Source organism: Bacillus jepli (assembly GCF_047238305.1).
Taxonomy (GTDB): Bacteria; Bacillota; Bacilli; order Bacillales; family Bacillaceae_L; genus Ferdinandcohnia.
This window is the reverse complement of sequence record NZ_JBDFMO010000001.1, coordinates 230,687-288,357: the sequence shown is the minus strand read 5'-3', so window position 1 is coordinate 288,357 and position 57,671 is coordinate 230,687. Positions and strand designations below refer to the sequence as shown.

Annotated in this window: 57 protein-coding genes and 1 riboswitch (2 of these 58 running past the window's edge); of the genes, 42 read left to right on the top strand and 15 right to left on the bottom strand. The window is 37.3% G+C overall.

Annotated elements, in window-relative coordinates; translation table 11 throughout:
• Together ABC371_RS01425 and ABC371_RS01420 are read left to right on the top strand one after the other, a co-directional pair.
• Positions 1 to 649 carry the 3' portion of a response regulator transcription factor gene (locus ABC371_RS01425; protein WP_412895234.1) on the top strand. It extends 38 nt beyond the left edge of the window, so 649 of the gene's 687 nt are visible here — the last part of the coding sequence; its start codon lies beyond the left edge, outside the window; the stop codon is at positions 647 to 649.
• Complete coding sequence (locus tag ABC371_RS01420) at positions 646 to 1,725, top strand: sensor histidine kinase (protein ID WP_412895233.1); 1,080 nt, start codon at positions 646 to 648, stop codon at positions 1,723 to 1,725. Before ABC371_RS01425 ends, ABC371_RS01420 begins: the two co-directional genes overlap by 4 nt.
• Positions 1,726 to 1,825: 100 nt before the next feature.
• Here the strand turns inward: ABC371_RS01420 and ABC371_RS01415 are convergent, their stop codons facing one another.
• The 3 genes from ABC371_RS01415 to ABC371_RS01405 form a co-directional block, all read right to left on the bottom strand.
• Entirely contained in the window at positions 1,826 to 2,332 is a 507-nt protein-coding gene (locus ABC371_RS01415; protein WP_412899242.1) for a DUF421 domain-containing protein, read from the bottom strand.
• Positions 2,333 to 2,838: 506 nt separating this feature from the next.
• The gene (gene feoB / locus ABC371_RS01410) at positions 2,839 to 4,836 is read right to left on the bottom strand and encodes a ferrous iron transport protein B (protein ID WP_412895232.1); all 1,998 of its coding nucleotides are present in this window, start codon (positions 4,834 to 4,836) and stop codon (positions 2,839 to 2,841) included.
• The gene (locus ABC371_RS01405; RefSeq protein WP_412895231.1) at positions 4,827 to 5,063 is read right to left on the bottom strand and encodes a FeoA family protein; all 237 of its coding nucleotides are present in this window, start codon (positions 5,061 to 5,063) and stop codon (positions 4,827 to 4,829) included. The genes feoB and ABC371_RS01405 overlap by 10 nt, the downstream gene beginning before the upstream one ends.
• A 557-nt stretch (positions 5,064 to 5,620) precedes the next feature.
• Between ABC371_RS01405 and ABC371_RS01400 the strand changes: the two genes are divergently transcribed.
• Both ABC371_RS01400 and ABC371_RS01395 read left to right on the top strand, forming a co-directional pair.
• Positions 5,621 to 6,097, top strand: coding sequence for a hypothetical protein (locus ABC371_RS01400; RefSeq protein ID WP_412895230.1), 477 nt, complete (start codon positions 5,621 to 5,623; stop codon positions 6,095 to 6,097).
• On the top strand, positions 6,094 to 6,591 hold the full coding sequence (locus ABC371_RS01395; protein WP_412895229.1) for a hypothetical protein: 498 nt from the start codon (positions 6,094 to 6,096) through the stop codon (positions 6,589 to 6,591). The genes ABC371_RS01400 and ABC371_RS01395 overlap by 4 nt, the downstream gene beginning before the upstream one ends.
• A 63-nt stretch (positions 6,592 to 6,654) precedes the next feature.
• On the opposite strand, the gene yidC is transcribed toward ABC371_RS01395, so the two are convergent.
• Entirely contained in the window at positions 6,655 to 7,446 is a 792-nt protein-coding gene (gene yidC, locus ABC371_RS01390) for a membrane protein insertase YidC (protein WP_412895228.1), read from the bottom strand.
• Positions 7,447 to 7,468: 22 nt separating this feature from the next.
• A complete protein-coding gene (locus tag ABC371_RS01385) occupies positions 7,469 to 7,765 on the bottom strand; it encodes a hypothetical protein (RefSeq protein WP_412895227.1) in 297 nt (98 codons plus the stop codon).
• 370 nt (positions 7,766 to 8,135) lie between these two features.
• Here ABC371_RS01385 and ABC371_RS01380 point away from each other — a divergent pair, with 370 nt between their 5' ends.
• The 5 genes from ABC371_RS01380 (at position 8,136) to ABC371_RS01360 (ending at position 13,660) form a co-directional block, all read left to right on the top strand.
• Positions 8,136 to 9,335: an MFS transporter gene (locus tag ABC371_RS01380; protein ID WP_412895226.1), complete on the top strand. Its 1,200-nt coding sequence runs from the start codon at positions 8,136 to 8,138 to the stop codon at positions 9,333 to 9,335.
• A 121-nt stretch (positions 9,336 to 9,456) separates the two neighbouring features.
• Positions 9,457 to 9,637: riboswitch (Lysine riboswitch) on the top strand.
• Positions 9,638 to 9,740: 103 nt separating this feature from the next.
• On the top strand, positions 9,741 to 10,580 hold the full coding sequence (locus tag ABC371_RS01375) for a transporter substrate-binding domain-containing protein (RefSeq protein WP_412895225.1): 840 nt from the start codon (positions 9,741 to 9,743) through the stop codon (positions 10,578 to 10,580).
• A 65-nt stretch (positions 10,581 to 10,645) separates the two neighbouring features.
• On the top strand, positions 10,646 to 11,392 hold the full coding sequence (locus ABC371_RS01370) for an amino acid ABC transporter permease (protein ID WP_412895224.1): 747 nt from the start codon (positions 10,646 to 10,648) through the stop codon (positions 11,390 to 11,392).
• A gap of 18 nt (positions 11,393 to 11,410) precedes the next feature.
• The gene (locus ABC371_RS01365; protein ID WP_412895223.1) at positions 11,411 to 12,151 is read left to right on the top strand and encodes an amino acid ABC transporter ATP-binding protein; all 741 of its coding nucleotides are present in this window, start codon (positions 11,411 to 11,413) and stop codon (positions 12,149 to 12,151) included.
• Between the two features lie 246 nt (positions 12,152 to 12,397).
• Positions 12,398 to 13,660 carry a glycosyl hydrolase family 18 protein gene (locus ABC371_RS01360; RefSeq protein WP_412895222.1) on the top strand — a complete coding sequence of 421 codons (1,263 nt, stop codon included), beginning with the start codon at positions 12,398 to 12,400 and terminating at the stop codon, positions 13,658 to 13,660.
• 535 nt (positions 13,661 to 14,195) lie between these two features.
• Here ABC371_RS01360 and ABC371_RS01355 read toward each other — a convergent pair.
• Both ABC371_RS01355 and ABC371_RS01350 read right to left on the bottom strand, forming a co-directional pair.
• Complete coding sequence (locus ABC371_RS01355; protein WP_412895221.1) at positions 14,196 to 14,423, bottom strand: hypothetical protein; 228 nt, start codon at positions 14,421 to 14,423, stop codon at positions 14,196 to 14,198.
• Positions 14,424 to 14,516: 93 nt separating this feature from the next.
• Positions 14,517 to 15,461 (bottom strand): urea transporter, encoded by a 945-nt coding sequence (locus tag ABC371_RS01350; RefSeq protein ID WP_412895220.1) that lies wholly within the window; start codon positions 15,459 to 15,461, stop codon positions 14,517 to 14,519.
• Positions 15,462 to 15,766: 305 nt separating this feature from the next.
• Here ABC371_RS01350 and ABC371_RS01345 point away from each other — a divergent pair, with 305 nt between their 5' ends.
• The 12 genes from ABC371_RS01345 (at position 15,767) to ABC371_RS01290 (ending at position 24,104) form a co-directional block, all read left to right on the top strand.
• Entirely contained in the window at positions 15,767 to 16,069 is a 303-nt protein-coding gene (locus ABC371_RS01345) for an urease subunit gamma (RefSeq protein ID WP_010677712.1), read from the top strand.
• A 22-nt stretch (positions 16,070 to 16,091) separates the two neighbouring features.
• Positions 16,092 to 16,415 carry an urease subunit beta gene (gene ureB / locus ABC371_RS01340; protein WP_412895219.1) on the top strand — a complete coding sequence of 108 codons (324 nt, stop codon included), beginning with the start codon at positions 16,092 to 16,094 and terminating at the stop codon, positions 16,413 to 16,415.
• Positions 16,412 to 18,124, top strand: a complete 1,713-nt coding sequence (ureC, locus tag ABC371_RS01335; protein ID WP_412895218.1) for an urease subunit alpha — start codon at positions 16,412 to 16,414, stop codon at positions 18,122 to 18,124. The genes ureB and ureC overlap by 4 nt, the downstream gene beginning before the upstream one ends.
• 10 nt (positions 18,125 to 18,134) lie before the next feature.
• Positions 18,135 to 18,590, top strand: a complete 456-nt coding sequence (ureE, locus tag ABC371_RS01330; RefSeq protein ID WP_412895217.1) for an urease accessory protein UreE — start codon at positions 18,135 to 18,137, stop codon at positions 18,588 to 18,590.
• Complete coding sequence (locus ABC371_RS01325; RefSeq protein ID WP_412895216.1) at positions 18,583 to 19,269, top strand: urease accessory protein UreF; 687 nt, start codon at positions 18,583 to 18,585, stop codon at positions 19,267 to 19,269. Before ureE ends, ABC371_RS01325 begins: the two co-directional genes overlap by 8 nt.
• A 32-nt stretch (positions 19,270 to 19,301) precedes the next feature.
• Complete coding sequence (gene ureG / locus ABC371_RS01320) at positions 19,302 to 19,913, top strand: urease accessory protein UreG (RefSeq protein WP_412895215.1); 612 nt, start codon at positions 19,302 to 19,304, stop codon at positions 19,911 to 19,913.
• 2 nt (positions 19,914 to 19,915) lie between these two features.
• A complete protein-coding gene (locus tag ABC371_RS01315) occupies positions 19,916 to 20,740 on the top strand; it encodes an urease accessory protein UreD (protein ID WP_412895214.1) in 825 nt (274 codons plus the stop codon).
• Positions 20,741 to 20,810: 70 nt separating this feature from the next.
• Positions 20,811 to 21,485 carry an urease accessory protein UreH domain-containing protein gene (locus ABC371_RS01310; RefSeq protein WP_412895213.1) on the top strand — a complete coding sequence of 225 codons (675 nt, stop codon included), beginning with the start codon at positions 20,811 to 20,813 and terminating at the stop codon, positions 21,483 to 21,485.
• A 105-nt stretch (positions 21,486 to 21,590) separates the two neighbouring features.
• Positions 21,591 to 22,103: a DinB family protein gene (locus tag ABC371_RS01305; RefSeq protein ID WP_412895212.1), complete on the top strand. Its 513-nt coding sequence runs from the start codon at positions 21,591 to 21,593 to the stop codon at positions 22,101 to 22,103.
• A gap of 189 nt (positions 22,104 to 22,292) precedes the next feature.
• Positions 22,293 to 22,784 carry a sigma-70 family RNA polymerase sigma factor gene (locus ABC371_RS01300; RefSeq protein ID WP_412895211.1) on the top strand — a complete coding sequence of 164 codons (492 nt, stop codon included), beginning with the start codon at positions 22,293 to 22,295 and terminating at the stop codon, positions 22,782 to 22,784.
• On the top strand, positions 22,777 to 23,796 hold the full coding sequence (locus tag ABC371_RS01295; protein WP_412895210.1) for an anti-sigma factor: 1,020 nt from the start codon (positions 22,777 to 22,779) through the stop codon (positions 23,794 to 23,796). Before ABC371_RS01300 ends, ABC371_RS01295 begins: the two co-directional genes overlap by 8 nt.
• Positions 23,787 to 24,104 carry a hypothetical protein gene (locus tag ABC371_RS01290; protein WP_412895209.1) on the top strand — a complete coding sequence of 106 codons (318 nt, stop codon included), beginning with the start codon at positions 23,787 to 23,789 and terminating at the stop codon, positions 24,102 to 24,104. The genes ABC371_RS01295 and ABC371_RS01290 overlap by 10 nt, the downstream gene beginning before the upstream one ends.
• A 161-nt stretch (positions 24,105 to 24,265) precedes the next feature.
• Here the strand turns inward: ABC371_RS01290 and ABC371_RS01285 are convergent, their stop codons facing one another.
• Positions 24,266 to 25,138 carry a LysR family transcriptional regulator gene (locus tag ABC371_RS01285; protein ID WP_412895208.1) on the bottom strand — a complete coding sequence of 291 codons (873 nt, stop codon included), beginning with the start codon at positions 25,136 to 25,138 and terminating at the stop codon, positions 24,266 to 24,268.
• 154 nt (positions 25,139 to 25,292) lie between these two features.
• On the opposite strand from ABC371_RS01285, the gene ABC371_RS01280 reads away from it, so the two are divergent.
• The 9 genes from ABC371_RS01280 (at position 25,293) to ABC371_RS01240 (ending at position 38,030) form a co-directional block, all read left to right on the top strand.
• A complete protein-coding gene (locus ABC371_RS01280) occupies positions 25,293 to 26,504 on the top strand; it encodes an MFS transporter (RefSeq protein ID WP_412895207.1) in 1,212 nt (403 codons plus the stop codon).
• Positions 26,505 to 26,718: 214 nt separating this feature from the next.
• Positions 26,719 to 29,055: a helix-turn-helix domain-containing protein gene (locus ABC371_RS01275; RefSeq protein WP_412895206.1), complete on the top strand. Its 2,337-nt coding sequence runs from the start codon at positions 26,719 to 26,721 to the stop codon at positions 29,053 to 29,055.
• A gap of 239 nt (positions 29,056 to 29,294) precedes the next feature.
• Positions 29,295 to 30,698, top strand: a complete 1,404-nt coding sequence (locus ABC371_RS01270; protein ID WP_412895205.1) for an MFS transporter — start codon at positions 29,295 to 29,297, stop codon at positions 30,696 to 30,698.
• 86 nt (positions 30,699 to 30,784) lie between these two features.
• Entirely contained in the window at positions 30,785 to 31,972 is a 1,188-nt protein-coding gene (locus ABC371_RS01265; RefSeq protein ID WP_412899241.1) for an amidohydrolase, read from the top strand.
• Positions 31,973 to 32,199: 227 nt separating this feature from the next.
• On the top strand, positions 32,200 to 32,889 hold the full coding sequence (locus tag ABC371_RS01260) for a response regulator transcription factor (protein WP_412895204.1): 690 nt from the start codon (positions 32,200 to 32,202) through the stop codon (positions 32,887 to 32,889).
• The gene (locus ABC371_RS01255; protein WP_412895203.1) at positions 32,886 to 34,151 is read left to right on the top strand and encodes a HAMP domain-containing sensor histidine kinase; all 1,266 of its coding nucleotides are present in this window, start codon (positions 32,886 to 32,888) and stop codon (positions 34,149 to 34,151) included. The genes ABC371_RS01260 and ABC371_RS01255 overlap by 4 nt, the downstream gene beginning before the upstream one ends.
• A 134-nt stretch (positions 34,152 to 34,285) precedes the next feature.
• Complete coding sequence (locus tag ABC371_RS01250; protein WP_412895202.1) at positions 34,286 to 35,047, top strand: ABC transporter ATP-binding protein; 762 nt, start codon at positions 34,286 to 34,288, stop codon at positions 35,045 to 35,047.
• Positions 35,048 to 35,057: 10 nt separating this feature from the next.
• Entirely contained in the window at positions 35,058 to 37,394 is a 2,337-nt protein-coding gene (locus ABC371_RS01245; protein ID WP_412899240.1) for an ABC transporter permease, read from the top strand.
• Between the two features lie 174 nt (positions 37,395 to 37,568).
• Entirely contained in the window at positions 37,569 to 38,030 is a 462-nt protein-coding gene (locus ABC371_RS01240) for a DUF1259 domain-containing protein (protein ID WP_412895201.1), read from the top strand.
• Positions 38,031 to 38,091: 61 nt separating this feature from the next.
• Here the strand turns inward: ABC371_RS01240 and ABC371_RS01235 are convergent, their stop codons facing one another.
• A complete protein-coding gene (locus ABC371_RS01235; protein WP_412895200.1) occupies positions 38,092 to 39,285 on the bottom strand; it encodes a NupC/NupG family nucleoside CNT transporter in 1,194 nt (397 codons plus the stop codon).
• Between the two features lie 303 nt (positions 39,286 to 39,588).
• Between ABC371_RS01235 and ABC371_RS01230 the strand changes: the two genes are divergently transcribed.
• Both ABC371_RS01230 and ABC371_RS01225 read left to right on the top strand, forming a co-directional pair.
• Positions 39,589 to 41,283 carry an FAD-dependent oxidoreductase gene (locus ABC371_RS01230; protein ID WP_412895199.1) on the top strand — a complete coding sequence of 565 codons (1,695 nt, stop codon included), beginning with the start codon at positions 39,589 to 39,591 and terminating at the stop codon, positions 41,281 to 41,283.
• A 130-nt stretch (positions 41,284 to 41,413) separates the two neighbouring features.
• Positions 41,414 to 42,046: an FMN-dependent NADH-azoreductase gene (locus ABC371_RS01225; RefSeq protein WP_412895198.1), complete on the top strand. Its 633-nt coding sequence runs from the start codon at positions 41,414 to 41,416 to the stop codon at positions 42,044 to 42,046.
• Positions 42,047 to 42,155: 109 nt separating this feature from the next.
• Here the strand turns inward: ABC371_RS01225 and ABC371_RS01220 are convergent, their stop codons facing one another.
• The 4 genes from ABC371_RS01220 to ABC371_RS01205 are packed head-to-tail and all read right to left on the bottom strand — an operon-like array spanning position 42,156 to position 46,400.
• The gene (locus ABC371_RS01220) at positions 42,156 to 43,514 is read right to left on the bottom strand and encodes an ABC transporter substrate-binding protein (RefSeq protein ID WP_412895197.1); all 1,359 of its coding nucleotides are present in this window, start codon (positions 43,512 to 43,514) and stop codon (positions 42,156 to 42,158) included.
• Between the two features lie 17 nt (positions 43,515 to 43,531).
• Positions 43,532 to 44,344, bottom strand: coding sequence for a carbohydrate ABC transporter permease (locus ABC371_RS01215; protein ID WP_412895196.1), 813 nt, complete (start codon positions 44,342 to 44,344; stop codon positions 43,532 to 43,534).
• A complete protein-coding gene (locus tag ABC371_RS01210; RefSeq protein WP_412895195.1) occupies positions 44,341 to 45,267 on the bottom strand; it encodes a carbohydrate ABC transporter permease in 927 nt (308 codons plus the stop codon). Before ABC371_RS01210 ends, ABC371_RS01215 begins: the two co-directional genes overlap by 4 nt.
• Positions 45,264 to 46,400, bottom strand: a complete 1,137-nt coding sequence (locus ABC371_RS01205) for an ABC transporter ATP-binding protein (protein WP_412895194.1) — start codon at positions 46,398 to 46,400, stop codon at positions 45,264 to 45,266. Before ABC371_RS01205 ends, ABC371_RS01210 begins: the two co-directional genes overlap by 4 nt.
• Positions 46,401 to 46,567: 167 nt before the next feature.
• On the opposite strand from ABC371_RS01205, the gene ABC371_RS01200 reads away from it, so the two are divergent.
• From ABC371_RS01200 to ABC371_RS01190, 3 genes are all read left to right on the top strand, one after another.
• Entirely contained in the window at positions 46,568 to 47,206 is a 639-nt protein-coding gene (locus ABC371_RS01200) for a pyridoxamine 5'-phosphate oxidase family protein (RefSeq protein ID WP_412895193.1), read from the top strand.
• Positions 47,207 to 47,211: 5 nt separating this feature from the next.
• Positions 47,212 to 47,328 carry an SDR family NAD(P)-dependent oxidoreductase gene (locus ABC371_RS01195; RefSeq protein WP_412895192.1) on the top strand — a complete coding sequence of 39 codons (117 nt, stop codon included), beginning with the start codon at positions 47,212 to 47,214 and terminating at the stop codon, positions 47,326 to 47,328.
• Positions 47,329 to 47,425: 97 nt separating this feature from the next.
• Positions 47,426 to 48,550, top strand: coding sequence for a polysaccharide deacetylase family protein (locus ABC371_RS01190; RefSeq protein WP_412895191.1), 1,125 nt, complete (start codon positions 47,426 to 47,428; stop codon positions 48,548 to 48,550).
• 169 nt (positions 48,551 to 48,719) lie between these two features.
• Here the strand turns inward: ABC371_RS01190 and ABC371_RS01185 are convergent, their stop codons facing one another.
• Positions 48,720 to 49,082 (bottom strand): hypothetical protein, encoded by a 363-nt coding sequence (locus ABC371_RS01185; protein WP_412895190.1) that lies wholly within the window; start codon positions 49,080 to 49,082, stop codon positions 48,720 to 48,722.
• A 471-nt stretch (positions 49,083 to 49,553) separates the two neighbouring features.
• On the opposite strand from ABC371_RS01185, the gene ABC371_RS01180 reads away from it, so the two are divergent.
• From ABC371_RS01180 to ABC371_RS01160, 5 genes are all read left to right on the top strand, one after another.
• Positions 49,554 to 49,886 (top strand): metal-sensitive transcriptional regulator, encoded by a 333-nt coding sequence (locus tag ABC371_RS01180; RefSeq protein WP_412895189.1) that lies wholly within the window; start codon positions 49,554 to 49,556, stop codon positions 49,884 to 49,886.
• Between the two features lie 64 nt (positions 49,887 to 49,950).
• The gene (gene copZ / locus ABC371_RS01175) at positions 49,951 to 50,157 is read left to right on the top strand and encodes a copper chaperone CopZ (protein ID WP_412895188.1); all 207 of its coding nucleotides are present in this window, start codon (positions 49,951 to 49,953) and stop codon (positions 50,155 to 50,157) included.
• Positions 50,158 to 50,230: 73 nt separating this feature from the next.
• Positions 50,231 to 52,657, top strand: coding sequence for a heavy metal translocating P-type ATPase (locus ABC371_RS01170; RefSeq protein WP_412895187.1), 2,427 nt, complete (start codon positions 50,231 to 50,233; stop codon positions 52,655 to 52,657).
• Positions 52,658 to 52,901: 244 nt separating this feature from the next.
• On the top strand, positions 52,902 to 53,960 hold the full coding sequence (locus tag ABC371_RS01165; protein ID WP_412895186.1) for an LLM class flavin-dependent oxidoreductase: 1,059 nt from the start codon (positions 52,902 to 52,904) through the stop codon (positions 53,958 to 53,960).
• Between the two features lie 142 nt (positions 53,961 to 54,102).
• The gene (locus ABC371_RS01160) at positions 54,103 to 54,837 is read left to right on the top strand and encodes a type II toxin-antitoxin system prevent-host-death family antitoxin (protein WP_412895185.1); all 735 of its coding nucleotides are present in this window, start codon (positions 54,103 to 54,105) and stop codon (positions 54,835 to 54,837) included.
• Positions 54,838 to 54,877: 40 nt separating this feature from the next.
• Here the strand turns inward: ABC371_RS01160 and ABC371_RS01155 are convergent, their stop codons facing one another.
• The gene (locus ABC371_RS01155; RefSeq protein ID WP_412895184.1) at positions 54,878 to 55,237 is read right to left on the bottom strand and encodes a Lin0512 family protein; all 360 of its coding nucleotides are present in this window, start codon (positions 55,235 to 55,237) and stop codon (positions 54,878 to 54,880) included.
• 230 nt (positions 55,238 to 55,467) lie between these two features.
• Here ABC371_RS01155 and ABC371_RS01150 point away from each other — a divergent pair, with 230 nt between their 5' ends.
• Both ABC371_RS01150 and argH read left to right on the top strand, forming a co-directional pair.
• Positions 55,468 to 56,997 (top strand): Na+/H+ antiporter NhaC family protein, encoded by a 1,530-nt coding sequence (locus ABC371_RS01150; RefSeq protein ID WP_412895183.1) that lies wholly within the window; start codon positions 55,468 to 55,470, stop codon positions 56,995 to 56,997.
• A protein-coding gene (gene argH / locus ABC371_RS01145) for an argininosuccinate lyase (RefSeq protein ID WP_412895182.1) crosses the window boundary here: on the top strand, positions 56,998 to 57,671 show its 5' portion. It continues 655 nt past the right edge of the window; only the first 674 of its 1,329 coding nucleotides appear in the window; it begins with the start codon at positions 56,998 to 57,000; its stop codon lies beyond the right edge, outside the window.

The following is a 57,671-nucleotide window of genomic DNA, read 5'->3' as shown; positions in this document are numbered from 1 at the left end:
GATTAGGAATTTGATATCGATTTATTTAGAAAATATAGGTATGCAAGCACAAAAAGCTGAAGATGCCATTGAGGCTTTAAAACTGCTGGAAGACAATGACTTTGATCTCATTATTTTAGATATGATGATGCCGAAAATGGATGGAATTGAAGCATGCCTGAAAATTAGGGAAGAACGTAATATGCCAATTATTATGGTTTCAGCAAGGTCAGAAGATATGGATAAAATTCAAGGTCTGCTTGCTGGTGCTGATGATTATTTGTCTAAGCCATTCAATCCTATAGAATTGACAGCCCGGGTAAAGTCTCAATTAAGGAGATTTAAAAAATATAACAGCCATACGGACAACAATAAAAGCATCATCGAAATTGGCGATTTAATCATCAACACAGAGACACGCCAGGTATGGGTAGGGAAAAAGGAGGTAAGGCTAACTCCAAAAGAATTCGATATACTTGAAATTCTTTCCCGTAACAAAGGAATTGTCCTAAGTGTAGAAAAAATTTATGAGGCGGTTTGGAAAGAGAGTTTTTATAAGTCGGATAATACAGTTATGGTGCATATCACAAAAATTAGAGACAAAATCGAAGAGGATCCAAAACGACCTATTTACATAAAGACAGTATGGGGAGTAGGGTATAAAATATGAAAGGCATTGGGATAAGAAATAGACTTATTGTTAAGCTCCTTGTTGCAGTTGCCATTAGTTTATTTGTTTCGATTGCTTTGATTCTCCTCTCGATCCATTTTATCTTGAATCCTTACGTTACAACATACCCCACAGGATTCAGCACAATAAAATATAATGTAATGACTTTCTTAGTGTTTTCAATAGCAATCCTTACCTTTATTCTCGTTTTCTTAATAATGGTAAGGAAAAAAATAATCTATTTGAGGCTCATCTCAGAGAGCGTTAATCATATTGCTAGTGGAAAACTTGGTTTAACGATTGGGATTGAAGGTAATGATGAATTGACTCAACTTGCTAAGAATATTAATGAGATGTCTCGTGAATTAGAAAATAAATTTGACCATGAAAGACAGGTAGAAGCTGCAAAAAATGAACTGATTACCAATGTTTCTCATGATTTGCGAACACCTTTGACGTCTATATTGGGGTATATCGATTTGCTAAAAAGAGGTCAATATAAAAGCAATCAATTAGAAGAATACATTGAGACCATTCATTCAAAAACAAGAAGACTTAAATACCTGATTGATGAGTTGTTCGAATATACCCGTTTATCAAGCCCAGATGTTAGGTTGAATCTTACGGAGATTGATTTAGCTAGATTACTGGAGCAAGTAATAGGGGAATACATCCCAGTTTTTGAAAATGAACAAATGAAGGTTCGAATATCAATACCGGAAGCGGAGATCCAGATTTCGATGGATGTAGAAAAAATGGTTCGTGTTTATGAAAATCTATTTATGAATGCAATAAAATATAGTGAAAAGCCATCAGAATTAAAAATTAGTCTTGAAAAAAAGGATAGAATAGCAGTATTAAAGGTATCAAACAGAGTGGAAAAACCTCCCGTAAATGATATAAATAAATTATTTGAACGATTTTACAGAGGAGACAAATCAAGAAAAGATAATCAAGGAACAGGGCTTGGACTTGCTATCTCAAAAAGAACGGTTGAACTTCATAATGGGTCCATTTATGCAGAGTATAGGGATGGATGGATCACTTTTATTATTGAGCATTCCATACTTAGATAAAAAGAGGAGAGTGAAGAGGTTATTTGCCTCTTCGACGTGTAAGACATACAAAGGCGATACTTTAAACTTGTTGAGTATCGCCGCGCCGCTATTTATTTCATTACTGTAAATATTTTGGATGATCTTGAGGTTTATTACTACTAATTTCTTCAAAAATATTATCCTTTTGTGTTGATTGATTTTGTTCCTGTTTTTGAAGGGATGGAAAATACGAATCTAAAAGTTTTTTAAATTCGCCAACTGTTAATGGTTTAGCATCTTCCTTTAATTCATAACCAAGAAGTCCATTAGGTTCAATGGTTGCCGTTTTGATGTTGTTAAGAGTAGATATTCCCTGATTACGAAACCGCATTTCCAATTGGTCAACCGTGAGACGTAACTTTTTCAAATTCTTGATATTCAAAGAACCATTCTCAATCACGATTTTAGATTTACCCGTAATGAACTTTTCTACAATATTAAATTTCAATTCGAGATATTCAATAATGAGAATAGTTGCCACAAAGATGCCTGCGCCAGTAAGTGCCTTGGTTACACTTTTTTGTACCATAGGCTGTACGATAATCGTCCCGATTGAAATCATCACAATGGTTTGAGCAAGAGTCATTTGCGATATCGATTTTCTTCCTGCAATTCTTAACAAAAGAATACCACCTAAAATTAATACAAATGATTTCCAAATAAACGATAGTTCCACGAATGAACCTCCTTCTACACACCGCATTTCTCTTAAATTTCCCATATTATGTCCACTTTATTTAGTAAATAAAAAACACTCCAATAGGAGTATTGGAGCGCAAAAGGTGGCGGAAGGAAGTAAAACTAAATATCCACGATGAGAGACGATATTTCAACATCTATATACTGGGTCCCATCGGGAAGATGCGGATTTACAACGATAAGGAAATTCAAATATTAAATTTTATTTAAATGCATTTAGAGAAAAGTATTGCAGCCTCCATTATTTGACGAACAACTTTTTTTAAATTCACAGGTTGCACACTTGCTTTTTTTGCTGTTTTGAATATGGCGATACATCATAATACTCGCATATCCAAATATGAGCACTCCAATGACCCAACTTACAATCATATTAAAACCCCTTTCTAAAATTTAACCAACCAATGCTGACCCAATTTGAAAAGTAACAAAAGAAAGGATATAAGCAATAATTAAAGCATAAGCAATACTAAACAACGTCAATTTTTTCGACCCGGTTTCCTTAGAAATTACCGCTACAGTAGCTAAACACGGAACGTAGATTAAGACAAAGACCATGAAACTATACGCAGAAACTGGTGTAAAGGCTTGAAGTAAAACATATTGCAATCCTGATTCAGGAACGGCATAAATAATTCCGATTGATGCCACTACGACTTCTTTTGCTAAAAAACCTGTTAATAACGCTGCTCCTGCTTGCCATGTCCCAAAGCCTAATGGGGAAAGTATTGGTGCAAATATCCCCCCGATCATTGCAAGAAAACTCTCATCCATTGGTACATCCAGGCCGTGTGGACCGACATAAGATAATGCCCAAATAAATACAGATCCAGCAAAAATAAATGTGCCAGCTTTGCGAACAAAACCTTTTCCTTTATCCCAAGTACTTCTCCATAATGATGTCCATTGTGGGAAGCGGTAAGGAGGAAGTTCAATAATAAAGAACGATTGCTCATTTTTAAACACAGTTTTAGAAAATAATTTTGCTAATAAAAGCGCAAGTACAATTCCTAATACATACAAAGATAAAACAATTAACGCTTGAAAATGAGCGAAAAAAGCACCGACAAATAAGGCATACACAGGCAATCTCGCTGAACAAGACATTAATGGTGTTAATAAAATAGTCAACAATCTTTCCTTCGGTTGCTCGACTGTACGTGCAGCCATTATCCCAGGTACATTACACCCAAATCCGATAATCATAGGAATGAATGCTTTTCCATTAAGACCCATACTTTGCATAATTCTATCCATTACTGTTGCGACACGCGCCATATATCCTGAATCTTCTAATAAAGAAATAAAGAAAAATAGAATAAAAATTTGTGGAACAAATACTAATACTCCACCAACTCCGCTAATAATTCCATTAAGGATTAAGGCTCGAATAAAATCGCTCGCTCCCACAGCATTGAGACCAGTTTCTACCCAACTGGTTAATGGTCCAGAGAAAAAGCCATCTAAAAGATCTGAAATAGGTAAGCCAAGCCAGTTAAACGTTAACATAAACATCAAGTACATTAAGCTAAGAAATATTGGAATACCTAATATTCTATTGGTAACCACTTGGTCAATTTTTTCAGATGAATTTTTTTTACTTTGCTCTTTATACTCTATAGAATGATCTAATATGTCTTGGATATAACGATCTCTCACGCAATAAATTTCTTGATGAAGTGAATGTTGATTTTGTTCCAATAATTTAGTATTTGCTGATTGAACAATTTGGCTTAATTGTTTCACATTACCCCATTGGGATAGAAATTCTTCTACACGAGAATTTCCTTCTAAATATTGAATAGCTAACCAACGTTTTTCATGTTGTGTATCTGGGATCATTCCTTCTATTTTTTTGACAGCATCTTCAATAACGGATCCGTAGTTAATAATAAGTGGTTTTATTTTCTGATTATTTTTAGAAGATGTGAGTTCATTTGATAAAAAATTCACACCCATTCCTGTGCGGGCAATAATCGGTATAACTGGTAAGCCCAATTGCTTAGAGATCTTATGTTCATCAATGATCATTCCCCGTTTTTTTGCTACATCGATCATATTAAGCCCTACAACAATAGGCTTACCATATTCTAATAACTGAACAGTTAATTGAAGGTTTCTTTTTAATTGTGATGCATCGACAATATTAAGAATTTCTTCAAAAGGTTCCTTTAAAAGAAACTGAGTCACAACTGTTTCATCTTTTGAGATAGGGTTTAATGTGTAAACACCAGGGAGATCAATAAGAGACCCTTTACCGTCTCGTAAGGTTCCTACTTTTTTTTCAACGGTTACCCCACTCCAGTTCCCCACATATTCGTATGAACCTGTTAATGAGTTAAATAATGATGTTTTTCCAGTGTTTGGATTTCCAAATAATGCTATTTGCATACTAATTCTACCTGTATACAATTAGCATCATTTTTACGTAAGCTCACACATTGCCCGTGACAATCAATCATACATGGTCCACCAAAAGGAAGTTTATTTCTCAAACAAATCTCAGCATTTTCAGAGATTCCTAAATGATTGAGACGTTTTTTAATAAACTCCTGAACATGGCTCAAGTTAATTATTTTTGCGGATTCGCCAACTTTCAATTCATTTAGATACATCATGTATTCTCCTTCGATCATGATAATGATAATCGTTATCATCATTGTTGATTCTATTTTACAATGAAAATCATTATCGGTAAAGGGGATTTTTAATTGTACAAAAGGTTCACAGTTATTTAAAATAATGGCCCTTTAGTAGATAACTATGCGCCTATTTTCGATCTATCTATTAAACTATCTAAATCTCTAAAAGCCTTCATAAAAGTGTCTTGAAAAACATCCTGAGATAGATTGAGAAACGGGATTGGTGAAATTGGGTATATTTTACTTATGCATTATCCGTCCTAAACTTAAGTTTGAACACTATTTTTGAAATATTAGATGAAAAACAGGCCATACCCTCTATAAAAAATTGAAAGTATATGGATATTTATAACCTCGAAACAATCTGTGAAACATGTAATTGTCACTTTGAGTTGGATAATTCAAATTACATTAATTATCACTATGTTGGGAACCATACTCACAAACCACCTTTATGAAAAATCATGAAGATTCAGTTTGTGATAATTAATGTATTGTGTTTTAGCTATAAAACCTGGTTGGAGGTATTTGTTATGTCATTAACACTTACTTTTTGTTTGACCATGTTATTGGTGAACGCTTTTTTTTCGACAAAGAAGCAAATGAGCTTTCTTGAACAGATATTTATATTCTTTATTTTGGTGTTTATCTATACCAGTTTAGTATCGATTATTTGCGTAAACCTAGAATTATGGGAAGTTAGTAATAAGCTGCAGGATCTTATTGCATTTCGTCTAAACGCTGTAATAAATGTTCCGCTAGTAATCTTATGGCTAATCGACTTGTGGCAGGGAACAAAACATAATATCTATAAAGGTGGATTCCTTTTAGTGTGTTTTTTTACTCTCTTGTACATAGGTGACTATATATTAAGACGTTATGGTGTATATCAATTTGATGATTGGAATCATGTGATGTTAGGCATGATGTGGGGGAGTATATTTTTCTTTACTTTACTTGCTCAACAAGGATTCAGGTTGTTACTTCATAAGGAAGGAATTGTATCATGAATTTACTTCCGTTACCTATTGAATTTAGCAAAAATGAATGGTTTGTCATCATATCTCTATTAGCTTCTTATTCGGTATTCTTTTTACCAAGAAGAAAATTCCCTTTGAGTATGATTATCTTAATTCTTTTATTCTCTGCGACAATTGCAAGAATTGCTGACCATATATTAGCTGGACCGCCACTGGATTTATATGATCTGATGGATAGTGGCAGATTTGAGATGTTTGATATTTTTTCCTATCTTCTATACGGTCCATTTGCTTATATTTTCCTTTATTTATATGAAAAATTTAAAATAAAGCATATCTACACCTTTTTATATATAGTTGCGTTTTCACTATTTAGTGTGGTATATGAATGGATTACTGTCGTGTTTGGTGTTTTCACGTTCAAGGAATGGAAGTCTATTTATTCGTTTCCAGTGTATTTATTTGTTACGTCCTTAACTATTTTGTATTATCGTTTTCTCAGGTTCCTTTTTAAGATTCACTGATCTATAAAACAAGAAAGGACCAGCCCCTAAGTTGCTACTAAGGGAACTGGTCCTATTTTATTTTTAAATTTGTTTATTTTCTAGGACTTTTCCTACCTTTTCGTTACGATAAAGTCGACGACCAATCAGTGTTTGGAGTGTCAAGAAGATTCCGCCTACTGCCCAATAAAGTGGTAGTGCAGCTGGAGCTCTATATGAAATGACAACAATCATAATCGGTGACAACAACCCCATAAATTTCATTTGTTGTTGTTGACTTTGTGACATGTTTAACTGCGAGATTCTAAATTGAATGTAATAAATAACCCCAGCAATAATTGTTAACATTAAATCAGGCTGCCCTAGACTAAACCATAAGAAAGTGTGTTGCGAGATTTCGGCCGAACTACGAATTGCATAATATAGTCCGGTTAAGATAGGCATTTGAATAAGTAGTGGCAAACACCCCATATTAAGTGGGTTAATTCCATGTTGTCGATAAAGACCCATCATTTCCCGTTGTAGGTCTTGTTTCTTTTTCGGATCGGTTTCAGCTGAGATTTTCTTCTGAATCTTTTCCATTTCAGGCTTTACTAAATCCATCTTTTCTTTCATAACGGATTGATTCTTATACTGCTTTAACATAGATGGCATCATAACCAACCGTATGCATATGGTTACAACAATAATCGCAATTCCGTAACTACCATCAAATGTATTTGCGATAAAATTTATGAAATGTGTGATAGGGTCCACTAGAAATTTATTAAAAAAACCTTCATTATTGTCACTTGAATTTATTCCGCATCCAGATAGTAGTGCAGTCAGTACGGATAAAAGAATGATCAGTTTGGTGTAAAAACGAGACTTTTTCATGTTTCCTCCTTAAAAGTTAGATTTAACTGTTAAGATAAACGGAAACAAAACCTTCAGAATCATCACTTGTATATATTTTATTTCGAATCGATTTTGTGATTCTTCTTGTGATAAAGTACTGAATTAAAAGACTTCGAATGCCATCAAACTTCTTACATTCACTAATTTTCGTGTCTGAAAAATTGGATAAGGGTGAACTAAAACCAATCTGAACCCTTTGTGTAGAAAGTAAAAGTAACATTAATCCAATACAGACACTTACGTTAAGTGCCATTTGCGTATAAACTTCCGGATCTAATAAAAGAAAATCTATCATCAAAGGATTCTCACCCCCCAATTTCGTTTGTGAATACTTTTACTATACATGAATTGTGACCGTCTCACAAAACAAAATTATGGAAGTAAAGAATTTATATCCAATCCATTTTCCTTTGCTGCGCATAATCTTAATAATTGCGTACAAGTTATGTATTAGTATCCCTTGAAAATTCTTGGATATGAATTTCCGAATGTGGCGGAACATGACTGTTTGAAAAAAGGCCAATCATTATTGTCGAATTATTAATTTTCCAGAAAAAAAATAGAGTTCATACCAAATCCAGAGAAGAAAAAAATCCCTTGTCATTTTAAATGATGGCGATTATAGTAAAATGGTAATGACAACTGTCAAGACACTAGGAGGAAAAATCATGACAGAAAAAACAATCTCAAAGAGGAGGCTCCTTGGTATTGCAGGGCTCGGCTGGATGTTTGATGCAATGGATGTCGGGATGCTTTCCTTTATTATTGCAGCACTGCACAAAGATTGGGGGTTGACACCGGATCAGATGGGTTGGATCGGAAGTGTGAACTCAATCGGGATGGCTGTCGGTGCTCTTCTTTTCGGATTATGGGCAGATAGGATAGGAAGGAAGAATATATTTATCATCACCTTAGTATTGTTTTCACTTGCGAGTGGATTTTCCGCATTAACAACGTCCCTCTTTTTATTTTTAGTACTTCGCTTTTTTGTTGGGATGGGGCTTGGTGGAGAATTACCCGTTGCTTCAACTCTCGTTTCAGAGAGTGTAGAAGCGAAAGAGCGTGGGCGAGTAGTGGTTCTACTTGAAAGCTTTTGGGCATTTGGTTGGCTCGTTGCAGCACTTATTTCATATTTTGTTATTCCGTCATATGGCTGGCGAATTGCCCTTATTATTAGTGCGGTACCTGCTCTTTATGCGATTTATTTACGACTAAATCTTCCGGACTCTCCAGCGTTTTCACCAAAGAAAGTGGAGAAACGTACGGTTTTCCAAAACGTCCGAGATGTGTGGTCGAAGAAATATGCACGGTCCACATTCGTACTTTGGATGGTATGGTTTACAGTTGTATTTTCATATTATGGTATGTTCCTTTGGTTACCAAGCGTTATGGTAATGAAAGGATTTAGTATGATTCAAAGCTTCGAATATGTATTAATTATGACCCTTGCTCAGCTACCGGGTTATTTTACAGCTGCCTGGCTGATTGAACGGGTGGGCAGAAAGTTTGTACTTGTTACTTATTTGCTAGGAACCGCAGGATCCGCCCTTGTTTTCGGGCAGGCAGAAACGACTGCAGTTCTCATTGTTTCAGGTATCTTTTTATCCTTCTTTAACCTCGGTGCATGGGGGGCTTTATATGCGTACACGCCAGAACAATACCCGGCTGTTATTCGTGGGACAGGTGCTGGTATGGCCGCAGCGATTGGGCGTGTAGGTGGAATTCTTGGACCACTCCTCGTAGGCTCACTCGTTTCTGCAGGTCAATCCATTAGTCTCATTTTTACGCTGTTTTGCATAAGTATTGTGATTGGTGTGATTATACTTGCCTTTTTTGGGAAAGAAACAAAGCAGATTGAATTAACCTAAAAAAAGAGTCATCAAAAGACAATTGACGTAGTTTGCTAGATATTTTAAAAATTTATGGTTGACGGAATTATAGATATTATTGTAGTATAAAAAAACAATCGAATAAGGCCTCACTTTTTCTTAGTGAGGTAGAGGCGCGATATTTAACAGTCCTTAGTGGAGTTTGAGAAGCAGTGATGCTAAGGAGAAGGAAATGTCGCCGAAGTGTGTAATATTCTCACTATTACATGCTGGGTCTGTAGTTAAGAGCTGCAGGACTGTCTCAATAAACCCTCCGTTTATTGAGTTGTGCTATCTCATTTGGGATAAAAGAGAGGACTTTAGGGAAACGATACAGCGACCTGGGTATATCTCAGGTCGTTTTTTTGTGTCGAAATTTTTAAAAAAAATAGGGGGAAATACATCATGAGAAACAAACTATCATTATTCGTCGTTTTATTAGTTACAACCACTCTTTTATTAGCAGGGTGTGGGACAAGCAGTAGTTCTAATTCTGGATCATCTTCAGAGGATCATACATTTAAGGTCGGTCTTGAAGCCGGATATGCGCCATTTAACTGGACTCAAAACGATGATTCTAACGGTGCAGTTAAAATTGAAGGGTCTCAAGAATATGCGGGCGGTTATGATGTAGAAATCGCGAAAAAAGTGGCTGAAGGATTAGGAAAAGAATTAGTGATTGTTAAAACAGAATGGGATGGCCTTGTACCGGCTCTAACATCAGGGAAAATTGATGCGATTATCGCTGGTATGTCACCGACAGCAGAACGTAAAGAAGCAATTGACTTTTCGGACAATTACTATACTTCAAATCTAGTCATGGTTGTGAAGAAAGGCAGCAAGTATGAAAATGCAACCTCTATTCAAGATTTCAAGGGAGCAAAGGTTACAGCTCAATTAAATACATTCCACTATACAGTGATCGATCAAATTGAAGGTGTGGAAAAGAAAACAGCAATGGACAACTTCCCAGCAATGAGAGTGGCGCTTGAATCAGGAATGATTGATGGATACGTTTCAGAACGACCAGAAGGTGTTAGTGCTTCATCTGCAAATGAGAACTTTGTAATGGTAGAGTTTGAAGATGGATTTAAAACATCACCAGATGATACAGCAATCGCTGTTGGACTTCAAAAGGGCAGTGACTTAACAGATAAAATCAATGAAACGTTAGCAGGTATCTCTGAAGAAGAACGTACAAGCATTATGGATTCAGCGATTAAAAATCAACCAGCAGCACAATAAAAAAATACTAGAAACCGGCTGTACCACAACTACAGTCGGTTTTAAAAAGTAAAGGAGGAAGAAAGATGAGTTTTGAGTGGGTCATACGAATTATCACCGAAAACTGGCCAATGTTCCTTCGTGGTGCGGGTGTAACACTATTAATTGCTCTTATTGGGACAATCTTTGGGGCAGTGATTGGATTATTAGCAGGAGTGATCCGAACTATTCCGATGCCTGAACGTGGAGTGAACAAGCTATTTTTAAAAGTCATTAATGCCATCCTCTCCATCTATATTGAATTCTTCCGTGGAACACCGATGATTGTACAAGCGATGGTTATTTATTATGGTTCTGCGTTAGCATTTGGTATAGATATGAATGTTTTTGTTGCAGCGATAATTGTTGTATCGATCAATACAGGCGCCTATATGGCTGAGTATGTTCGTGGTGGGATTGTATCGATTGATAAGGGACAGTTTGAAGCCGCACATGCAATTGGAATGAATCATTTCCAAACGATGTGGAACGTTGTATTACCACAGGTTATTCGTAATATTCTCCCTGCAACAGGTAATCAATTTGTGATAAATATTAAAGATACATCGGTTCTGAATGTGATTTCCGTTACAGAATTATATTTCGTAACAAAATCAATTTCAGGGAATAATTTTAGATATTTTGAATCGTTTTTCGTAGCATGTATGATTTATTTTGTGATGACGTTTATTGTCACTAGAATACTACTATACTTTGAAAAAAAATTAGATGGCTCTGATACCTATACGATGATTGGGAACGATCGACCAGTACAAGTCAATCAACAACAATAGGAAGAAGGAGGAGAGAAAATGGAAAAAATTATTGATATTCAACATTTAAGCAAATCCTTTGGCACTCATGAAGTATTAAAAGATATTGATTTCTCGGTGAATAAAGGAGAAGTTGTCTCCATCATCGGTTCCTCCGGCTCTGGTAAATCAACTCTTCTTCGTTGTATTAATCTATTAGAAAGACCTAGCGGCGGGCAAATTATCTATCAAGGTGAAAATATATTGGATAACAATCATGATGTCGCTACCTATCGGAGACATTTAGGAATGGTTTTCCAACAATTTAACTTATTTAATAATCATAATGTCCTTAGCAATTGTGTGGTAGGACAAGTAAAAGTATTGAAACGCTCCAAGGAAGAGGCCGAGAGAGTTGCGATGAAATACTTAAAGGTTGTGGGCATGGATCAATATATTAACGCCAAGCCGAAGCAATTATCCGGTGGGCAAAAGCAACGCGTGGCAATTGCAAGGGCACTTTCGATGGAACCAGATGTCATGTTGTTTGATGAACCGACATCAGCTCTTGATCCAGAAATGGTAGGAGAGGTTTTGAAAGTAATGAAGGAACTCGCTGAATCTGGTCTAACAATGTTAATCGTAACGCACGAAATGGAATTTGCAAAAGAAGTATCGGATCGAGTCGTATTTATGGATAAGGGGGTTATTGCAGAAGAAGGAAGACCAGAACACATCTTCAATAACCCAACACAAGAGCGTACGAGGGAATTCTTAAAACGTACTCTAGTTCATGCGTAGTTGAACGATTTTATGATTTTTTAAATAACTCTCCATTTCATTTTTATTTTACCTATCATGAAAATTAAAGGGCGATCGTAATCTGAAATAGATAGCGGTTGGTCTTTTTTTATTGTTGGATGAATTTTTGAAAAATAAACTTTACAGTGTTGTCCGTATAAAAGTCTTTCATATAATAATGGAACAAATATTTTTATATTGATTTGATCTGAAATCAATATAATCCTGGTGCTGTGGAGGGATAAAATGTTTTATCATGAGGTTCAAGCTGGTGATTCCTTATTTTCGATTAGTAATCGCTACGGAATATCGATGGATCAAGTTCGACTGGTGAATGGTTTAAATGAAACAAATATTGTTCCAGGTCAGGCCTTACTCATTCCTTTATATACTTATATTGTTCAACCTGGTGATACTTTTACAAAGATTGCTAGAAAATCTTTCTTATCCTTAGATCAACTAATAAAAGCAAATCCAAACGTCGCTCCAGCTACATTGCAACCAGGAATGAGATTAACTATTCCGCATATTTCAGGTTATCCTGCATCCACACTTAGCTTTTACGTTGTAAGAACCCCAGAATTGGACAGAGCTTTAATTCGTGATTTTGCCCCTTATACGACATCTTTATCTATTTTTGACTACCATATTGCAGCCAATGGGGATATCGCTAACACCTTAAATGATTTGACTGCTATTCAGACGGCCTGGACTTATCGGGTAAGACCGCTTGCAACGATTACCAATCTGGTACCTGAAGGCTTTAGTTCTGAACTAGTTCATCAAGTATTAAATAATCCTACTGCAAGAACAAATCTAGTAAATAATATTACTTATTTAGTAACCAATAGAGGCTATGGTGGGATTACAATCGATTTTGAACGAGTATTAGCTGAAGATCGAGATCTGTTTACAGGTTTTTTACGGGAATTGAGTGATCGGTTAAGGCCATTAGGGCGTACTCTGACCATTGCTGTTCCTGCAAAAACAAGTGAAGACATTCCCTGGCTTAGGGGTTACGATTTTGGGGGAATAGGGTCCGTAGTCGACTACATGTTTATCATGGCTTATGATTTTCACCATGCCGGAAGTGAACCAGGACCTGTTGCTCCAATTACAGATGTACGAAGAACGATTGAATTTGCCATAAGATATGTCCCCCATAGAAAAATTATTATAGGCATGCCTTTATATGGGTATGATTGGATTATTCCTCATAATCCGGGTAGGGTTGCTCCAGCTATTTCAAATGAACGAGCTATGGAAACAGCCATGAGGTTTCAATCACCGATCCAATATTCAACTGAATATGAGTCTCCTTTTTTTTATTATACTGATCAAACGGGATTAAGACATGAAGTATGGTTTGAAGACGTAAGAAGCATGGGAGCTAAAATGTTACTTATTCATGAATATGGATTGCAAGGTCTTGGTGCATGGCAATTAACGCTTGGATTTTCTCCAGGAACATGGCTTTTGACAAAGTTTTTTACAATACGAAAGGTATAGGATTATTGTAGGTAGTATATGAAAGATATTAAGGATTACTTATTTTTGCGTCCACAAATTGGGCGTTTTAATTTTGAATTATATAAAAAATAGTTGTATAAACAAAAAGGATTGGGCATTTGTCTGGTTTTCTTATATGACCAAATTTTGATGAAGGACATTTCGACGAAGAAATCATGCGGAAAAGTCCTTCATCGAAGTTATGAAGGACATTCCGCCGAAGAAATCATGCTCGAAGTTATGAAGGACATTCCGATGAAGAAAACGTGCGGAAAAGTCCTTCATCGAAGTTATGAAGGACATTCCGCCGAAGAAATCATGCGGAAAAGTCCTACATCGAAGCAATGAAGGACATTCCGCCGAAGAAATCATGCGGAAAAGTCCTTCATCGAAGTTATGAAGGACATTCCGCCGAAGAAATCACGCGGAAAAGTCCTTCATCGAGGTTATGAAGGACATCCCGATGAAGAAATCATGCGGAAAAGTCCTTCATGAAGGACTTTCTGAGCAAAAAACCAAAGATTCAGCTACTTTTTTATTGTTGTTGCTGCTCCAAGTGTTGCGAAATCTTCTCGTGGACTTGGGCTTCAATCGCATCTACATGATCTTCCTCGAATGTGTTTTTAGGATGTGGATGAAACCAATGAATCTCGCCTTCGTGTAAAAGTCCTTGGTAGTCTGATCCATCAACAGTAATTGTGAATTGATGACGCTCGTGCACCTGATCGTCAAACATTGGTCGTACTTCTAAATCTTTAAACATAATGAATTCCTCCTAAGTAGTAATTTCTTTCAAGTTTTCCCTAATCGGGGTGGTGTATGCCTACTATTTACGTAGTAATTGAGTAATTTCATTTTATAGGTTCGGCATAACTCTTCTAGCACCCAGGAAAAGCCATGTGCTAAGAACGAAAGGCATGGTCAAGGCCGGAAGTCCGAATGGCTGAAGTAATGTTGTTATACTGGCTACTAACGGAATAGTTACACAAGTAGCGATTATGCTGGAGATAAACGCAAAACGGTTTTGATTCGTCTTAAATACGACAGCCACAGCTAAGGAGGTTAGTATTGCATTGTATCCATAAAGCCCCAATTCAATTGGATCATATTCTCCCCCAAGGAAAAACGATGTCAATAAAGCCACCACGTTTCCTAAAACAGCATAAAGGCCAAGCTTCCATCCAGCAAAAAAAACCGCGGCAAAAAACAGAATACCTGATAGAGTGCTACTTATGAAGAAAATTTGTCCAATTCCGTGAACAGCCGCATCTAACCACACTACATTTTCAGGTGGTTCCAATTTCCAATAAGAAATATCCTGAGGGACAAAGTTTGAGGTTATGTGAAAAGCCTCTAACCGATAAGAAGCCATCAATGTAAACCATGTCAGGATGATAAAGGGAAAAGTAAGAACTGGGATCCCCGTATTCTTCATTACATGAATCATGGCGGCTGTAAATACTGCTGTAACGGCAGCGCCAAGGAGGGCGATTATCCAGTCGTAAGGTCCTGTCAGGAATAAGGTTAGCGCTATTCCTGTCAATACGGAATTGTAACCCAACAGCCCCTGATTAATCGTTTGTTCCTCTACACCTCCTATCCTCCCCATAATATTGGCAATCAAGGCTGATAAAATGGTGATGATTCCTAAAGTATAGGAAAAGATCGTTATAGCTATGAGTATGATAAATCCCGAAAGAGCATTTTCAATGAGCATAACTTGAGAAATGCTTTTTAGAGCGGCCATCAGAAAAGAAAATAATCTTCCTTCTGCCCAAGGCTTATGATTGGTGTTTTGCACGAAAATCCTTCCTTCCAAAAATTATTGGAAAACGATCTCATAACAGAAACTGCTACTTCACTGCGGCGATTCTATTCTTTCCACGTTTCCACCTCGTTAGTATCCCTTGTAATCAAGGATTAAATAAAAAGAAATTTGATTGTTCGTTTAGATGAGAGCAAATCTTTAATAAGCCAAGTGGGTTGTCGATATTTTTTTATATTATTTATAACAAATAGCTTGTTTAAATAAGGGAAAAACTGGAGAACATACATAAAGATTTAAATAGCTTTAGGAAAATAAAGTATGAAAATAGGAGGATGACCATGCAATTATCACCACGTGAGATAGACAAGCTCATGATCGTTGTTGCGGCCGACCTAGCTAGGCGCCGGAGAGAAAGAGGTTTGAAATTAAATTATCCGGAAGCGGTTGCACTGCTCACCCATGAAGTGTTAGAGGGTGCACGTGATGGAAAAACAGTTGCAGAATTGATGGAATATGGAGCCACGATTTTGACAAGTGATGATGTGATGGAAGGAATCCCGGAGATGCTTGATGATATCCAGGTAGAAGCCACATTTCCAGATGGAACAAAGCTTGTAACAGTTCATAGTCCGATTAAATAAAAAGTGACAGGAGGCTATTTACATGCAGCCAGGCCAATTATTTCTAAAAGAAGAAGACATCGTTTGCAATGCCGGAAGGAAAGCATCCAAATTGACTGTGACAAATACAGGAGACCGTCCTGTTCAGGTGGGGTCCCATTTTCACTTTTATGAAGTCAATGAAGCACTTCAATTTGATAAAGATCAAGCATACGGAAAGCGCCTAAACATCCCAGCTGGAGCTGCTGTGCGTTTTGAACCAGGGGATGAAAAGGAAATTGAACTAATTGATTTTGCTGGAGAACGCCGTGTTTATGGTTTTAATAATAAAGTAGACGGTTCACTAGAAAAGGGGGGTAACCAATGAGTTTCAAGATGACAAGAAAGCAATATGCACAAATGTATGGACCGACTACAGGTGATTCTATTCGTTTAGCAGATACTGATATACTGATTCAAATTGAGAAGGATCATACCACCTATGGAGAAGAAGTGGTATTCGGTGGAGGGAAGGTAATTCGTGATGGAATGGGGCAACATCCACTAGTAACACGTGGTGATGGAATTGCCGATTTGGTCATTACAAACGCTGTTATTTTAGACTATACCGGCATCTACAAAGCGGATATTGGAATTCGTGATGGGAAAATTGCTGGCATAGGTAAAGCTGGAAACCCGTTAATTATGGACAATGTGGATATTGTGATCGGGGCAGGAACAGAAATCATTGCTGGTGAAGGCATGATTGTAACAGCAGGTGGAATCGATACCCACGTTCATTTTATCAATCCGACACAAATTCGAACAGCATTAGCTTCAGGACTTACAACATTGATTGGGGGCGGAACTGGCCCTGCTGCAGGGTCAAAAGCGACAACTGTAACTCCTGGTGTATGGCATATGCACAAAATGCTCCAAGCAGCGGAAGGATTGCCAATTAACGTTGGATTCACTTCAAAAGGCCAAGCGACTGCAGAGGAGCCGCTGGCAGAACAGGTGCGTGCTGGTGCTATAGGTCTGAAAGTTCATGAAGACTGGGGAGCAACCCCTTCTGCCCTAGATTATGCATTAAGGGTTGCTGAAAAATATGATGTACAGGTCGCTCTTCATGCCGATACGTTGAATGAAGGCGGCTTTATGGAAAATACGATGGCAGCGATTAAAGACCGTGTCCTTCATATGTACCATACAGAAGGAGCAGGGGGCGGACATGCGCCGGATCTTATTAAATCAGCCAGCTATATGAACATTCTTCCATCTTCAACAAATCCGACCATGCCTTATACAATAAACACAGTGGATGAGCATTTGGACATGCTAATGGTTTGTCACCACTTAAATCCTTCTATTCCAGAGGATCTTGCATTTGCCGATTCACGTATTAGACGTGAAACCATTGCTGCAGAGGATATTCTCCAAGATATGGGTGTATTTAGTATGACTAGCTCGGATGCACAAGCGATGGGGCGGATAGCCGAGGTTATTTTGCGGACATGGCAAGTGGCTGACAAAATGAAAAAGCAAAGGGGAATTTTAGAGGGCGACACTGAGCTTTCTGATAATAATCGTGCAAAGCGTTATGTTGCTAAATATACGATTAACCCTGCGATCACCCATGGAATTTCCGAGTATGTTGGATCCATCGAAGTTGGGAAAATTGCTGACCTTGTGATTTGGAATCCAGCCTTCTTCGGGGTGAAACCAGAAATGATCCTGAAAAATGGATTTGTTGTCGAGGGCTTGATGGGCGATGCGAACGCGTCTATCCCGACACCGCAGCCTGTTATTTATCGTCCAATGTATGCGCAATACGGAAAAGCGTTATCCAGCTCATCCATTACGTTCATTTCCCAAGCTGCTTTTGATGAGAAAGTGCATGAAAAGCTTGGGTTGCAAAAAATGATTCTTCCGGTTCGCGGTATTCGGAAACTGACGAAGAAAGACATGAAGTTGAATTCCGAAACTCCAGAAATAACGGTTGATCCGCAAACGTATGAAGTGAAAGTAAACGGTGAATTAATTACATGCGAGCCGGTTGACCAGGTACCAATGGGACAACGATATTTCCTATTCTGAGGTGAAGATCATGTTAGTAGAAAGAATTGTAACAAATATTGATGATATGGAAAAAGAAGAGATTGAAAAGCGCCATATTGAAAAGGTGTTCCTTGAAAGCGATCATTTAATGAAACGGATTCAGAGGGTGACGACCGACCATGGCAAGGAAATTGGAATTCGATTAAAAGAACCGCGTGATTTTGTTGCTGGTGATGTTCTCTATATGGATGATAAGAACTTAATCATCATAGATGTGCTCTCCGATGAGTTAATTGTGATAAAACCACGTAGTCTAAAGGAGATGGGGACAATTGCCCATCAGTTGGGGAATCGTCATCTACCGGCCCAATTTGAAGGGGACGAGATGCTTGTTCAGTATGATTACCTTGTTGAAGAATTACTGAAAGAGCTTCAGATTCCTTATCAACGTGAAAAGCGGAAAGTGAAAAAGGCCTTTCGCCATATCGGGCACAGCCATGGATAAAAATACTCTTTCATTATTTCAGTTATGTGATTCCAATTTCCCGACAGGAGCGTTTAGTCATTCATATGGGTTGGAGACTTATATTCAAGCAGACAAAGTACATAATCGAGAATCATTCAATAGCTGGTTGCATGTGTATGTAAATGAGCAGCTCATTTATTCAGATGGTCTTGCCTGCCGTCTCGTATACGAAGCATTAGAAAAGGGAGACTTCCAAAAAGTTTGGAAAGTAGACAGGATGTTGAACGCGCAAAACTTGCCACGGGAAACGAGAGAGGGTACCCAAAGGGTAGGCGACCGGATGCTCATACTCGTAAAATCCCTTTACGACATTCCGGTTCTGTCTGAGTATGGCGAGCGCATCAAACAAAACAAATCCTTCGGTCATCCAGCGATTGTATTTACGATTGTGGGCCACCATCTTGGTGTGCCCGCATTCACTACTATTTTGTATTATTTATATTCGACTGTTTCAAGCCTTGTGCAAAATGCGGTTCGGGCTATACCTTTGGGCCAAACAGCAGGTCAGAAAACGATTCAAGAGTTTCAAGATGTTTTAACAGAGGCTGTTGCAAAGGTAGAGGAAATGGATGAAGACGACTTTGGGATTGTCTCTCCCGGTCTGGAACTATCGCAAATGCTGCATGAACGTGTGAATGTTCGAATCTTCGCATCTTAATGTTTGATTAATAGAGAAAAGGAAGTGTTGTTATGGAACCTATTAAAATTGGAGTAGGGGGACCAGTAGGAGCAGGAAAAACTGCGTTGGTTGAAAAGTTAACTCGTCATTTGCAAGGTGAAATCAGTATGGCCGCTATTACAAACGACATCTATACAAAAGAAGATGCGAAATTCCTGATGAATAACGGCGTGCTTCCGGAGGATCGAATTATTGGTGTAGAGACAGGTGGTTGTCCGCATACGGCCATACGGGAGGATACCTCCATGAATTCCGCGGCGATCGAAGAATTGATTAAGAGACATCCCGATGTTGAACTCATTTTTGTAGAAAGTGGAGGGGACAATCTGGCTGCTACATTCAGCCCAGAGCTTGTCGATTTTTCCATCTATATTATTGATGTGGCTCAAGGAGAAAAAATCCCGCGTAAAGGTGGACAAGGGATGATTAAGTCTGACCTTTTTATCATCAATAAAACGGATTTGGCACCACTAGTTGGGGCAAATCTAGATGTTATGGCATCTGATACAAAAGTGTTTCGCGGTGACAAACCATTTATTTTCACCAATTTAAAAACCAACGAAGGTCTTGATCAGGTTATAGATTGGATCAAGAAGAATGCACTTTTAAAAGGGTTGTCATAAAAATGCAGGACTGGACTGGCGTTTTGCGTTTAGATGCAGAGGAGCGGAATGGAAAGACCGTCGCAAAGAATGTTTACTTTCAAGGGGCGTATAAAGTTATGCGCCCCATCTATCATGATGATTCTGGACAAGTCTGTTATTATATTTTAAATCCAGGTGGTGGCTATCTGGATGGGGACCGCTATCAACTCAAGATTTCGTTAGAAAAACAAGCAAAGCTAACATTAACCACACAGTCAGCCACAAAAATTTACAAGACACCAAAGACCCATGCTTACCAAGAAACAGAAATTAACCTTAAAGACGGAAGCTACCTTGAGTATATTCCCGATCCGCTAATAGGTTACCAGGATGCACGATATAAACAAAAGAATGTAATCCGTATGGAGAAAGGATCCACTCTTCTTTACTCAGATATTATTACCCCAGGATGGTCTCCGGACGGGGAAAAGTTTAGTTATGATATACTTCAGCTAATCAATGAAGTTTATATGGAAAATGAATTGGTGATATATGATCATATCAAACTAAATCCGTCGATGCGGAACATGGAGGAATTGGGCCTGATGGAAGGCTATTCCCATTTGGGATCTTTACTTGTGATTGACGAAAAAGCCAATCATAGTCTCCTTGACCGTTTATATCAGGCTATCGATACAAATACAAAGGAATATAAAGTGGGACTGTCAACCTTACCAATCCCAGGATTCACGGTACGGGTGTTAGCAAATAAAACACAGACGATTGAAAATATATTTTCTGAATTCCATCATATAATTAGCCAAGAGTGGTTTAACAAAACCCCTAGCTTGCTAAGAAAATATTAAGGTTGATAACCCAGCAATTCGTATAATTGCTGGGTTATTAACAAGTAAAGAAAAATGGAGGAGAGATCTGATGGAGGTTACTTTTTTTTCAGTTTTAGCCCTGGGTTTCATTTTAGGAATAAGGCATGCGATTGAACCTGACCATGTTATTGCAGTATCCACAATTGCGAGCCAAAGTAAAAAGTTGTGGAACGCTTCTTTGGCGGGAATATTTTGGGGAATTGGGCATACTGTAACACTTTTTCTAGTTGGGCTTGTCGTCATCCTTATGAAGAACGAAATACCTGAAAAGTGGGCCATGTCTTTAGAATTTTTAGTAGGAATCATGTTAGTTTACCTTGGGGTGAAAACAATTCTTTCTTTTAAAAATACGTTTATACATAAACACACACATGTCCATCACCACCAACATAGCAGGGAACATAAAAGCACTTCTTATTTGGGTTCCTTGTTTATAGGCTTTGTCCATGGACTAGCAGGAAGCGGAGCCATGGTTCTATTGACGATGGGTACTGTAAAAAGTGTAGGGGAAGCAGCAATCTTTATCCTTATTTTTGGTGTAGGAACGGTCATTGGCATGCTTTTATTTACTACCATCATTGGCATTCCGTTTGTGTTAAGCAAGAAACGTAGGACTGTAAGTGGGACATTCGGTTTAATAACGGGGGCAATCAGTACTGTTTTTGGTGTCTACTATATGTATAATTTAGGGATCAATGAAGGATTATTGAACCTTTGGGTGTAAGAATTTGGATACCAGTCGCGAACTCTAGAATACTTTTCATCTTGAAGAATATATACTTAAATAGGAATCTAGGTATTTATTTTTTCTCGTGAAGGGTGGACTTACATGAGTAATGAAATATATGAAAATCTGTATGAAACGAGAAATAATGTAGTAAAGGAGATCTCTTCATTAAATTTCACGCAATTTAATGATAGACCTGGTCTTAACAAATGGAGTATAGCACAGGTTTGTCATCACCTAGTATTAGTGGAACAGGCAACAATTATGGCAATAGAGTGGGGATTAAAAGAGGTTGACAATACTACAAAAAAACGAAAAAATGTACATCTTATATTGGACCGAACGAATAAGATTAAAGCTCCGAAAATCGTCGAACCAGATGTCGAACCATTTGAAGTTCAATCCATCATTGGCATGTTCATCGATTCGAGAAAAAAATTGCTCTCTTTCCTTAGCACAATTGAGGATACGTCGGTTTTGGCTTTGAAATCAACAAAGCATCCTGCCCTCGGTGAATTACCGCTTGACCAATGGATTGAACAAATTTATATGCATGAACTACGACACATCGAACAAATAAAAGAGATAAAATTACATTTAGATGTGAGCCAGTAAACGATTGGTTATAATGAAAGGGTCTGTTCCCCGGCGAAAAATGTTGCCGTACTGGGGGCAGGCCCTCGTTTTGTGTTTTTTGCGAAAAAATTAGGATTCGATTTTCTTTTATAAGTACCGAAAATAACTTTTCGGATTTTGCAACTTTTTTTATAGCTGTTTCGTGGATAGATTGGAGGGGGGAAAGCGGTGGATTTAGATGAAGTGTTTCAAGCATATGTAAATGATCTATATCGATACTTATTTTCCCTTTCAAAAAATCACCATACGGCGGAGGATTTGGTTCAAGAGACGTTTTACCGAGCGTATTTACAGCTGTCGGAAGATGACATCCAAACTATTAAACCATGGCTGTTTAAAGTGGCCTATCATGCTTTTATCGATTTTACTAGAAAACACAGTCGGGTGGTCATAACCGATGAAGTACATAATCAAATCAGTATCAAGACACCTGAAAGCTATCTTTTAGAGAAAGAAGGTTTTATCGCTCTAATGAACGACATTCATTCGTTGAAAGAAACGGAAATGCATGCACTGGTTCTTTGTGATTTGCACCAGTTAAGCTTAAAAGAAGCGGCTGACATTCTTCATTTAAATATAAATACACTAAAGAGCCATTTATCAAGGGGAAGGAAAAAGGTGGTTGAAAGGGTTAAGGAAAGGAGGAGGCACGATGGATAAAGAGCAAAATCATCATGATGAGGAACTTTATCAATCTTTTTTAAATGAATCGATGCAAGACTATGAAAAAAGCCACAAGGTACCTGAAACAAAACAAAAAAGACTCCTTAAAGCGGGTAGAAATCACGCATTACAAACAAATATTATGATTAGCCTGGCAGTCTTGTTATTAATCGTGCCAATCCTTACATTAAGCAGTTATTTGTATTACGCGATTGGCGGAAAAGCGAACCATCTAATTGATATCGCGACAAAAACCATTTATGTTACAGAACCGAATATGAGTTTAGAAGAGATGGAAGTAGAAGAGGATATCGGATTCTTTACGATGGATCTTTATTTTGATGTGTTTAAGCGAATAGGGAAAGAGGACTATAAAGCGGGCGAGTATTCGGTTAGTTTTGCACTGGATAACCCCAATTTTCCTGAGCGGGATATGAAACTAGAGAGGCCACTTCCGATTAGGGGAGACATGGAGACTAACAAGCTTTTTCATCCGGGCGGACCATATGGAAAAACAGTTGGATCAGACTGGGATATTCTTGATCACCTTCCAGATGGAACAGTGGGGGAGATATATCTTTCTTTGAACCAATTAATGAAGCCTGGGGAAATTGAAAAACAGCTTGGGGAAAATGTTGAAGTAAGATGGGTGGCCGTTTATACAGGTATTGAAGACAAGAGTTTGTATGATGCGGGATACTCTGTTGCGCCAATAGGCTATCCGCTACAGGTTGACACAACCACATGGTCACCATTTAATGGTCGACAAAAGTCAAATGAAGAGATATTTTTAGATATTTTACATTTCCTAGCCAAGGATGAAAAAACAGCTGAAAGAATATCGCAGGCACGATCTTTAGTTTTAAAAGAAAGAATCCCCTTTATTGAAGAAAATGGGATCCAAGTTTATGGAGCAGTGGTCACTGGCCCAACTCCCGAATTAAGAAAACTAAAGGAAAATAAACGAATTAGTGTCATGAAGGTGGGGGAAGTGAAGTTATGGAACTAGAAATGAACAATAAGAACAAAGGAAAACACAGAAAGCTACCCACCATTTCAGGTTTCCTTTCCTTTCTGGTCGCGCTAATCGCATTAGCAGGGGTTAATATTGCGTTATTGATGGATTTTGATGACTTTCCTCAAATGGTTCTTATCAACCTACCCGTTGTTGGGCTTGTCCTTGGGTTGCTTGGTTTGATCACATCTAAAAGATCAAGACTATATGCAGCTTGGGGAATTGGGATTAGTTTGTTTATTTTACTTTTTACATTTTTAATGATTGGCTTATCCTGGGTTGGTATTAATCCAAAGCCTTGATTTGTTCGTTATGGAAAAAAGAATCGTATATCTAGACATGAAAAGTAAAGCAGGGGAGTCAATTTCATAGCTGCATTACTAACGAATAAGGACCTTTCCTTTCAGAAAGGTCCTTATTGCTTTTTAGCAAAAACCCACTTTTACCGCATTTTTTAAACTACCTAATCAAACAGTTCTTTTGTTATATCAATAAATAAATTGACGGCAGGAGATGCACCCTTTACTGAAGGTAAGCCCAAGGCGATATGTCTGTGATTGTTTGTTTCTAATGGTCGGATGTTCGCTTTAGGAAAAGAAAGATTTTTCAATGAGAGCTCAGGTAGAATAAGGACTCCGAGCCCTTCTTTGATCAACCCTAAAGATGTATTTAGGTTCGCTGTATTGTATTTCTCTAAAATTGATATTTTTTGTTTCCTCATGAGATCGATAATAGGTGCTTCATATCCACCATTAGATATAATGAAAGGCTCGTTTTCTAAATCTTCTAGACGTACCAGTTCTTTCTGTAGCAAAGGATGACCATTAGGGAGCATCACAAGATATCGATCCTTTACAAGCGGGATTGTATCTAATTCACGACATGGAAGAACGACAAAACCGATATCAATTTCCCGTGAGGTCAACCATTCTTTGATTTCCTCTTGCGCCCCCTCTTTAAATGTAAGTGAAACATTCGGTCGTTTTTGTTGAAACGTTCGAATAATTTTTGGTAAAAAGTGAGCCGTAACACTAGGAAAAGTGCCAATACGGATTGTTCCAGTGATTAATCCTTTTTCTAATGAGACTTCTTGGTCAATTTTTTCTAAGCCATTAAGAATATTTCTTATTTGGAAGAGAATCCGTTTCCCTATATCTGTTACAATTAAATTTTTTCCTCGCTCTCGTACTAATAAAGTAACGCCTAACTCCGATTCTAAAGTAGAGATTGCATGGCTGACCGCTGGCTGCGACATATGCAGTTTTTGAGCAGCTTTTGTAAAGCTTCCCTCGTCAATAACCTTTACAAGGATTTCAAATTGTGTAAACGTTGGCATAAGTAACTACTTATCTCCTTTATAAATAACATTCATTTTATTTATCAATATTTGTATTGTACCATATACATTATGCTTAGCTTACAAATCGATAGCAAAGCCCTAAGTCCATCCCTATACGATGGAGAAAAATAAAAAAGGAGAGATTGGTAAAGTGACTCGACCAAAGTTATGGACAAAAGACTTTATTATGGTTTGTTTAACAAACTTATTTCTTAGTTTGAACTTTTTCTTACTCATGGTTATTTTTTCTGAATATGCCGTAAAAAAGTTTGATGCGCCTCAAAGTCTGGCAGGACTTGCCTCAAGTATCTTTATTCTTGGAACCCTCTGTTCCCGCCCGTTAGCTGGGAAATATCTAGATGTTATCGGCAGAAAAAAATTATTATACTCATCTATTATTGTGTTCATCGTAACGACTTTTCTTTACTTGATTATTAATAATTTAGCGCTGCTTTTAATTGATCGTTTTATTCATGGTGCTGCATTAGGTATTGCCGCTACAGTCATCGCGACTGTTATGACAAGCTCGATCCCCCGTGAACGAAGCGGAGAAGGAATTGGTTATTTTTCAATGAGTGTAACCATTGCGACAGCGATTGGGCCATTTATTGCTTTGCTCATTGTTCAGCATGCTGGCTATAATATGGCCTTTTTAATGTGTGTTATTTTTGGCGTCATTGGAATGGTGCTTGCCGTAGCTTTGAAGGTGGAAGATGTAAAAATTTCAAAAGAGCAAGCACAGAGTTTAAAAGGATTTAAACTTAGTGATTTCTTTGAGTTTAGTGGGCTTTCCATGGCTATATTAATGGTCATACTAGGTTTTGCTTATTCAAGTGTGATGACGTTCATTTCTTCGTATGCAAATGAAGTGAATTTAACGGAAGCCGCAAGTTTCTTCTTTCTCGTATATGCCGTGTTCCTATTGGCATCTAGACCGATTACTGGGAGAAGATTTGATCTAAAAGGTGAAAATTCAGTTGTTTATCCAAGTATGATTTTATTTTTAATCGGATTGTATATCGTTAGTCAAGCACAAGATGGCTTCATTCTTTTACTAGCAGGTGCTTTGATTGGGATTGGATATGGAACAACGATGTCTTGTATTCAAACGATAATGGTTAAAAAGGCACCACCTCACCGTGTTGGGTTAGCGAATTCAACCTTCTTTGTTTCCTTTGATTTAGGTATGGGAGTTGGTCCGTTTGTGTTAGGATCTATACTTCCTTCATTAGGATTTAAAGGAATGTATGTGAGCATGGCTGTTGTTGTTTTACTTTGTATCATTTACTACTTCCTTGTACACGGAAAAAAAGTAATGCTTTTACAAAAGAGCGTCCAGCTCGAGCAAAAAGTGGTCGACTAATGCTGTCTAAACATGACATTCTAAGAACCAAGGTGTATGATAATAGAATTAAAGGAAACACGCTGAGGAATTTCAGCGTGTTTTTTCGAATTACAGGGTAGAATCGAGTAATTACCATCATGATTGGTTAACAATACCTAATTTCTTGAAAATAGATTCATACTATGAATGGTAATGGTCATGATTTGAACGCATAAGTTAGGGGGTGAGTAGATTGAACGATCCATTGTCAGATTTTCAACTATCCTTTCAACATATAAAATCACTCGTTCCACGAATCAATAAAGGGATTCAATTTATTCTGGTCATGAGTGGAAAAATAAAAATAGAGACTTCTAGTCGCTTTTATCATTTGGAAGAAAACGATTTACTAGTCATGAATCGAAATCAGCTTTACCAGGTTCAAGGAGATGAAGGGAATCGGGTCATGATCTTATCCATTTCTGACGGTTTCATGGACCATCATTATGCGGACTATCGGAATCAGCGGTTTGAATGTTATTCTAGGGAAATTGATCTTGGAAGAGAAGAGATGATTCATGCCATTCGCAAGCTTTTGGCTAATGTGATGATTAGTTATTACAGACAAGATGAATGCTACCGAATTGAGGTAAAAAGCTATATCTGTCAATTGCTACTGATTTTGATTCGAAGTTTTAAAGAAGAAGGAAGCGTCGTCCAGAAAATAGATACAGAGGATCAACGCCTCCTGCAAATCATTGATTTCATGGAAAGAAATTATGATCAAATGATCACGTTAGATGAGGTTGCGCAGAAATACTTTTTATCAAAAAGCTATCTTTCACGCTATTTTAAACAGAAAATGGGAATGGGATTTAGTCGTTATTTAACGGGAATCAGGCTAAAGCATTGTATGAAGGATTTACTTTATACGACGGACTCTATTTCACAAATTGCCATGAATAATGGCTTTCCAAACACAAAATCGTTTACAACCTTTTTTAAAGAAGAATACGGAATGACACCCCATTCATATCGAGAGAGCCATTCTGTCGAAAAAGAAGATTCGGTTCATAGCTATACAAAAGAAGATGCTTCAAATCTAATCCAATCTTCAGAGATTATTGCAAGACTAAGCAGAATGAATGAAGATGATCAAAAACCTTATAACCAAACAGAGACAAAATATGAAAAGCTATCGATCACGTTGAATGAAGCTAAGACAGTGGACTTAAAACATCCTGAACATACATTAATTGTTGGAGAAATTTTTGAGCTGTTAAAAGAAGATGTTCGCTCTCAAATAGTAGAAGTCAAAAAGGATTTGCAGTTAAAGTATATCGGAGTTCATCATCTCATGAGTAATACAGTTATTCCACCTGAGGTAGAGACAGATGAAGAGATACCGACGACATCCCCTTACTTTAATATTGATAGTGCCTTGGAATTTATGAAGAAGCATGATTTATCATTATTTATTCGTTCAGATTATCTAGATATTTCAAGAAATGAAGAACGATATTTTACAAAACTCGTTCAATTCACCAAACATTGTTTGCAGCTTTATGGTGAATCATTTGTTAAGCACTGGCATGTGATCTTTCACGAGCCATATTATACAGGTGTGCAAGCAAGTGAATTACAAAGAGTTTATTTGAAATTACATAAGGTGTTAAAAGCGTTACTCCCTTCGATTCAGGTCGGCGTATATATGCCTTTTTCTTTCCGGAAAGAAAAAACGGGAGTTCAACACGAATGGCAGCTAGAGCATGGCGAGTTTATTGATTTTATCGGGTATAACGCGAATCAAAATGAGGTCATTGATTTTAAAGATATGGCGGGCATGAAAATGGATTTAGCAGAAGATTACATCAAAGAAAAAACAAATAAGCTGAAGCTCTATTTAAAGAAACACCAACTAGAAAAACCACTTCATCTCGTTTCATGGAACACATTATCAGGCAATACTCGGTATACAAATGGCACGTTTTTTCGCGGAGCACTTCTATTGAAAAATGTATTGGATATCTCCAATGAGGTGCAATCAGTTGCTCTCTGGATTAACACCATTGCACATGAGGATGCGGGAAAAGATTTGCGTTATCGAATGGATGCTGTTGAGTTATTTCATTATTTAAAGGGAAAACGTCCAGCCTATTTTGCATTAATGTTTTTGAAACGTCTACGTGGTGAAATTGTTGCACAGGATAAGGATTATGTGATGACAAAGAATGACCGAGGATATCAGTTGATCCTGATGAACTGCAACATTATCAATCCTTATCTTTCAATTGAAGAGACGTTTCTTCAGAAACTTAATAAAGAAATTCATGTCATGATTTCTGGAATTCCGAGAGGAGACTATCAAATACGTAAGCTTGTGTTTGATAGAAATCATGGAGCGCTGTACACAAAGTGGTGGCGTTTAAATAGTAAATATGGGATGGATGCTGAAATCATTGACTATATTATCAATTCCAGTAGACCATCCTTAGAAATATTTGATGAGTCAATTGAAGATCATTGGTCATTTTATTCCTATTTAACAAGCAATGCCGTTCACTTTTTTGAAATTCGAAAAGTGTACTAAAACGAGTGTTCACATATCCAATCATGGGACCAGCACGATTATGTGTTAAGGCCCCTTTTTGAGTAGGTGAATGTCAATAATTTACCCCATATTATTTCCTCGATAAAATCATTGGTTAATATTTTCACTCTATTGTATAGTGATTTGCATAATTATTGACTCTCTCAATAAGGCCTAAATTTTTATACTTATAGTATAGAAACGAAACAAAAGTCTAGGTGATATATGGGGGTCATACAATGGAGACAGCATATAAAGGTACAGATAAGTTAATTACAGGGATTGTGTTCGGGGTTATCACATTCTGGCTTTTTGCACAAGCAATGGTCAATGTCGTCCCGTCTGTCCAATCCGATTTAGGGATTTCATATGGAACGCTTAATATTGCCATTAGTTTAACTGCCTTATTCTCAGGTATGTTTATCGTAGCTGCAGGTGGGCTCGCAGATAAAATGGGTCGTAAAAAAATTACGTATGTTGGGTTAATTTTAAGTGTTATTGGTTCTTTATGTCTTGTATTAGCGCAAGGTCCGGTTTTATTAATTATCGGACGTATCATTCAGGGTATTTCCGCAGCTTGTATTATGCCAGCAACCATTGCGTTAATGAAAGCTTACTTTGATGGAAAAGATAGACAGCGTGCTCTTAGTTACTGGTCAATCGGATCTTGGGGCGGTTCAGGTGTCTGTTCATTCGCAGGTGGTGCCATCGCAACGTATATGGGATGGAGATGGATCTTTATTTTTTCCATTATTTTTGCCCTTCTTGCGATGTGGTTAATTAAAGATACACCTGAAAGCAAGGTAAAAGGAAATGGTTCTTTTAAATTTGATTATAGTGGGTTAGCAATCTTTATTGTTACAATGATCGCCTTAAACGTATTTATTACATTTGGTGCAGATTTAGGTTGGACAAGTCCTATCACGATTCTTCTTGCTGTCGTAACGATTGTCGGAGCCATTGTCTTCTTCAATGTTGAAAAAGGAAAAGCAATCGCACTTATTGATTTCTCATTATTTAAGAATAAACCATATGCAGGTGCAACTTATTCAAACTTTTTATTAAATGCAATTGCTGGAACACTTGTTGTTGCGAATACGTATGTTCAAGTGGGTCGTGGATTCACTGCATTTCAATCAGGTATGCTATCAATTGGTTATTTAATTGTTGTTCTTGCAATGATTCGTGTTGGAGAAAAAATCCTGCAAAAAGTAGGAGCGAAATCACCAATGGTCTGGGGCGCAATTATCACAACAGTTGGTGTAGCGATGATGGGCCTAACCTTCTTACCTGATCTTGCATATACAGTTGTTGTATTTATTGGATTTGTTTTATTCGGTCTCGGACTTGGAGTATATGCAACACCATCTACTGATACATCTGTATCAAATGCTCCATCAGATAAAGTGGGGGAAGCTGCAGGGGTTTACAAAATGGCAAGTTCTCTAGGAAGTGCGATTGGTGTTGCCATTTCCGCAACGGTTTATAGTTCAGTAGCAGCAGCTGGAAGTGTTGAGCTAGCAGCATCTGTAGGAATTATCGTAAATGTGATCTTTGGTATCCTGTCGATTCTTTCAATTACATTCATGGTACCAAAAAATGCTGGTAAAACTTCAGACGTGTCATTAGAAAAAACAGCATAATTAGAAGTCGGATTCAGCTCATTTTAATAATTTGGTCCAGAATGGAGAACTCCTTCATTCTGGACCGCTAAAAGGAGACGAACATGATGAAAAGTGAATTAATGAGCATGCTAGAATCACGTAAAGAGGAAATCATTAATATCCGTCGTTATTTACATGAAAACCCTGAGGTTTCATTTAAAGAGGAAAAAACGGCACAATTTATTGCAGATTTTTATAAGGGAAAAGACGTTGAGGTTCAAACGAATGTTGGAAATGGCTATGGTATTATCGTAACGATTAAAGGTGGTAAGCCTGGAAAAACAATTGGTCTCCGTGCAGATTTTGATGCTCTTCCAATTACAGAAGAAACAGATGTACCCTTTCAATCAAAGATTGAGGGCGTTATGCATGCATGTGGTCATGATGGACATACTGCTTACTTATTAGTTTTAGCGGATTGTTTAATTCAATTAAAGGATTCCATTCCTGGAACCATAAAAATCATTCACCAACATGCAGAAGAAGTACCACCAGGTGGAGCAAAAAGTATCGTAGAGTCTGGTTTGATTGATGACTTAGACGCGATCTATGGCATTCATTTGTTACCTATGGGACCAGCAGGAACAGTCGGATATCATGCTGGGTATTCCTTTAATGGACGTGCCTATATGAAATTAAAAGTGCAAGGAAGAGGTGGACATGGATCCTCTCCTCATTTAGCTAACGATGCGATTGTAGCTGCTGCTCATTTTGTTACAGCTGCACAAACCATTGTTAGTCGAAGATTAAGTCCATTCGATATCGGTGTGATTACAATTGGTTCTTTCGATGGAAAAGGCACATTCAACGTTATTAAAGATAGTGTCGAACTTGAAGGTGATATTCGCTATATGACGGTCGAGACAAAAGAAACGATTGAGAGAGAAGTTAAACGGATTGTTAGAGGAATAGAAGAAGAGTTCGGCGTAACCTGCGAACTTACTTACACTCCGGATTATCCACCTTTATACAACAATCCTGAGCTAACAGCTAAGGTTGCAGAGAGCTTACGAAGCATGGACGATAAGGACATAAAAGAAGTAAAAGAATTCCCTGCAATGTCACCATCTGAGGATTTTGCTTATTATGCTGAAAAATTCCCAGCTTGCTTTTTCTACATCGCTTGTACACCAAAAGGAGTAGAAAATCCATACTTTAATCACCATCCAAAATTTGATATTGATGAGGATGCGCTTCTCGTTGCGGCTAAAGCTGTTGGACAAGTTGTTTGCAGTTATTATGAAATAGATTAATAGAATGATGAAGAAACCATATGACATTCCTTTTTGGATATGTCATATGGTTTTTTTTGTATCATTTTTTGAATAATATTGCCTTCACAAAATGTTACCTCACTAGGGGATGAGCCGCGTTCTGTACAACCTCTGATTAAATACGTAATCCCAAAATTTACACATCCTCAACAAAATCTACTATATACTGTAAATATCCGAGGGAAATTTTTTTTAGGAGATTTGTGATGAAAGTAGATTGTTTGATCGTCGATGATGAGATTGCTTTAGCCGAAACAACTAGTGAATATTTTAATATGTTTGAAGTCAAAACGGCATTTGTGACAAGTGCGGAGGAGTGTGAACGTTTTTTGCAAGAGAATGAACCGTCATTGATACTTCTTGATATTAATCTTGGGGATTCTTCTGGCTTTGACCTATGTAAAAAATTGCGCAAAACAACACAAATTCCGATTCTATTTATCAGTGCCCGTTCGAGCGATGATGATATACTCATTGCGCTAAATATAGGCGGAGATGATTACATTCAGAAGCCATATACACTCAGTATCTTGCTCGCAAAAGTAAAAGCAGTACTCAAAAGACTTGGCAATGGTTCTAGTAATCAACAAGAAGTTTTAGATTTTGGAAACATACAAATTGATACAAATCTGCAACGTGTCCGCGTAAATGGTGTAGAGATTCAACTAAAAACGATGGAATATAAACTTTTATCTTATATGGCAAAGAATAAAAATCGAATCATCACGAAGGATGAATTGTTTCAAAACGTATGGGGAGATTCTTTTGTGGGAGATGGAACCCTAAATGTACATATTCGTCATTTACGTGAAAAAATTGAAAGGAATCCAAAGGACCCGAAATTTATTAAAACGGTATGGGGAACAGGATATGTTCTAGAGGATACCAGCCAATGAGAATTAAATTACTAATTGGCTCCATTTTCGTCATTTTTAGTGTGGGCATTGTCTTCTCCATTATAGTGATTAAGAATAATAAAATTTCAGAAGTGGATCTTGTGGCCGTTAATGATGTGGTTAAAACTACTGAAAATAATTGGGGACAGATTAGTGGAGAAACCTTTCACAATATCGATCTAAAACAACCATTTTCCATCATTGATAACTCAGAAAGCGTGGTTTATCAAACACCAGGAAGTCATTTTGTCGATGTATACAATGCTATTAAAGATAGAGATATATTGATAGACCTGGAGAAAAGCAACGAGATTGTTGGGAAAATCGTTATTCAAAATAATGAACAAGAAATGGTACAACAACAAAAAAGTGAACTAGTCACACTTTTAAGTTTGATATTCGGACTATTAATGATCGTGCTTATTCTGTATATCTTTTATATTTACAGAACGTTTTTGAAACCATTTCAGCAGCTTCAACAATTCGCAGCGAATGTGGCTAGAGGTAATTTAGATGTCCCATTAAATATGGAGAAGAACAATTACTTTGGTGCGTTCACGGAAAGTTTTGATATACTGCGTGAAGAACTCGAGGCTGCACGCCAAAGGGAATATGAATCCAACCGTAGTAAGAAAGAGCTTGTAGCTACATTAAGTCATGATATTAAGACGCCAGTCGCTTCAATTAAAGCGGTTAGCGAGTTAATGCTTTTGCAGGCAACCGATGATAAGGTGATAAAACAAGTGAATACGATTTATTCAAAAGCAGAGCAAATTAATTTACTTATCACAGATATGTTTCATGCCACTTTAGAAGAGCTGCAACAATTAAAATTAACAGTTACCGAGGAGACGAGTGAGGTACTGGTTGATATGATTGAAAATGTCAATTATGATCAGCAAATTGTCTATGATCCAATACCACCATGTATTCTTTTAATGGATCGCTTGCGTATGCAGCAAGTAATAGATAATATTATCAGCAATTCATATAAATATGCGGGAACAAAAGTCATGATTAAATCACACATTAATCATGGTTATCTTGAACTAGATATTCAGGATTTCGGACCGGGAATTAGCGAGGAAGAAGTACCTTTACTATTTAATAAATATTTTAGAGGCGAAAATATCGAAGGTAAGAATGGTTCAGGACTGGGTCTGTATATTTCAAAATACTTCATGGAAAATATGGATGGCCAAATTAGCTGTTACAACCGAAAAGATGGGTTTACAGTCGTCTTGAAAATCAAGCTTGCGTAGATTTAAGAATTAGTTAAGAATTGCACAAAGATTTAATAAGAATTCATTTTGTATGATAAGACTGTAATCTTCATTACGGTCTTTTTTTCTTTGGTTGAAAAATGAATGATATAAAGGGAGGATGCCAATCAATCATGACAAAAACAATTATTCGAACGGAGAAGCTGTGTAAAAGCTTTTCGAGCGGTGGTATTCAGCAGCATGTTTTAAAGAATTTAGATATCAGTTTAGGAGAAGGGGATTTCACGATTATAATGGGCAGTTCTGGATCGGGAAAGTCTACCCTACTTTATGCAATTAGTGGTATGGATAAGCCGACATTAGGTGAAATTAATTTTGCTGGAAAAAATTTAGCTGCATTGAATAATGACCAACTAGCGGTGTTTAGAAGAAATAATTGTGGTTTTGTATTCCAACAAATTTATTTACTCGACAATATGAGTGTACTTGATAATGTACTAGCAAGTGGATTTTTAGTAAATAAGAAAAAGCGTGAACTTGTAAAAAGAGCGAAAGAACGATTAATACAAGTAGGAATCACTGAAAATTCTTGGTCGAAATTTCCGAGTCAGCTTTCTGGCGGTGAGGCTCAACGAGTAGGGATTGTGAGAGCAATCATTAACAGCCCGAAAATATTATTTGCAGATGAGCCAACTGGTGCATTAAACTCGGCATCTAGCGATCGTGTATTAGATGTATTTACAGATGTGAATCGGGGTGGTCAAAGTATTGTCTTGGTAACTCATGATTTGAAAACGGCATTACGTGGAAATCGAATTCTATATTTACGAGATGGCGTGATTTGCGGTGACTTGCAGCTAGGTGCATATAGTGAAAATGAGAATATAGAGCGCCATGAAAAGCTGAAGACCTTCCTTGCTGAAATGGGGTGGTAAGGTGAACATTATGAATCTAGCTTTGGCGAATATTAGAAAAAGTAAATCTGCCCATATCTCTTTATTTATCTTTATTTTGGTCGCTGCCTTACTACTTAATATTGGTCTTATGGTTATCACTCAAATCAATCCGTTTTTTGATCATAAAGTTGAACAATTAAATGATCCACATGTCACGATTATGATGGACGAAGCTGGTTTTAATCCTGCTTATGAAGAGTTTTTAGCGGGGTATTCTGGAGTAACTGAGACTGAAACAGAAGAGATCGTCATGATGAATATTGCTACCTTTCATTTTGGTAACAGTGAATTAACGAGTACTGTCGCTATTTTTAATGCTGAGAACAATCGCAGTATTGGACCGCTCAAGCTAATTGAAAAGCTAAATACATCAAGTGAAATTGATATTTATCTGCCTTATAGTTTTAAAACAAACGGGGGATATGAATTAGGTGATAACTTTACCATTACCTATCAAAATAAGGACTACGATTATCGAATTGCTGGATTTTTAGAAACCACGATCATGGGTACAACCAACATCGGGATCATGAAATTTATGCTACCAGAGGCATCCTATCATACATTAACAGACAATCTAGACGGCCAATCAAAAGGGATGATTATATCTGCGGTAATGAAGGATAAAACTCACTCGTCGAAGGTACTAAGTGACTTCTCAAAGGAATTCCCGCAATCGATTGTAGGAGAATCTACTTCCTATATATGGGGATTAGATATCGAATTGGTGAAAAACGTAAGTACATTGACGATTAACATCATAGCGACCATATTAGTTATTTTTGCTGCAATTATCGTACTTGTATCGTTAATTGTCATCCGCTTCCGTATTTCGAATAGTATTGAAGATGGGATGACAAATATCGGAACCCTGAAAGCAATCGGCTATACAAGTGGACAAATTCTTTCGTCTATTATACTCCAGTTTAGCTTAATTGCTCTTATTGCAAGTACAGTAGGGGTTGCCTTGTCATATGGACTAATGCCTTTTATTGGAGGGATTCTTTCATCTTTATCTGGTTTGGTATGGGTTCAAAGCTTTGATGTCATCATGAATTTAATCAGTATTTTCCTTGTGATTTTAAGTATTGTTATTGTTACAATACTTTCCGCCTTCCGTGTTCGAAAAATTTTACCTGTTGCGGCACTTCGTGGGGGGATTCAAACTCACAGTTTTAGAAAAAATCACTTCCCATTGGATAAAGCGAAGGGTGGTCTGCACTTTTTACTTGCGATTAAATCGATGCTAGCAAATGCGAAACAAAATATGATGATTCTTGTCATAATTATTGCATTAACGTTTGCTTCTGTCTTTTCCATGGTCCTATATTACAACATCGCTTCAGATAAGACTGCATTTGTTAACTTGTTTGGCTCAGAACCTGCGAATGTATTGATTGCAGTTAAGCCAGATATAGATACAAGTGAATTGTTAAGAGATATTGAACAAATGAACCATGTAAGGAAAGTGAACATATTCGATTTAATGACAACAAAAATAGATGATCAAACCGTATATACAAATATTACGGATCGTTATGACCGGTTAGAGAATAATATCGTCTATGAAGGGCGTCAACCAAAATATGAAAATGAAATATCCATTTCCTGGGTTGTATCCAATCAAATTAATAAAGGAATTGGAGATACAGTTAAGGTAGAGTACGGAGCTGAAACAAAAAAATATTTGGTAACGGGCCTAAGTCAATCAATTGGTAATTTAGGACAAGTAGCTGCATTAACAATGGAAGGAATGCAGCAATTACAAACCGATTATCAAGGTATGACCCTTTATGCCTATCTAGATGGAATCTCGAATAAAGACTTTATCAAAAGGGTCGAGGGACAGTATGGGGACGATATAGCAGATACGTTAGATATCGATGAAAATATAGAGAGCCAAACAGGTATGTATACGGCTGCAGTGTTTGCTGTTATGGTAATGGTTTTGGCAATTACCGTACTAGTTGTTGTGATGATTTTGTACTTGGTTATCAAAACGATGATTATTAAGCGTAAGAAAGAGTTCGGTGTCATGAAAGCAATAGGTTATTCCACGATACAACTAATGAATCAAATATCGATTAGCTTTCTCCCTGTGATCATTACGGGTGTTGCAATCGGTGGTGTACTTGGGTACTTTTTTACGAATCCTATGCTTTCGTTATTGTTATCTAGTGCGGGGGTGAAACGTTTGGATTTTATCGTTCATTTACCAACTATTCTCATGCTGTGTGTGGGAATCCTTCTATTAGCCTACATGGTCTCAATGATTGTGTCTCGAAGAATTAAGAAAATTTCTGCTTATGGTTTAATAACTGAATAGAATGAATCAAATGAAAGAGCCTGCCCCTGAAATTGTATAGGGGGTAGGTTCTGTTTTACTCTGTAGATTGACTGCTGAATCATTAATAACACCAAAAAAGACAAAAATCTTTAAAAAAGAGATATGGATTGTCAGGTTAAGCACATAATAAAGAATAAAATGGGAGGTTTGATTTTGAAAACAATAATTCCAATTTTCGTTCTGTGCTTGTCCTTATGGTATCCAGTTGATACAACTTATGGAGCAGGAGACTCTGAATGTCGTTTGTTTGAGAATCTGTTTGCAGATCACGTAAAGCAGACGAGCAAAATTTGTAAAGTAGAGGTTAGTCGTAAAGATCTTAACGTCACTTTAGAGGGAGTAAAAGTTTCTCCGGAAATGGCGGGACTTTCACTTAATGCTGATTTTGAAAGGAATGGAAATACAACAATCGTCCTAGGAGAGTTTGCATTACTTCCTCAAGAAGTAAATCCTGTTATTGATGCACTTCGAAAAGGGGATATACAAATTTCAGCATTGCATAATCATTGGTTTGAGCAACCCATGGTTCTTTATCTCCATTTCCAAGGTAAAGGTAATCCCGAGACACTTGCTCAAACGGTCAAGTCAGCTATAGATGTAGTCCAACAAAAATAAGGAAAAGACCTGCCACCGTTAACACTATTTCGTTACATGGGAGCAGGTTTCTATTTTGTGCTTATATAAACATATTTACAAAAATAGCTGTAATAAAGCTTGCTAACGTTCCGGCAATGATGGCCTTAAAACTCATAGAGGCAATTTGTTTTTTCTTTGATGGTGCTAATGAACCAAGACCTACAATTAACTGTCCAATGGATGAGAGGTTCGCGAAGTTACATAATGCAACGGTTAAAATTGCAATCGTTTGTGGTTTTAGTTCACCTTGTAATTTGAGTAGGTCCTGATAGGCAATCAGTTCATTAGCTGTAATCTTTGTTCCGATAATGGATGCCGCACGGAAAGCATCTTCAACAGGAATCCCAACAAGTAAAGCGAAAGGATAGAATACATAACCAAATATCGTGGCTAAATCCATTCCGATAATACCTAAGATACCATCGGCTAAAGCCAATATACTGATAAACGCAATAAGCAAACCACCAATGCTTGCAGCAAGCTTTACTCCACTCACAGCCCCTTCAGATATAGCTTCAAAAATATTTGTGTATCCTGCCTGTTCCATTTTGACATCTTCGCTTGTTTCAGACTTTTCTGTTTCAGGTTCCATCATTTTAGACATAACAATAGATACAAATGGCACGGAGAATACGGAGATAAGTAAATACCTAATATCAATCCCCATTTGAGCATAGGATAAGAGAATCGCACCACTTGCTGAAGCTGTGCCCCCAACCATAACGGTGAATAATTCTGAACGTGTCAATTTAGCAAGATAAGGCTTGATCAGTAACGGCGATTCTACTACGCCTAACATTGTATTCGCAACTGTATTAAAAGATTCAACACGAGTGGTACCAAATATTTTACCGACAACCCAACCAAGTCCACGTACGACAATTGGGATGATTCGTAGATAATATAAAGCGGAGACAAGTGCAGAGATAAAAATGATAACAGATAATACCTGAATCGCGAAAACAAATCCGATATTCGTTCCTTCTGCAAATAAACCACCAAATAAGAAATTAATGCCTTCTTGGCTATAGTTGAGGACGTGTTGCACGCCTTGGGCAGCATTTGTCAGAACCCAACGACCAAGCGGAACATTAAGCATAAAGTAAACAAAAATCCCTTCTAACACTACACCTACAATAATCGTACGCCATTTGATTGCCTTTTTATTTTTGCTTAGAAGCCAAGCTATAAATAGTAAACCCACTAGGGATAATAATCCGAATACAATATACATGAATAACCTCCTAAAATAGCTTCTTATACGACCATTATTATCGGTATAAGTCTGAATTCTTATGTGTGAATAAAGCATCAAAAAAGGTAAATAGGAAAAACACATTGACATTTTACCCCCATGGGTATATTATTAGTCCTGTAGTGAATTTCACTACGAAAAAATTTTTAGTTGTAAATATACCTCCAGGGGTATTAAAATGACTTTATTAATAAGAACAATGTTCTACCTAGCTCAACTGGGTTGAGTAGTAACCTTTTAGGAAAGATATAGGTAGCAAATTTATTCTCGGGAGGGATATCTGTGTCAAAACGAGTATTAGTTGTTGGCGGGGTAGCTGGTGGAGCCTCAGTTGCTGCAAGGGTAAGAAGATTGGATGAAAGTGCGGAAGTGATCATGTTTGAAAAAGGTCCTCATGTTTCTTTTTCGAACTGTTCATTACCTTATCACCTAAGCGGAATTGTTGAAGATAGTGAGAGTCTTGTTTTAATGTCTCCAGAAATGTTTAAAAATCGTTACAATATTGAGGCTAGGGTCCATCAAGAGGTTATCCAAATTAACCGCGAAAAGAAAACAATCACTGTAAAAGATGTTTTAACTGGTAAAACCTATGAAGAAAAATATGATAAATTAGTACTCTCCCCAGGGGCTACACCAATTCGTCCAAACTTAGAGGGGATTAACAATTCTCATGTTTTTACAGTACGTAACGTTGTTGATATCGAAAAAATCAATTCATATATAAAACAAAGCAACATTCAAGATATAGCCGTTATTGGTGGTGGCTTTATTGGAGTTGAAGTTGCTGAAAACCTAAAGTTAGCTGGTTATCATGTAACTTTAGTTGAGTTTGCTAAGCAAGTCATGGCACCTTTTGATTATGATATGGCACAAATCCTTCATAAAGAAATGGTGGACCATGGTGTAAACCTTGTTCTAGATGATGGGTTAGCCCAAATTGGTGAGGGACATATTACAACAAACTCAGGTAAGAAAATGGATGCGCAGGCTGTCGTATTGGCGATTGGCGTACGAGCTGAAACTAGTTTAGCAAATGAAGCGGGGCTTGAAATTGGTGAAACTGGTGCCATTAAGGTCGATCACAATTATTTAACAAGTGACAAAGATATTTATGCGGTTGGGGATGCCATTGAAGTGTACCATCGATTGTTACACAAGCCAACGAGACTAGCATTAGCAGGACCTGCCCAAAAACAAGCAAGAGCGGTCGCTGATCATATGTATGGAATTCCAAGTAGAAATCTGGGTGTAATCGGATCAACATCCATCCATCTGTTTGACCTCAATGCTGCTTCAACTGGATTAAATGCTAGAACAGCTGAGCAAGCTGGAATTCAGCATGATTATGTTTATTTAATGCCAGGAGATAAAGTGGGACTTATGCCAAATAGTAATCCGATGCATTTTAAATTAATCTATGAATACCCAACAGGTCGAATTTTAGGTGCACAGGCAATTGGAAAAGGAAATGTCGACAAACGAATCGATGTCATCGCAACTATGATTACGATGAACGGCACATTGGAAGACCTAAAAGACCTTGAATTAAGCTATTCTCCAATGTTAGGTACGGCTAAAGATGTCGTAAATCATGCGGCATTAGTGGGCCTAAACCTTCTTCAAGGTAGATATAAAGAAGTGAAAGTATCACAAGTTCGAGAATTAGTAGAAAACAATGCGTTTATTATTGATGCTCGTGAAAAAGGGGAATATAAGGCAGGCCATTTTAAAAATGCAACAAACATTCCTTTAAGTGAATTTAGGAATAGACTTGATGAAATTCCAAAAGATCAACCTGTCTATGTTCACTGTCGTTCAGGGCAAAGAAGTTATAATATGGTAATGGCTTTGCAACATTTAGGCTATGACAATGTATACAATATTTCTGGGTCTTATTTAGGTGTTAACTTGTATGAATACTTTAATGACCTAGTAACAGGTAGAGATAAAATCGTAACTGAATATAACTTTAAATAAGTCTAGAGGGTACTATAAGTGCCTAGAGATGGAAAAATTGGTAGTAAAGTTGTATTGCATACACCTCCATATTATCTTAATATAATATTTTCAAGATAACTAAATCCAAGATAAATGGAGGAGTTACTATATGAACGTATTAGTAGTAAAAGCAAATAATCGTCCAGCTTCTGAAGCTGTTTCAAGTAAAATGTATGAAACTTTCATGAATAACATTGAAGGTGTAAATGTAACAACTTACGATGTGTTCGCAGAAGATATGCCTTACCTCGGTCAAGATTTATTCAACGCTTTTGGTAAAATCCAATCAGGTGAAGAAATGACAGACGTAGAGAAACGTATTTTAGCGGCAAAGCAAAAAGCAATGGATGCCGTCACAGCAGCAGACGTTGTTGTTTTCGTTTTCCCATTATGGAATTTAACAATCCCAGCTAAATTACAAACATTCATCGACTATGTGTACCAAGCGGGTTACTCATTCAAATATGATGAAAATGGTCAATTAGTGCAACTATTGACTGATAAAAAAGCTGTTATTCTAAGTGCGCGTGGTGGTATTTACTCCACACCAGAAACAGCACCAATGGAAATGGCTGCTACTTATATTAAAAACGTAGCTGGCGGCATATTCGGTATGGAAATCACAGATGAAGTCATTATTGAAGGTCATGCTGCAGCACCAAATCAAGCCGAAAAGATTATAGCTGAAGGACTAGAAAAAGTTGAAGCCGTAGCTAAAAAATTATCAGGCGTATTGGTTTAAAGGAACCAAAGGGACGGTTCTCCTGGTCCCTTTTTTGGAAAATAAACATGAAGAGGCCAGCCCCCTCAGCTTACAAAAGATGAACAGAACTGAGGGGATGGCCTCTTTTTTATTTCTTTTTCGTCTTATTTGCTACTTCAATCGCACGGTCGGTTTCCGCAGCTGCTTTATCGAGTACTTCTTGTGGATCCTGACCTTGATATAGGTTTTCTAATGCCGTTACAACTTGTTGTCTTGATTCAGGGAATACAGAAATCAATGCACCTTGTGTGGCAACAGATGGCTTCGTTGCTTGAAGCTGTTCGACCGTTACTTTTAATTGTGGTAGCTCTTCCCATTGATCTTTTACGATTTGTTCTTCATATGCTGCAGGATTGATTGCGAAATATCCTGTCTTCACATGCCATTTCGCTTGTGCTGCTGGAGTTGCCAAATACTTCATAAACTCCCAAGCCGCATCTTGCTTCGCTTCATCAATTCCTTTTGACATCCATAGTGAAGCTCCACCAATAATTACTCCATTGCTTTCAACTTCATCCGCATGTGGAATAAATGCTGCACCTACTTCAAATGGAGCTGTTTTAACAGCGTTTGTCGTTCCAGCAGAGGAGTCCATATACATGGCTACTTTTCCAGTTTGGAAAGCAGCCCGAATGTCATCCCAATTTGTGCCGAAATTTCCAAATGTACCAGCCTTGTTCATCTCATCTAAAAACTTGAAAACACGTAATCCTTCTTCCCCATTAAAAACGGCTTTTGTCGCATCATCTGAACGACCATTATCATTATTTACATATAAACCGCCTTGTGTAGCTACAAGTTCTTCAAAGAACCAGCCATACGTTAACATGGAAAAACCGTATTGCTCTGTATTATCGCCATTCTTTTTTGTTAATTTTTCTGCAGCAGCTTTCACTTCGCTGAAGGTTTTTGGTGGGTTTTCAGGGTCTAGACCGGCTTCTTTAAAAGCATCTTTGTTATACAGCAAAATCGGTGTAGATGAGTTAAACGGCATTGAATACAATTTATCATCAACCGTATAGTAGTTTAAGATATTATTTTCAAGCTGTGAAAGATCATAGTTATCCTTATCAATGAATGATTGCATGGGTTCGATGAAACCACTATCAATCATATATTTAGTTCCAACTTCAAAGGTTTGAATAATGGCTGGTGCATCATTCGTGCCTCCAACAGCTCGGAATTTTGTTAATGATTCCTCGTAAGTACCTTGGAATTCGGCGTTCACCTTTACTTTATCTTGCGATGTATTGAAGTCATTCACAATCTCGTCAAGCGCTTCTTGACCAGCACCAGACATTGCATGCCAAAACACGATTTCTGTAGGTCCTGTTGATTCCGATCCTTCATCCTTAGGCTCATTATCTTTATTTGCGCTATTTGTGCAAGCCGTGGTAAAAAGTAAGCCAATGATAAATAACACAGCAAAAAACTTAGAAAATTTCACTCTTTTAAACCTCCCTCTTATTTTAATGCCCCTTGTGATAAACCTTTCTGTAACTGCTTTTGTCCTAAAAATAATAAAATTAACGTTGGGATAATTACTACCATAACCCCTGCCATGACCACCCCCCAATCTGTCGCCATTTCTTGTGTTTGTAACTGCTTTAAGCCTATTTGTACGGTTCTTACAGAATCGTTGTTTGTGACCAAAAGTGGCCATAGATACATATTCCATGTTGTTAAAAAACCATATGCCCCCAAGGTAACCAAACTAGTTCGAGAAACAGGAAGGATAACCCTCATAAAAAATTGGAATCTACTTAAACCCGCAACCTTCGCAGCTTCATGCAGTTCCTTTGGAATAGTCTTGAAATGCTGACGCAGTAAGAACGTCCCAAATGCTAGAGCGAAGAAGGGGACATTTAACCCCTGATACGTGTTGATCCAATCCAACTTTTGAATCGTTAAAAAATTTGGAATCATCGTTGCTTCCCATGGAATCATCATGGTAGAGATGAATAGGAAGAAAACGAAATTTCTCCCTTTGAATGGGATAAAAACAAAAGCATAGGCTGCCATACTCGAAACAATTAATTGGCCTAACATTACAGTTGCCGAGACGATAAAACTATTTAATAAATATTTCATCAAGGGTAATCGGTCAAATGCCTTGGCATAGTTATCAAAGTTAATGGACTCGGGGAAGAAGCTTCCTTGTAAAATCTCCTTACTGCCCATGAAGCTAATCATGAGAGCATATAAAATCGGAAAAAACACTAAGAAAGCTGCCAATACTAAAAGAATATAAAATAAAACTTTTGTGGGTTTGCTCATTGGTAGTGCACCTTCTTTTCACCAAACTTAAACTGAAGAATTGTAACGATTAAAATCGTAATGAATAAAAAGACTGCTTGTGCACTAGCAGTTCCAAATTGATAGTTGATAAAAGCCTCCTTATAGATTGAATAAACAATAAGATTGGTAGATTCTGAAGGACCACCTTTTGTTAAGATGTCAATCTGTCCAAACGTTTGAAAGGCATTAATCATCGTGATGGTAATGATAAAAAACAAAGTAGGAGAGAGCATAGGGATCGTAATTCTTCTTAACCGATAAAAATAACCGGCACCATCAATTTTTGAACTCTCATACAAATGTTCATCTATATTTTGCAATCCACCAAGAATAATTAAGAATGAGAATCCAAGATTAAGCCAAATGGTTGAAATGGAGACAGATAGTAAGGCCCATTCGGGGTCTAATAACCATTGAATGTCCTTTAAACCAAAGATTCCTAAAAACCGATTAAACATTCCAATACTAGGATGAAAAAGAAACAACCAAACAACAGAAGAGGCTGCGACTGAAATCCCCATCGTCGATGAGAAGATCGTTCTGAAAAAGCCAATCCCTTTCAGTTTTTCATTGGCTAATAATGCTAGAAACAATGCAAGAATAATGGTTGCTGGTACCGTGTAAAGTACAAATAAAATGGTTGCTTTTGTACTTTGTTTAAAGCTATCTGACTCAAATAAATAGCTGTAGTTTTCTAGTCCAACAAAAAGGGCTGCCTGACCTTGTTGATCGGTAAGAAAAAAACTTAAGTAAATCGTTCGAAACATCGGATAGAAAACAAACACACTAAATAAGATAATAGATGGTAGTAAGTACAAAAGCGCTGTTCGTGCATTCAGTGACCGTTTCCAAAAACTTATTTTTGGAGGTTTGTATTCTTTGCTGTCTAAGACAGAACTCATTCGATGATCACCTCACGATCGATCACATAATTTTCAATGTTTGAAGGTGATTTGAGTAATTCATGAGATTCACCGTCAAACAAACAAATAGAGTCATAGTCTACTGGAATCCGTATGACTTGATTTAATTGAACTCGCCATTGACCATTCCATTTTGCCAACCATTCCTTGTCCTCTAAAGCAAAAGCGAGGATCGTTTCATTTCCTAAAACCTCTACATTTTTAACTTCTGCAGAGATATGATTCATATTTCTTGCTTCCTTAACGGAAGGTTTTAAATGCTCTGGTCGAATTCCAACAATGATTTGATCAGAGGTTAATAGATGTGTATCTTTTTCTGGAACTTTGATAGTGACATTGTCTCCAAACGAAATTTCTCGTTTTTCTTTATGTACATTTCCCTTTGCTAAATTCATGGGGGGAGATCCAATAAAGGTGGCTACAAAAGGATTTGCAGGCTGGTTATAGATTTCAATCGGCTCTCCAATTTGTTGGATTTTTCCGTTGTGTAAAATCATAATCCTGTCACCCATTGTCATAGCTTCAACCTGGTCATGTGTTACGTAAATCATCGTAATACCAAGCTTTCGCTGGATCTGTCTAATTTCAGACCTCATATGTGCACGTAATTTAGCATCTAGATTTGATAAAGGCTCATCCATCAAACATATCGGCGCCTGATTCACTATTGCCCTTGCTAATGCTACCCTTTGTCTTTGACCCCCAGAGAGTTCTCGAGGCTTTCGCTTTAGTAATTCTGATAAACCTAGCATAACTGCTACTTCCGTACAGCGTTTTTTTCGTTCATCCTTTGAAACCTTTTTAACATGTAAACCAAATACGATATTTTCCTCGACAGAGAGGTGAGGATACAAGGCATAGTTCTGAAATACCATTGAAATATCTCTTTTACTTGGTGGCAATAGATTTGCTTCTTTATTACCTATCTTTAAAACGCCTTCAGTTATATCCTCCAATCCAGCAATCATTCGAAGCATCGTACTTTTTCCACAACCTGAAGGACCTACTAATACGAAAAACTCTCCAGGGTTTATCGTGACATTGATATTTGAAATGACTTCTGTTGTTTTATCATAGGATTTCGAAATATTAAGGAGTTCGACTTTTTTCATTCAATCAATCCTTTCTTTTACAAAAAAACTAACTTGGAAATTTTAGGGTTATTTAGTAATTACTTATAAAATATTCGTTACAACATGTAAAAATGCGAATATAAAGAGAATTATGAACTTTAGTGGTACAATGGGGTTTAGTAATCCGTTTATGAGGAGTGAACTCGTTGATAAAAAGTGGGGCATTTAAAAATTCAGTTGAAACAGAGGAAGAACTACGTTCGATAATAGGTTTTCCAAGTGAGCTGGTAGAAAATAAGGGTATTACATATATTGATCATCATTGTAAAGAGTTTATTTCTAAATCACCGTTTGTCGTTCTATCTACGTCTGATAAATTTGGATTTTGTGATGTTTCACCAAGGGGAGACCAGCCAGGATCTGTTCTTGTGTTAAATGAAAAACAGTTAATCATACCAGAAAGACCAGGCAATAAAAGAATAGATTCTTTGCGTAATATCCTGTCCAACCCCAAGATAGGTCTTCTCTTTTTAATCCCTGGGCTTGGAGAGACGCTAAGAATTAATGGCTATGCAACAATAGTAAAAGATGAAGAATTGCTTGGGGAAATGGCTGTAAAGGATAAACGTCCTCTTTTGGGTATCGGTGTAGAGGTAGAAGAATGTTTCATTCATTGTGCAAAAGCCTTTAAACGATCAGGGCTATGGAATCCAAATACTTGGGCTGACAAAGCCAGATTACCATCTGCTTCCAAAATACTATTTGAACACGCAAAGCTCCCTAATAGCACTGTTGAATCCATTCAAGAAAGACTTGATGAAAGTTATACAAAAAGACTTTACTAGATATAATGATCAAGCAAGGAAATAGTGGGTCAATCATTATTATTTCTTCTGTTAGTGGTTTCTGCCCACAACCAAATAATATTACATATGTTGCGGCAAAACATAAGTGGGGTTCATGTTAGCCATGGATTCTGAATTTTTATTCCAAAATTACCCACTTGTAAATATTCACACCACCTCACAAACTAAAATGAGTGATTTAAAGTAAGGATGGGTGGTATGTTTAGAATTTTTTTGGTTTCTTTTCTTGCAATATTCCTACTTACTAATAGCGAAATTGCTGCAATTGATAGGAAGCAGGAAATACAGGGTTCATTTGAAATAACGACATATCCTTCTACTTTAATTCAAGAGAAAGAAGAAATAATAAAGCGAAATGTTTATTATCCGATGGCAACTATTTCGATTGCGCCGATTACATACAATTCAACAAAAACAACCATTACGACGGTTGGGCTTAAAGAAGAAAATACAAATCAAATTGATTACCATATTTGGCGTACAGTAGACGGTCCATTCACGATGAAAAGATTTACGTCTACTGATCAGAATCGAAATTTTTCATTATTGTTTGATACAGGTGAGTTTTTAGGGAAGCGTGGAGAATATCAAATTGAAGCTTACAGAGTTGATCTAAATGGGATGAAAAAGCTCATTGCTCAGAACACATTTTGTTTTGAGCAACATGTGCCAATTTTGATGTACCACGCTATCGATGAATATAAAGGGAAGGGTTTAAAAGGTTTATTTGTCTCACCTACAAATTTTGAGTCTCAAATGAAGTATTTAAAAGAAAATAAATATACCCTTCTAACATTTGAACAGTGGGGGGAAAGGAATAAGGTGAACAAACCAATCTTGGTCACATTTGATGATGGAATGAAGAACAATATGAATGCACTCCGAGTCCTTCAATCATTAGAAGACGAGAATTTTCTTCCCAGAGCTACTGAATTTGTTGTCGCAGGTCGAATTGGTGCATCGCCATATTGGTTATCATCAGAAGATATAAAACAAATGGTGAGTTCGGGTATTTTCTCTATTCAATCCCATACGATGTCTCATGCGGATCTCCCGATTATCTCTAATTACGAGAACGAACTAAATGCTTCCAAACAAAAAATTGAAAATCTGACTGGTTATCCTGTGATAGCAATCGCGTATCCGGCAGGTCAATTTAACGATAAAGTTGTTGAAGAAACTAAGAATTACTATACATTTGCAGTTACAACAAAACCTGGTAAATTTATTAGTAAAGGAAAACCCAATGAATTATTACTATTAAAACGTATACGTATTACAAGCGAAACCACTCTTCGTCAATTTGCCTGGTTTGTACAGTGAGATAAGGAACAAAGGAGCCAACTCATTTCGTGTAATAGGGTTAACTGCAATGTGGGCAGACCCTGTTTTTTGGATTACAATATTTATATTGAAAGGCTCTGTTACAATAAATGTTGATAATTAGGCAAACTTAAAGAAAACCATATTTTTATGGGGTTTCCCCATTATCTCAATTAGTTAGCCTTAGATAGTGAAGTTTTACATCTTGTAGTTCGATACTTAAATCAACTGAGGCATCAATGGCAATATATAATACAACAATACTCGCTAAAACAATTACAATTGCACCATCTTTAAGTATTTTTCTGTTCTTCTTATAAAGGAAGAACGAAATTACCGCAACAATTAAAAAATATGATAGCGATATGATTAGTTTTGAAAGTATCAATTTACTATCGCTCACAGCCATCATAAAATTTTGTAATTCATTTTTATTGTCGATACTTTCTTCGATAGTAGTTATATCTCCTTTGTATCCAACCTTCCAATAGAATGAATTTTCCTCTTTGGTTACGGCGTACTCATAGCCCATAGCTTTTCCATCACCAATAATTCCTGAATATTCTTGTGTATCTTCTTCGCTTTGAGTACAAGCCGATAATATTAAAGTGATACAAAATAACAAAATCGGAATATATTTTTTTATAACAATCCCCTCCTTTATTTATATATTAAGCACTATGCACTGAATTTTGACAAGCGTAAACTATCGTTTGTTTATGTCATTTCAAATACAAACGATGTTATAAGAAACTCTTTTATATTATGTTTTGTAGTTTCATTACTATGGCTAAGTATGTGCATTTTATTATTAGAAAGTTTTCGATTAATGCGTGTTGTGACGAGAAGGTAAAAATGATACTTTGAGATGTTGAAAGTCATATTGTTTATGTATAAGGTCCATTTCTCAATTAAAGGAAATTTTCTAAAAAACATTGCTACTTCACATTTTACATACCTAACAGGGGTATGGTAAGGTGAAGTTAGGTTAGGAGGTTGTGCTATGGAAAATAAAGCCGAAGAAGTAGCTTGTCATACAGATTGTGAAACGTCCGGACGTAAAAGTCATCATCCTGAGCGAGTCAAAAAGGATTTAACAAATCGTTTAAATCGTATCGAAGGTCAAATTCGAGGCATTAAAGGAATGATCGACAAAGACGTTTACTGTGATGATGTGATCACCCAAATTTCTGCAACACAATCCGCTTTAAATAGTGTGGCTAAAATTCTTTTAGAAGGTCATTTAAAAGGGTGTGTCGTAGACCGTTTATCGGAGGGAGACAACGAGGTTTTAGATGAATTAGTTGTAACTATCCAAAAACTTATGAAAAAATAAAATTTTTTAAGTCATATATACCCCAATGGAGTATGTAACGATACATTAAAAGGAGAGAAAAAATATGCAAACAGTAACATTAAACGTACAAGGAATGTCATGTGGCCATTGTGTAAAGGCTGTAGAAGGTAGCGTTGGTAAATTAGACGGTGTTGATCAAGTGAATGTAAAGTTAGATGAAGCTTTAGTTGAAGTAGCTTTTAATGAATCCAAAGTTACCCTTGGTCAAATTAAAGAAACCATTGAAGATCAAGGATATGATGTAGAGTAAGAGTGCTTCCATAGCACTCTCTCATTTTCGTAAAAATATACCCCTATGAGGTATGAGGGAGGTAGGACAGATCATGAGTACAGAAGCTAGTAAGTTGAAAGAAGCAAGTATACAAATTTCCGGTATGACTTGTGCTGCGTGTGCGACACGTATCGAAAAAGGGCTAAATAAAATGGAGGGTGTCGAGCAGGCATCCGTTAACTTAGCACTTGAAAAGTCATCGATTAAATATGACCCTTCAAAATTGAATGAAGTTGACTTTGAAAAGAAAATTGAAGCATTAGGCTATGGTGTTGTGAAACAAAAAGCTGAGTTTGATATTACTGGAATGACCTGTGCAGCATGTGCAACGCGAATTGAAAAAGGGTTAAATCGGATGGATGGTATTGCAACGGCAAATGTCAATTTAGCTCTTGAAAAAGCAACAATTGAATTTAATCCTTCTGAAGTAGCGATTGCAGACATCATTGCAAAGGTTGAAAAACTTGGTTATGGGGTCCACCAAAAACAAGAGGATAAAGAGCAGGTAGACTACCGCGAAAAACATATTAAAGATCAACAACGAAAATTCATCATTTCAGCCCTTTTATCGTTACCACTTTTATGGACGATGGTCGGGCACTTTTCATTTACATCCTTTTTATATGTCCCAAACTTCTTAATGAATCCTTGGATTCAACTAATTTTGGCGACACCGGTCCAATTTATTATCGGAAAACAATTTTATGTAGGGGCTTATAAAGCGTTACGCAATGGAAGTGCAAACATGGATGTTCTCGTCGCCATGGGTACATCAGCAGCTTATTTTTATAGCGTATATCAAGCAATCGTTACAGCGGGGACCCATCACAGTCCACACCTATACTTTGAAACAAGTGCAGTACTTATCACGCTCATTCTATTAGGAAAATTATTTGAAGCAAGAGCAAAGGGACATTCGTCTGAAGCGATTAAAAAATTGATGGGCCTTCAAGCAAAAACAGCCATCGTCGTTCGTGATGGAACTGAAAAAGAAGTTCCGTTAGAGGAAGTTGTTATAGGCGATACTATTTTAGTGAAGCCAGGTGAAAAAATTCCTGTGGATGGGGAAGTACTCGAAGGAGCAACAGCTGTCGATGAATCCATGTTAACGGGAGAAAGCTTACCAGTCGATAAAACGTCAGGTGATGTCTTATATGGCTCAACGATTAACAAAAATGGTTTCATTACAATGAAAGCAACAAAAGTGGGTCGCGACACAGCTTTAGCTCAAATCATTAAAGTAGTAGAGGATGCACAAGGTTCTAAAGCACCGATCCAACGTTTAGCCGACCAAATTTCGGGTATTTTTGTTCCGATTGTAGTAGGAATTGCCATCCTCGCATTCTTAGTGTGGATCATTTGGGTAAACCCGGGAGAATTTACACCAGCCCTTGAGGTGTTAATTGCCGTCCTTGTGATTGCATGTCCATGTGCCCTCGGGTTAGCAACGCCGACCTCCATTATGGCGGGAAGCGGTCGTGCAGCTGAATTTGGCATTCTTTTTAAAGGTGGCGAGCATTTAGAACAAACCCAAGGTATTGATACAGTTGTAGTCGACAAAACGGGTACGGTAACCCATGGTAAACCCGTTTTAACTGATGTTTTAGTAGCCGATGGTCAAGATGAAAAGACATTTTTATCCTTGATTGGTGCAGCAGAAAAACAATCTGAGCATCCACTGGCACAAGCGATTGTTGAGGGTATTCAGGAAAAAGGCATCGAACTTGGAAATGTTCAATTCTTTGAAGCCATTCCAGGTCATGGTGTCATTGCAACGGTTTCAGGCCAAGGAATTGTTATAGGTACACGTAAGCTTATGCAACAATACGGGATAGACATACAAACGGTTTTACCGGAGATGGAAAAGTTAGAAACTCACGGTAAGACAGCGATGCTAGCAGGAATCAATGGCCAGTACGCTGGCTTAGTTGCCGTAGCGGATACGATTAAAGAAACATCTAGAGAAGCGATCCGTCGCTTACGTGACATGGGCATTCAAGTCATTATGATGACAGGTGATAACGAGCGTACAGCACAAGCCATTGGGAAAGAGGTAGGCGTTGATTCCGTTATTGCCGAAGTACTTCCTGAAGGTAAGGCAGAAGAAGTGAAAAAGCTACAACAGCAGGGTAAAAAAGTGGCGATGGTTGGTGATGGTATTAATGACGCACCAGCACTAGCTACTGCTGATATTGGGATGGCGATTGGAACAGGTACGGATGTTGCAATTGAAGCTGCAGACATTACACTCATTCGTGGTGACCTTAATAGCATTGCGGATGCGATCTTAATGAGCCGTAAAACAATGCGAAATATTAAGCAAAACTTATTCTGGGCATTCGCGTACAACACAATTGGGATTCCAATTGCTGCAGCAGGATTCCTTGCACCATGGGTAGCAGGTGCCGCGATGGCATTTAGTTCCGTGTCGGTTGTCTTAAACGCATTACGATTACAACGAGTAAAATTAAATAGATAAAGAAAGTGAACAGTAAACATTATATTAAAACGAAAATAGTTTATATATTTTAAGTAAAAAAGAATAAAAATAAGGGTTGTTCTCAAAGGTCACTAAACTGACTTTTGAGCAACCCTTTTTATATGGTTTAAAATAAAACGTCTTTTCCAAAAGGGGGCAGAAGTGGATTGTACTTACTTGACATCATATTATTATATAAATATACTTACTTACATAAAGTAACTAATAAAAGGTGGTAACCTTTATGATTGATAAGAAAAATGGATTTGAAATTGGGATATACACACTTGCAGATATTGGTCCGGACCCTCTAACAGGAAAGACAATTTCCGCAAAAGAACGAACAAAAGAAATCATTCAAGCCGCAAAACTTGCGGACGAGGCAGGCCTAGATGTATTTGGGGTAGGAGAACATCATCGCCTGGATTATGCTTCTTCATCTCCCGCAGTTCTATTAGCAGCTATTGCACAAGCAACAAAACAGATTCGATTAACCAGTACAACAAGTGTTTTAAGTACGCTTGATCCTGTTCGTCTGTTTGAGGATTTTGCTACATTAGACTTACTTTCGGATGGTCGTGCTGAAATACTAGCTGGAAGAGGGGCTTTTATCGAATCATTTCCTTTGTTTGGTTATAGTACAAATGATTATGATGAATTGTTTGAAGAGCATATGGAGCTTCTCATGCAATTGAACGAGCATGAAAGGGTTACATGGTCAGGAAATTTCCGTCCGTCCTTAAGTAATGCTCAAATTGCGCCAAGGCCGGTACAAGAGAAACTACCTGTTTGGATTGGAGTGGGAGGGACACCTGAGAGTGCCGTTCGTGCTGGAAGATTTGGAGTAGGAATGGCTTTAGCTATTTTAGGAGGACCACCAAGACGGTTTAAACCACTTGTCGATCTTTATCGTCAAGCGGGAATAGAGGCTGGACATGCACAAAAAACATTGAAGGTTGGTGTAACCGGACATGCATATCTAGCTGAAACAACGCAACAAGCAAAAGATGAGTTTTACCCTTATTACTCGAATTACTGGGAATATGTGAACCGTCAGCGCGGAATGGGGACGAGGATGTCAAAAGCAGACTTTGAGCATATGGCCAGTCCGGATACAGCTTTGTTTGTGGGAAGTCCACAGCAGATCGTTGAAAAGATCCTTCAACAATACGAACTCTTTGGACATCAACGTTTCCTTGCACAGTTAGATATAGGAGGGCAACCTTTTAAGAATGTGGCAAAAGGAATTGAATTATTAGCAACCAAGGTTGCTCCAATCATTCGAAGAGAAACAAGTAAATAACATGGAATTAAGAATATCAGGCGCTGTTTAGGTGCCTGATATTCTTTTAATTACTATCCGTCACTCTTGAAAATGGAAAAGAAAATCCATATAATTAAAGTAGCTATTTTAGCTAAGTTAACTAATGTGAGGTGGCGCTGAAATGATTGTAAACTCGACGGAACTGCAAAATAATTTTGGAAAGTATTTGATGCTTGCGGCACAAGAGGACATTATCGTTACACGTAATGGTACAGAAATTGCCAAACTAACAGCGGTTAAAGAAACATTAAATAAAATCCAGCCAGAAGTGGTACATGAAAAGGCACCGGAGTATAGCTTTGATGGAAAAAAATCGACATATGAGGAGTTTCTGACATTACAACAGGAATCAGATGACAGGTACGAGTATATAGATGGTGAAATCTATTTGCTGGCATCTCCAAGAACTGCACATCAGATGGCTATAACTGAGTTATTTGGAAACTTTTATATCTTTTTTCAAGGAACAAATTGTACACCAATGGTTGCTCCATACGATATTGAATTAAGAAGAACACCCGAAAATATTAATATTGTTCAGCCAGACTTGATGGTGATTTGTGATTTAGAGGAAAATTTAAATGAAAATGATTATTACAAAGGGGTTCCATCGCTTGTTGTTGAGGTGCTTTCAAAAAGCACCAGAAGTAAGGATCTCATAAAAAAACTAGATCTCTATATGTCGACAGGTGTGAGTGAGTACTGGATAGTCAATCCAGACAATAAAGAAGTAACAGTCTACTTATTCGAGGATCATAATATTAGTAACAGTGCTACCTATAAGAATAAAGAGGCTGCACAATCATTCATTTTTAAAGGACTAAGCGCAGAAATTAGTAGGATTTTTAGAGTATAAGTGGGACACATGTGTGTGTCCCACAACCTTGGATACCTTTTTAATATCCAACCTCGACAGATGCGACAACAATGTACATTAAATCATTTTGATCGCCCTTCTCTTCAAGTACGATGCCGCTTGTTGTCAGCATTCCCCCGTCCATAACCTCTACTGAGACTTTTCCGAATGGTATAGCTCCTTTAACCGCATCGATATCTAGCTGTTCTTTATCACAAGGAACCGCTAGTTTTACATTAACTACCATATTGTCTAAGCTATTTCCTGGTAACACTGAGCGAATGCCAGGCATTGAATTAAAATGAATCGCATTCTTTACAGCACGAATGGCTGCTTTCGTAATATTTTGGCCGTGAACATCAATCCCCATCCCGGTTTCGATAAACATCAATTTTTCCATCTGATAGACACCTCGTTATAAAATGATGATTCTATTTTACCAAAAAATGATCAGACCGCATAAATATAGTGTTTCTAATTTTTTGTTATAAATTCAGAAAATTATTTTTAAATAGTTTATTGCATTTCATGATAGTGTTCCTTATAATCTAATTTTAGGGCAAATTCTAAAAATTTACCCATTTATATTTATACGATATTATAGATTATTTATTAGAAGGGGAAATGTTTATGGAACACATGGGCTGGATATCAATCATTCCACCAATTCTTGCAATCATTCTAGCTATTAAAACAAGAAACGTAGTAGTATCACTATTCTTTGGCGCTTTTATAGGAGTACTTATTCTTGTTGGAGGAAATCCTATTAAAGCAACAACAGAGACAATAGGAAATTACTTTTTCCCACTTGCAGCCGATGGCTACAATGCAGCTATTATTGTATTGTTATTCTTTATTGGCGGATTTGTAGCGCTTATGGAGAAGTCTGGTGGGGGAGCTGCTCTTGCAGCAAATACGATAAATTTTATTAATACAAAAGCAAAGGCGCAAATTTCTGCTTGGTTCGGAGGAATTATCATCTTTTTCTCCGATTTAGGTACACCGCTTATCGTGGGTCCAGTATTTGAAAAAATCTTTGATAAGGCGAAAATTTCAAGAGAAAAGCTCGCTTGGATCATTGATTCAACATCTTCACCTGTCGCAGTATTGGTTCCTTTTATTGGATGGGGCGTATACATTATGGGTCTTATTCAAAAGGAATATGAAGCATTAAATATTACGACATCTGAATTTACCACTCTAATTCAAGTTATCCCTTTTCAGTTTTATGCCATAATGGCTGTTGTGATGGTCCCTTTAATTGCTCTTACAAAGTTAGATTTTGGACCAATGGCAAAAGCTGAGCGCAGAGTTCAAACAACAGGAGAATTGTACTGGTCAACTTCTAAGCCACTAAGACGTGTAGAGAATAATGAAGAAGTAACAGAACACAAACATGCTATTTTGATTTGGTTACCTCTATTAGTATTATTTGTTACCCTCTTTGGCTTGTTGATTTCTTATGGCTTCCCATTTGATCCAGTGCCAGGAAATGATTTTAGAGTTTCCTTAAGTACAGCATATTTATTTGCAGCTATAACGCTTATCATCTTAATGCTTGTGTACAAATTGAAAAAATTCAGTGATATCTTCACTATTTATACAACTGGAATGCAAAAGATGGTTTATGTTGCTGTTACCCTCATTTTGGCTTGGTCTCTTGGAAAGGTTATGAAGGAAATGGGTACTGCTAACTTTATTGTGGAAGCAATGAATGGAAATGTACCTGCATTCATTATCCCAGCACTTTTATTCGTAGTCGGTGTGTTAATGTCTTTAGCTTCAGGTTCTTCTTGGGGGACTTATGCGATTATGCTACCGATTGCCATTCCTATGGCTGTTACACTTGATGCCCATTTATTAGTTTGTATCGGGGCAGTTCTATCGGGTGGAATAATGGGTGACCATAGTTCTCCGATTTCTGACACTACTATTCTATCGTCTACAGGAGCGGGTACAGACCATATTGACCACGTGAAAACACAATTACCTTATGCTCTGCTTAATTCATCGATTGCCCTAATTGGATATATCGTTGCTGGGATTACAGGCAGTGTGTTAACTTTACTATTAATTTTAGCCTTGCTAGTCATCACTATTTTTATATTATCTAAGAATCATAAAAAGAAGTACGGTGCAACTGAAGGAGTTGGCATATAAGTGAAATTATGGGGCGGACGCTTTACAAAGCGGGAAGATCAAATTATGGAGAAGTTCAATACTTCTCTCCCTGTCGATCATAGACTATACAATCAAGACATAACAGGAAGCATTGCCCATGTAAAAATGCTTGTAGAATGTAAATTGTTATCAGAAGCTGAAGGTATTTTGCTTATAGACGGTCTAGAATCGATTTTGGTAGATATCGAGTCTGGGACTTTAAAAGTAGAAGGCAATTATGAAGATATACATTCCTTTGTCGAGATGAACTTAACTGAACGAATCGGTGAAACTGGAAAAAAACTGCATACGGCTCGAAGTAGAAATGACCAGGTAGCGGTAGACATGAGACTTTACGCTAAACAAAAAGCAAAGGAAGTCATGGCTGCCCTTGGGCAACTCATTGAATCACTAAATAATAAAGCAATTCAAAATAATGTCATGATGCCTGGTTATACTCATTTGCAACGTGCTCAGGTTGTCACTTTTAGCCATCACCTTGGTGCTTATGTGCAAATGTTTAAGCGTGATAGAAAAAGAATAAACAATGCCATTGATATTATGGATGAAAATCCATTAGGATGTGGAGCATTAGCAGGCACTACGCATAATATTGACAGGCAAATAACGACTGAACTATTAGGTTTTTCAAAGCCTGTAGACAATTTTTTGGA

Coding starts and splice junctions, on each gene's coding strand:
- feoB (WP_412895232.1), bottom strand. CDS start 4,836: ATGCAAATAGCATTATTTGGAAATCCAAACACTGGAAAAACATCATTA.
- ABC371_RS01400 (WP_412895230.1), top strand. CDS start 5,621: ATGTCATTAACACTTACTTTTTGTTTGACCATGTTATTGGTGAACGCT.
- yidC (WP_412895228.1), bottom strand. CDS start 7,446: ATGAAAAAGTCTCGTTTTTACACCAAACTGATCATTCTTTTATCCGTA.
- ABC371_RS01365 (WP_412895223.1), top strand. CDS start 11,411: ATGGAAAAAATTATTGATATTCAACATTTAAGCAAATCCTTTGGCACT.
- ABC371_RS01380 (WP_412895226.1), top strand. CDS start 8,136: ATGACAGAAAAAACAATCTCAAAGAGGAGGCTCCTTGGTATTGCAGGG.
- ABC371_RS01185 (WP_412895190.1), bottom strand. CDS start 49,082: ATGGGCTATGAGTACGCCGTAACCAAAGAGGAAAATTCATTCTATTGG.
- ABC371_RS01270 (WP_412895205.1), top strand. CDS start 29,295: ATGGAGACAGCATATAAAGGTACAGATAAGTTAATTACAGGGATTGTG.
- ureC (WP_412895218.1), top strand. CDS start 16,412: ATGAGTTTCAAGATGACAAGAAAGCAATATGCACAAATGTATGGACCG.
- ABC371_RS01315 (WP_412895214.1), top strand. CDS start 19,916: ATGCAGGACTGGACTGGCGTTTTGCGTTTAGATGCAGAGGAGCGGAAT.
- ABC371_RS01305 (WP_412895212.1), top strand. CDS start 21,591: ATGAGTAATGAAATATATGAAAATCTGTATGAAACGAGAAATAATGTA.
- ABC371_RS01225 (WP_412895198.1), top strand. CDS start 41,414: ATGAACGTATTAGTAGTAAAAGCAAATAATCGTCCAGCTTCTGAAGCT.
- ureG (WP_412895215.1), top strand. CDS start 19,302: ATGGAACCTATTAAAATTGGAGTAGGGGGACCAGTAGGAGCAGGAAAA.
- ABC371_RS01345 (WP_010677712.1), top strand. CDS start 15,767: ATGCAATTATCACCACGTGAGATAGACAAGCTCATGATCGTTGTTGCG.
- ABC371_RS01210 (WP_412895195.1), bottom strand. CDS start 45,267: ATGAGTTCTGTCTTAGACAGCAAAGAATACAAACCTCCAAAAATAAGT.
- ABC371_RS01325 (WP_412895216.1), top strand. CDS start 18,583: ATGGATAAAAATACTCTTTCATTATTTCAGTTATGTGATTCCAATTTC.
- ABC371_RS01290 (WP_412895209.1), top strand. CDS start 23,787: ATGGAACTAGAAATGAACAATAAGAACAAAGGAAAACACAGAAAGCTA.
- ABC371_RS01415 (WP_412899242.1), bottom strand. CDS start 2,332: ATGACTCTTGCTCAAACCATTGTGATGATTTCAATCGGGACGATTATC.
- ABC371_RS01195 (WP_412895192.1), top strand. CDS start 47,212: ATGATCAAGCAAGGAAATAGTGGGTCAATCATTATTATTTCTTCTGTT.
- ABC371_RS01370 (WP_412895224.1), top strand. CDS start 10,646: ATGAGTTTTGAGTGGGTCATACGAATTATCACCGAAAACTGGCCAATG.
- ABC371_RS01250 (WP_412895202.1), top strand. CDS start 34,286: ATGACAAAAACAATTATTCGAACGGAGAAGCTGTGTAAAAGCTTTTCG.
- ABC371_RS01255 (WP_412895203.1), top strand. CDS start 32,886: ATGAGAATTAAATTACTAATTGGCTCCATTTTCGTCATTTTTAGTGTG.
- ureB (WP_412895219.1), top strand. CDS start 16,092: ATGCAGCCAGGCCAATTATTTCTAAAAGAAGAAGACATCGTTTGCAAT.
- ABC371_RS01420 (WP_412895233.1), top strand. CDS start 646: ATGAAAGGCATTGGGATAAGAAATAGACTTATTGTTAAGCTCCTTGTT.
- ABC371_RS01295 (WP_412895210.1), top strand. CDS start 22,777: ATGGATAAAGAGCAAAATCATCATGATGAGGAACTTTATCAATCTTTT.
- ABC371_RS01165 (WP_412895186.1), top strand. CDS start 52,902: ATGATTGATAAGAAAAATGGATTTGAAATTGGGATATACACACTTGCA.
- ABC371_RS01205 (WP_412895194.1), bottom strand. CDS start 46,400: ATGAAAAAAGTCGAACTCCTTAATATTTCGAAATCCTATGATAAAACA.
- ABC371_RS01180 (WP_412895189.1), top strand. CDS start 49,554: ATGGAAAATAAAGCCGAAGAAGTAGCTTGTCATACAGATTGTGAAACG.
- ABC371_RS01310 (WP_412895213.1), top strand. CDS start 20,811: ATGGAGGTTACTTTTTTTTCAGTTTTAGCCCTGGGTTTCATTTTAGGA.
- ABC371_RS01285 (WP_412895208.1), bottom strand. CDS start 25,138: ATGCCAACGTTTACACAATTTGAAATCCTTGTAAAGGTTATTGACGAG.
- copZ (WP_412895188.1), top strand. CDS start 49,951: ATGCAAACAGTAACATTAAACGTACAAGGAATGTCATGTGGCCATTGT.
- ureE (WP_412895217.1), top strand. CDS start 18,135: ATGTTAGTAGAAAGAATTGTAACAAATATTGATGATATGGAAAAAGAA.
- ABC371_RS01395 (WP_412895229.1), top strand. CDS start 6,094: ATGAATTTACTTCCGTTACCTATTGAATTTAGCAAAAATGAATGGTTT.
- ABC371_RS01150 (WP_412895183.1), top strand. CDS start 55,468: ATGGAACACATGGGCTGGATATCAATCATTCCACCAATTCTTGCAATC.
- ABC371_RS01215 (WP_412895196.1), bottom strand. CDS start 44,344: ATGAGCAAACCCACAAAAGTTTTATTTTATATTCTTTTAGTATTGGCA.
- ABC371_RS01160 (WP_412895185.1), top strand. CDS start 54,103: ATGATTGTAAACTCGACGGAACTGCAAAATAATTTTGGAAAGTATTTG.
- ABC371_RS01375 (WP_412895225.1), top strand. CDS start 9,741: ATGAGAAACAAACTATCATTATTCGTCGTTTTATTAGTTACAACCACT.
- ABC371_RS01355 (WP_412895221.1), bottom strand. CDS start 14,423: ATGTTTAAAGATTTAGAAGTACGACCAATGTTTGACGATCAGGTGCAC.
- ABC371_RS01265 (WP_412899241.1), top strand. CDS start 30,785: ATGAAAAGTGAATTAATGAGCATGCTAGAATCACGTAAAGAGGAAATC.
- ABC371_RS01245 (WP_412899240.1), top strand. CDS start 35,058: ATGAATCTAGCTTTGGCGAATATTAGAAAAAGTAAATCTGCCCATATC.
- ABC371_RS01405 (WP_412895231.1), bottom strand. CDS start 5,063: ATGATGTATCTAAATGAATTGAAAGTTGGCGAATCCGCAAAAATAATT.
- ABC371_RS01235 (WP_412895200.1), bottom strand. CDS start 39,285: ATGTATATTGTATTCGGATTATTATCCCTAGTGGGTTTACTATTTATA.
- ABC371_RS01360 (WP_412895222.1), top strand. CDS start 12,398: ATGTTTTATCATGAGGTTCAAGCTGGTGATTCCTTATTTTCGATTAGT.
- ABC371_RS01155 (WP_412895184.1), bottom strand. CDS start 55,237: ATGGAAAAATTGATGTTTATCGAAACCGGGATGGGGATTGATGTTCAC.
- ABC371_RS01260 (WP_412895204.1), top strand. CDS start 32,200: ATGAAAGTAGATTGTTTGATCGTCGATGATGAGATTGCTTTAGCCGAA.
- ABC371_RS01190 (WP_412895191.1), top strand. CDS start 47,426: ATGTTTAGAATTTTTTTGGTTTCTTTTCTTGCAATATTCCTACTTACT.
- ABC371_RS01170 (WP_412895187.1), top strand. CDS start 50,231: ATGAGTACAGAAGCTAGTAAGTTGAAAGAAGCAAGTATACAAATTTCC.